This is a genomic window from Nocardioides guangzhouensis (genome assembly GCF_004519545.1).
Lineage (GTDB): Bacteria > Actinomycetota > Actinomycetes > Propionibacteriales > Nocardioidaceae > Nocardioides > Nocardioides guangzhouensis.
Genome location: NZ_SDKM01000017.1, coordinates 1 through 56,807, shown reverse-complemented (window position 1 = coordinate 56,807; position 56,807 = coordinate 1). Strand labels below are relative to the sequence as shown.

Annotated in this window: 49 protein-coding genes (1 of these 49 running past the window's edge); 31 read left to right on the top strand and 18 right to left on the bottom strand. The window is 73.8% G+C overall.

Annotated elements, in window-relative coordinates; translation table 11 throughout:
- Together EKO23_RS12805 and EKO23_RS12800 are read left to right on the top strand one after the other, a co-directional pair.
- Positions 1-1,473, top strand: the 3' portion of a protein-coding gene (locus EKO23_RS12805) for an acyl-CoA dehydrogenase (protein WP_134717861.1). It extends 402 nt beyond the left edge of the window; only the last 1,473 of its 1,875 coding nucleotides appear in the window; the start codon falls outside the window, past its left edge; the stop codon is at positions 1,471-1,473.
- Positions 1,474-1,615: 142 nt separating this feature from the next.
- Positions 1,616-1,840, top strand: a complete 225-nt coding sequence (locus EKO23_RS12800) for a DUF6458 family protein (RefSeq protein WP_134717859.1) — start codon at positions 1,616-1,618, stop codon at positions 1,838-1,840.
- A 134-nt stretch (positions 1,841-1,974) separates the two neighbouring features.
- On the opposite strand, the gene EKO23_RS12795 is transcribed toward EKO23_RS12800, so the two are convergent.
- Together EKO23_RS12795 and EKO23_RS12790 are read right to left on the bottom strand one after the other, a co-directional pair.
- Entirely contained in the window at positions 1,975-3,747 is a 1,773-nt protein-coding gene (locus EKO23_RS12795; protein ID WP_134717857.1) for a serine/threonine-protein kinase, read from the bottom strand.
- A 48-nt stretch (positions 3,748-3,795) separates the two neighbouring features.
- Complete coding sequence (locus EKO23_RS12790; protein WP_134717855.1) at positions 3,796-5,679, bottom strand: NHL domain-containing thioredoxin family protein; 1,884 nt, start codon at positions 5,677-5,679, stop codon at positions 3,796-3,798.
- A 97-nt stretch (positions 5,680-5,776) separates the two neighbouring features.
- Here EKO23_RS12790 and EKO23_RS12785 point away from each other — a divergent pair, with 97 nt between their 5' ends.
- Positions 5,777-7,321, top strand: coding sequence for an ArnT family glycosyltransferase (locus EKO23_RS12785; protein WP_134717853.1), 1,545 nt, complete (start codon positions 5,777-5,779; stop codon positions 7,319-7,321).
- Positions 7,318-8,538, top strand: a complete 1,221-nt coding sequence (locus EKO23_RS12780) for a lipopolysaccharide biosynthesis protein (protein ID WP_134717851.1) — start codon at positions 7,318-7,320, stop codon at positions 8,536-8,538. The genes EKO23_RS12785 and EKO23_RS12780 overlap by 4 nt, the downstream gene beginning before the upstream one ends.
- Here EKO23_RS12780 and EKO23_RS12775 read toward each other — a convergent pair.
- Genes EKO23_RS12775 through EKO23_RS12760 form a run of 4 tightly spaced genes read right to left on the bottom strand, consistent with a single transcriptional unit; the run spans position 8,525 to position 12,179 of the window.
- Positions 8,525-9,244 carry a class I SAM-dependent methyltransferase gene (locus EKO23_RS12775; RefSeq protein ID WP_134717849.1) on the bottom strand — a complete coding sequence of 240 codons (720 nt, stop codon included), beginning with the start codon at positions 9,242-9,244 and terminating at the stop codon, positions 8,525-8,527. The genes EKO23_RS12780 and EKO23_RS12775 overlap by 14 nt on opposite strands.
- A gap of 25 nt (positions 9,245-9,269) precedes the next feature.
- On the bottom strand, positions 9,270-10,445 hold the full coding sequence (gene rffA, locus EKO23_RS12770; protein WP_167880455.1) for a dTDP-4-amino-4,6-dideoxygalactose transaminase: 1,176 nt from the start codon (positions 10,443-10,445) through the stop codon (positions 9,270-9,272).
- Entirely contained in the window at positions 10,432-11,211 is a 780-nt protein-coding gene (locus EKO23_RS12765) for a sulfotransferase domain-containing protein (RefSeq protein WP_167880454.1), read from the bottom strand. Before EKO23_RS12765 ends, rffA begins: the two co-directional genes overlap by 14 nt.
- Positions 11,208-12,179: a glycosyltransferase family 2 protein gene (locus EKO23_RS12760; protein WP_167880453.1), complete on the bottom strand. Its 972-nt coding sequence runs from the start codon at positions 12,177-12,179 to the stop codon at positions 11,208-11,210. Before EKO23_RS12760 ends, EKO23_RS12765 begins: the two co-directional genes overlap by 4 nt.
- 137 nt (positions 12,180-12,316) lie before the next feature.
- Here EKO23_RS12760 and EKO23_RS12755 point away from each other — a divergent pair, with 137 nt between their 5' ends.
- From EKO23_RS12755 to EKO23_RS12730, 6 genes are all read left to right on the top strand, one after another.
- Positions 12,317-13,189: a maleylpyruvate isomerase family mycothiol-dependent enzyme gene (locus EKO23_RS12755; protein ID WP_134717841.1), complete on the top strand. Its 873-nt coding sequence runs from the start codon at positions 12,317-12,319 to the stop codon at positions 13,187-13,189.
- Positions 13,186-14,139: an oxidoreductase gene (locus EKO23_RS12750; protein ID WP_134717839.1), complete on the top strand. Its 954-nt coding sequence runs from the start codon at positions 13,186-13,188 to the stop codon at positions 14,137-14,139. Before EKO23_RS12755 ends, EKO23_RS12750 begins: the two co-directional genes overlap by 4 nt.
- 82 nt (positions 14,140-14,221) lie before the next feature.
- On the top strand, positions 14,222-15,877 hold the full coding sequence (pgm, locus tag EKO23_RS12745) for a phosphoglucomutase (alpha-D-glucose-1,6-bisphosphate-dependent) (RefSeq protein ID WP_134717837.1): 1,656 nt from the start codon (positions 14,222-14,224) through the stop codon (positions 15,875-15,877).
- Positions 15,878-15,899: 22 nt separating this feature from the next.
- On the top strand, positions 15,900-16,379 hold the full coding sequence (locus EKO23_RS12740; protein ID WP_134717835.1) for a GNAT family N-acetyltransferase: 480 nt from the start codon (positions 15,900-15,902) through the stop codon (positions 16,377-16,379).
- Positions 16,380-16,479: 100 nt separating this feature from the next.
- Complete coding sequence (locus EKO23_RS12735; RefSeq protein WP_167880452.1) at positions 16,480-17,985, top strand: M1 family metallopeptidase; 1,506 nt, start codon at positions 16,480-16,482, stop codon at positions 17,983-17,985.
- Positions 17,986-18,067: 82 nt separating this feature from the next.
- Complete coding sequence (locus EKO23_RS12730; protein ID WP_134717831.1) at positions 18,068-19,033, top strand: Rossmann-fold NAD(P)-binding domain-containing protein; 966 nt, start codon at positions 18,068-18,070, stop codon at positions 19,031-19,033.
- A 9-nt stretch (positions 19,034-19,042) separates the two neighbouring features.
- Here EKO23_RS12730 and EKO23_RS12725 read toward each other — a convergent pair whose 3' ends face one another.
- Together EKO23_RS12725 and EKO23_RS12720 are read right to left on the bottom strand one after the other, a co-directional pair.
- Positions 19,043-21,925 carry an AfsR/SARP family transcriptional regulator gene (locus EKO23_RS12725; RefSeq protein WP_134717829.1) on the bottom strand — a complete coding sequence of 961 codons (2,883 nt, stop codon included), beginning with the start codon at positions 21,923-21,925 and terminating at the stop codon, positions 19,043-19,045.
- 32 nt (positions 21,926-21,957) lie between these two features.
- Positions 21,958-22,695 carry a PIG-L family deacetylase gene (locus tag EKO23_RS12720; protein WP_134717827.1) on the bottom strand — a complete coding sequence of 246 codons (738 nt, stop codon included), beginning with the start codon at positions 22,693-22,695 and terminating at the stop codon, positions 21,958-21,960.
- A 135-nt stretch (positions 22,696-22,830) separates the two neighbouring features.
- Between EKO23_RS12720 and EKO23_RS12715 the strand changes: the two genes are divergently transcribed.
- Both EKO23_RS12715 and EKO23_RS12710 read left to right on the top strand, forming a co-directional pair.
- Entirely contained in the window at positions 22,831-23,904 is a 1,074-nt protein-coding gene (locus tag EKO23_RS12715) for a methyltransferase domain-containing protein (RefSeq protein WP_134717825.1), read from the top strand.
- A 146-nt stretch (positions 23,905-24,050) separates the two neighbouring features.
- Positions 24,051-24,464, top strand: a complete 414-nt coding sequence (locus EKO23_RS12710) for a pilus assembly protein CpaE (RefSeq protein ID WP_134717823.1) — start codon at positions 24,051-24,053, stop codon at positions 24,462-24,464.
- A 9-nt stretch (positions 24,465-24,473) separates the two neighbouring features.
- Here EKO23_RS12710 and EKO23_RS12705 read toward each other — a convergent pair whose 3' ends face one another.
- The 5 genes from EKO23_RS12705 to pdhA form a co-directional block, all read right to left on the bottom strand.
- Positions 24,474-25,529, bottom strand: coding sequence for a hypothetical protein (locus EKO23_RS12705; protein ID WP_134717821.1), 1,056 nt, complete (start codon positions 25,527-25,529; stop codon positions 24,474-24,476).
- Positions 25,526-26,965, bottom strand: a complete 1,440-nt coding sequence (locus EKO23_RS26475) for a hypothetical protein (protein WP_134717819.1) — start codon at positions 26,963-26,965, stop codon at positions 25,526-25,528. The genes EKO23_RS12705 and EKO23_RS26475 overlap by 4 nt, the downstream gene beginning before the upstream one ends.
- A 75-nt stretch (positions 26,966-27,040) precedes the next feature.
- Positions 27,041-28,540 (bottom strand): dihydrolipoamide acetyltransferase family protein, encoded by a 1,500-nt coding sequence (locus EKO23_RS12695; RefSeq protein ID WP_134717818.1) that lies wholly within the window; start codon positions 28,538-28,540, stop codon positions 27,041-27,043.
- 22 nt (positions 28,541-28,562) lie between these two features.
- Positions 28,563-29,546 (bottom strand): alpha-ketoacid dehydrogenase subunit beta, encoded by a 984-nt coding sequence (locus EKO23_RS12690; RefSeq protein WP_134717816.1) that lies wholly within the window; start codon positions 29,544-29,546, stop codon positions 28,563-28,565.
- 49 nt (positions 29,547-29,595) lie between these two features.
- The gene (gene pdhA, locus EKO23_RS12685) at positions 29,596-30,753 is read right to left on the bottom strand and encodes a pyruvate dehydrogenase (acetyl-transferring) E1 component subunit alpha (RefSeq protein ID WP_217702608.1); all 1,158 of its coding nucleotides are present in this window, start codon (positions 30,751-30,753) and stop codon (positions 29,596-29,598) included.
- 304 nt (positions 30,754-31,057) lie between these two features.
- Here pdhA and EKO23_RS12680 point away from each other — a divergent pair, with 304 nt between their 5' ends.
- From EKO23_RS12680 to EKO23_RS12670, 3 genes are all read left to right on the top strand, one after another.
- On the top strand, positions 31,058-31,780 hold the full coding sequence (locus EKO23_RS12680; protein WP_217702607.1) for a hypothetical protein: 723 nt from the start codon (positions 31,058-31,060) through the stop codon (positions 31,778-31,780).
- Positions 31,781-31,869: 89 nt separating this feature from the next.
- Entirely contained in the window at positions 31,870-33,939 is a 2,070-nt protein-coding gene (locus tag EKO23_RS26470) for a sensor histidine kinase (RefSeq protein ID WP_167880451.1), read from the top strand.
- The gene (locus EKO23_RS12670; protein ID WP_175582692.1) at positions 33,936-34,604 is read left to right on the top strand and encodes a response regulator transcription factor; all 669 of its coding nucleotides are present in this window, start codon (positions 33,936-33,938) and stop codon (positions 34,602-34,604) included. The genes EKO23_RS26470 and EKO23_RS12670 overlap by 4 nt, the downstream gene beginning before the upstream one ends.
- A gap of 40 nt (positions 34,605-34,644) precedes the next feature.
- Here the strand turns inward: EKO23_RS12670 and EKO23_RS12665 are convergent, their stop codons facing one another.
- On the bottom strand, positions 34,645-35,565 hold the full coding sequence (locus EKO23_RS12665) for a cation diffusion facilitator family transporter (protein WP_134717810.1): 921 nt from the start codon (positions 35,563-35,565) through the stop codon (positions 34,645-34,647).
- 132 nt (positions 35,566-35,697) lie between these two features.
- On the opposite strand from EKO23_RS12665, the gene EKO23_RS12660 reads away from it, so the two are divergent.
- Positions 35,698-36,792, top strand: a complete 1,095-nt coding sequence (locus EKO23_RS12660; RefSeq protein ID WP_134717808.1) for a family 43 glycosylhydrolase — start codon at positions 35,698-35,700, stop codon at positions 36,790-36,792.
- Between the two features lie 42 nt (positions 36,793-36,834).
- Here the strand turns inward: EKO23_RS12660 and EKO23_RS12655 are convergent, their stop codons facing one another.
- Complete coding sequence (locus tag EKO23_RS12655; protein ID WP_134717806.1) at positions 36,835-37,431, bottom strand: hypothetical protein; 597 nt, start codon at positions 37,429-37,431, stop codon at positions 36,835-36,837.
- A gap of 74 nt (positions 37,432-37,505) precedes the next feature.
- Between EKO23_RS12655 and EKO23_RS12650 the strand changes: the two genes are divergently transcribed.
- Together EKO23_RS12650 and EKO23_RS12645 are read left to right on the top strand one after the other, a co-directional pair.
- A complete protein-coding gene (locus tag EKO23_RS12650; protein WP_134717804.1) occupies positions 37,506-38,192 on the top strand; it encodes a response regulator transcription factor in 687 nt (228 codons plus the stop codon).
- On the top strand, positions 38,192-39,478 hold the full coding sequence (locus tag EKO23_RS12645) for a sensor histidine kinase (protein WP_134717802.1): 1,287 nt from the start codon (positions 38,192-38,194) through the stop codon (positions 39,476-39,478). Before EKO23_RS12650 ends, EKO23_RS12645 begins: the two co-directional genes overlap by 1 nt.
- A 41-nt stretch (positions 39,479-39,519) precedes the next feature.
- On the opposite strand, the gene EKO23_RS12640 is transcribed toward EKO23_RS12645, so the two are convergent.
- Positions 39,520-39,957, bottom strand: a complete 438-nt coding sequence (locus EKO23_RS12640) for a hypothetical protein (protein ID WP_134717800.1) — start codon at positions 39,955-39,957, stop codon at positions 39,520-39,522.
- A 132-nt stretch (positions 39,958-40,089) separates the two neighbouring features.
- Here EKO23_RS12640 and EKO23_RS12635 point away from each other — a divergent pair, with 132 nt between their 5' ends.
- Genes EKO23_RS12635 through EKO23_RS12615 form a run of 5 tightly spaced genes read left to right on the top strand, consistent with a single transcriptional unit; the run spans position 40,090 to position 43,505 of the window.
- Complete coding sequence (locus tag EKO23_RS12635; protein ID WP_134717798.1) at positions 40,090-40,533, top strand: hypothetical protein; 444 nt, start codon at positions 40,090-40,092, stop codon at positions 40,531-40,533.
- Positions 40,534-40,538: 5 nt separating this feature from the next.
- Positions 40,539-41,471, top strand: coding sequence for an FAD:protein FMN transferase (locus EKO23_RS12630; RefSeq protein WP_246051065.1), 933 nt, complete (start codon positions 40,539-40,541; stop codon positions 41,469-41,471).
- Positions 41,468-42,037, top strand: a complete 570-nt coding sequence (locus tag EKO23_RS12625) for a ferric reductase-like transmembrane domain-containing protein (RefSeq protein WP_134717794.1) — start codon at positions 41,468-41,470, stop codon at positions 42,035-42,037. The genes EKO23_RS12630 and EKO23_RS12625 overlap by 4 nt, the downstream gene beginning before the upstream one ends.
- Positions 42,034-43,314, top strand: coding sequence for an NADH-ubiquinone oxidoreductase-F iron-sulfur binding region domain-containing protein (locus EKO23_RS12620; RefSeq protein WP_134717792.1), 1,281 nt, complete (start codon positions 42,034-42,036; stop codon positions 43,312-43,314). Before EKO23_RS12625 ends, EKO23_RS12620 begins: the two co-directional genes overlap by 4 nt.
- Positions 43,311-43,505 carry a ferredoxin gene (locus tag EKO23_RS12615; protein WP_134717790.1) on the top strand — a complete coding sequence of 65 codons (195 nt, stop codon included), beginning with the start codon at positions 43,311-43,313 and terminating at the stop codon, positions 43,503-43,505. Before EKO23_RS12620 ends, EKO23_RS12615 begins: the two co-directional genes overlap by 4 nt.
- 10 nt (positions 43,506-43,515) lie before the next feature.
- Here the strand turns inward: EKO23_RS12615 and EKO23_RS12610 are convergent, their stop codons facing one another.
- Positions 43,516-44,514 (bottom strand): glutathione S-transferase family protein, encoded by a 999-nt coding sequence (locus EKO23_RS12610; RefSeq protein ID WP_134717788.1) that lies wholly within the window; start codon positions 44,512-44,514, stop codon positions 43,516-43,518.
- An 82-nt stretch (positions 44,515-44,596) separates the two neighbouring features.
- Here EKO23_RS12610 and EKO23_RS12605 point away from each other — a divergent pair, with 82 nt between their 5' ends.
- Positions 44,597-45,226, top strand: a complete 630-nt coding sequence (locus tag EKO23_RS12605; protein ID WP_134717786.1) for a helix-turn-helix domain-containing protein — start codon at positions 44,597-44,599, stop codon at positions 45,224-45,226.
- Positions 45,223-46,485 carry an MFS transporter gene (locus EKO23_RS12600; RefSeq protein ID WP_217702606.1) on the top strand — a complete coding sequence of 421 codons (1,263 nt, stop codon included), beginning with the start codon at positions 45,223-45,225 and terminating at the stop codon, positions 46,483-46,485. Before EKO23_RS12605 ends, EKO23_RS12600 begins: the two co-directional genes overlap by 4 nt.
- A gap of 28 nt (positions 46,486-46,513) precedes the next feature.
- Here EKO23_RS12600 and hisC read toward each other — a convergent pair whose 3' ends face one another.
- The gene (gene hisC / locus EKO23_RS12595; RefSeq protein ID WP_134717784.1) at positions 46,514-47,587 is read right to left on the bottom strand and encodes a histidinol-phosphate transaminase; all 1,074 of its coding nucleotides are present in this window, start codon (positions 47,585-47,587) and stop codon (positions 46,514-46,516) included.
- Between the two features lie 296 nt (positions 47,588-47,883).
- Here hisC and EKO23_RS12590 point away from each other — a divergent pair, with 296 nt between their 5' ends.
- The 6 genes from EKO23_RS12590 to EKO23_RS12565 all read left to right on the top strand — a co-directional run bounded on the left by EKO23_RS12590 (position 47,884) and on the right by EKO23_RS12565 (position 56,746).
- A complete protein-coding gene (locus tag EKO23_RS12590) occupies positions 47,884-53,520 on the top strand; it encodes a prealbumin-like fold domain-containing protein (RefSeq protein ID WP_134717782.1) in 5,637 nt (1,878 codons plus the stop codon).
- 192 nt (positions 53,521-53,712) lie between these two features.
- Positions 53,713-54,402: a GntR family transcriptional regulator gene (locus EKO23_RS12585; RefSeq protein WP_134717780.1), complete on the top strand. Its 690-nt coding sequence runs from the start codon at positions 53,713-53,715 to the stop codon at positions 54,400-54,402.
- A 40-nt stretch (positions 54,403-54,442) separates the two neighbouring features.
- Positions 54,443-54,814 (top strand): phage holin family protein, encoded by a 372-nt coding sequence (locus EKO23_RS12580; RefSeq protein ID WP_134717778.1) that lies wholly within the window; start codon positions 54,443-54,445, stop codon positions 54,812-54,814.
- A complete protein-coding gene (locus EKO23_RS12575; protein ID WP_281280919.1) occupies positions 54,811-55,359 on the top strand; it encodes a low molecular weight protein-tyrosine-phosphatase in 549 nt (182 codons plus the stop codon). Before EKO23_RS12580 ends, EKO23_RS12575 begins: the two co-directional genes overlap by 4 nt.
- Entirely contained in the window at positions 55,356-56,210 is an 855-nt protein-coding gene (locus EKO23_RS12570; protein WP_134717776.1) for a fructosamine kinase family protein, read from the top strand. Before EKO23_RS12575 ends, EKO23_RS12570 begins: the two co-directional genes overlap by 4 nt.
- Positions 56,211-56,239: 29 nt before the next feature.
- Complete coding sequence (locus EKO23_RS12565) at positions 56,240-56,746, top strand: GNAT family N-acetyltransferase (protein ID WP_246051062.1); 507 nt, start codon at positions 56,240-56,242, stop codon at positions 56,744-56,746.
- Positions 56,747-56,807 lie beyond the last annotated feature (61 nt).

The following is a 56,807-nucleotide window of genomic DNA, read 5'->3' as shown; positions in this document are numbered from 1 at the left end:
GCGGGCGTCGTGCACCGCAACGGCAACGACCGCGACAAGCGGATCGCGCAGATCATCGTCGAGCGCGGCTGGAACACCACCATGGTCCTGACCGAGCCGGACGCCGGCTCCGACGTCGGCGCCGGCCGCACCAAGGCCACCCCCAACGACGACGGCTCCTGGAACATCGAGGGCGTCAAGCGCTTCATCACTTCCGGTGAGAGCGACCTCAGCGAGAACATCATGCACCTGGTGCTGGCCCGCCCCTCGGGCGTCGAGGGCGCCGGCGGCCCCGGCACCAAGGGCCTCTCGCTGTTCCTGGTCCCGAAGCTCCACTTCGACCACGAGAGCGGCGAGCTGACCGGCGAGCGCAACGGCGTCTACGTCACGAACGTTGAGCACAAGATGGGCATCAAGGTCTCCAACACCTGCGAGGTCACCTTCGGCGACCCGGGTGTCGGCGGCGGCGAGCCGGCGAGGGGCTGGCTGCTCGGCGAGGTGCACAACGGCATCGCGCAGATGTTCCAGGTCATCGAGAACGCCCGGATGATGGTCGGTACCAAGGCCATCGCGACGCTCTCGACCGGCTACCTGAACGCACTCGAGTACGCCAGGAGCCGCGTTCAGGGCGCGGACCTCACCCAGGCCGCGGACAAGACCGCGCCGCGGGTGACGATCACCCACCACCCCGACGTGCGCCGCTCGCTGCTCACGCAGAAGTCGTTCGCCGAGGCGATGCGCGCGCTGGTCCTCTACACCGCGTCCTGGCAGGACAAGGTGCAGCTGGCCGAGCACGCCGGAGAGCGCGACGAGCTCGCGGAGAAGGTCAACGACCTGCTGCTCCCCATCGTGAAGGGCTACGGCTCCGAGCGCTCGTGGGTGCTGCTCGGCACCGAGTCGCTGCAGACCTTCGGTGGCTCCGGCTTCCTGCAGGAGTACCCCATCGAGCAGTACGTCCGCGACGCGAAGATCGACACCCTCTACGAGGGCACCACCGCGATCCAGGGCCAGGACCTGTTCTTCCGCAAGATCGTCAAGGACCAGGCCCAGGCGCTGGGCTTCCTCGCCGGCGAGATCGAGAAGTTCCTCCAGTCCGAGGGCGGCAACGGCCGCCTCAAGGTCGAGCGGGAGCTGCTGAAGACCGCGCTCGAGGACGGCAACGCGATCGTCGGCCGGATGATCAACGACCTGATGTCGGCGGACGTCAACGCCGAGGGCGGCGACCTGCGCAACATCTACAAGGTGGGGCTGAACTCCAGCCGCCTGCTGATGGTGCTCGGCGACATCGTCTGCTCCTGGCTGATGCTGCGCCAGGCCGAGATCGCGCTCGAGAAGCTCGACGGCACGGCCGGCAAGGACCAGGCGTTCTACGAGGGCAAGGTCGCCGCTGCGCAGTTCTTCGCGCAGACCGTGCTGCCGAAGGTCTCCGCGGAGCGCGCGATCGCCGAGTCGGTCGACCTGTCCGTGATGGACCTCTCCGAGGACGCGTTCTGACCCGGCGTACCCGCCGCTGACCACACGAAGCCGGCAGTGGACGAGTGAGACCAGCACGACTCACCCGTCACGATTCGAGAGCGCCGGGATGGGGTACGTCGTCTCGAGGGTCTCGGTTCACCACGACACGAAGGAGTCTGTGATGGGTATCGGAATCGGCATCGTCCTGCTGGTCATCGGGCTGATCCTGGCGCTCGGCGCGATCGACCTGCCGGCGGCCATCGACAACGCGATCGCCTCGGACACGCTGGGCTGGATCTTCATCGTCGTCGGCGTGCTGGCGATCGTGCTCGCGCTGGTCATGAACCAGCAGCGCACGCGTCGCACGACGGTGGTCGACGACCGTCGCCCGCCGCCGACCGTCTGAGCCGTCGAGTCGGGCCCCGCACCCCTGGGGGTGCGGGGCCCGACCGCGTTCCGGGGGCCCCACACGCGCAGCGAGGCGCGGCTGAACACCTCGGGAGGCGCAACTCGACGAGCAGCGGGGCGCAACTCAACGGGTCAGGAGAGGGGGACGCCCTTGAGCCGGCTGGGGAGCCGGTAGCCCCGCACCTTGGCGACGCCCCGGTCGCGGGCGTCCATGGAGGTCGCGTTCACGGCCACCGTCCAGGGCTGCTTCTCGTAGATGTGGACGTCGCGCCAGCGGCGGTTGCCGGACCTGCCGTGGCGCCCGTAGAGGTGGACCCCGTGCCGCACGCCGCTGCGGTACCACGCGCGCTGGGTGAGGTAGCTCGCGCTGAACCACTCGCGGTAGTAGGCCTTCGCTGACTGGGGGTCACGCCAGCGGGTGAAGGTGATGTAGTTGTCGTTGCCGTAGCCGCAGATCCAGGACTCGCGGTCCGCGCTGGCCTGCACGTCGTACGCCGAGCAGCCGAGGCCGTCGAAGCTGGAGAACACCCAGGCGGCGCCGCTGCGGCCGGTGGGCGCCGTGCAGTCGGCGTACCGGTAGGTCTTCGTGCCGTCCCAGCAGCGGTAGCTGTACGCCGGCGGCGCCGTGGTGGTCCGGGTCTCGGTCGGTCCGGGCTGGGGCGAGCGGGTGCTGCGGTCCCGCTCCGGGGCGCGGCTCGGCCCGGGATCGGGGTCGGTGCCGGGCACCTCGAGCACCGGGCCGTCCCCGGAGTCGCGTCGTTCGCTGCGGGGCGCCACGGCGTCGAATCGCCAGGTCGGCGGGTCGACCGGGGAGCTGCGCGGCACCAGGACCGGCCGCTCGATGACCGGGGCGGCGTCCACCGCGGCGGCCGTGGTGCCGGGCATCCCGCCGGCCGCGTCGGCACTCTCCCGCCGGTCGGAGCCACCCATCGCACCTCCGGCGACGACCGCCGTCCCGAGCACCGCGAGCGAGGCGGCGGCGACGACCGTGGCGGGCAGCCAGCGGCGCCGCCGGGTGCCGAGCACGACCTGCTGGCGGATCGCGGTCGCGCCGGGCAGCGTGATCGCGTCCGGGGCCAGCGCGGCGGCAGCGAGGAGGTCGCGGTGCAGCGAGCGGGCGGTGGGGTAGCGCCTGGCGCGGTCCTTGGCCATCGCCCTGCGCAGGATCGCGTTGACCGCCGAGCTGTAGGCGTCCTTGCCGGGCAGCTGCGGGATCGCCGCCTGGAGGTGGGCCATGGCGACCTCGACGTCCGAGCCGGCGTACGGCGCGGTGCCGGTCAGGGCGTGCCAGAACAGGCAGCCCGCGGCGTAGACGTCGCCCTGCTCGCCGGCGTCCTCGCCCTGGTGCCGCTCCGGGGCCATGTAGGGCAGCGAGCCGGCGACGGTGCCGGTGCAGGACAGGTCGGCGCCGGGGGTGGTGGCGATGCCGAAGTCGCAGAGGAACGCCTCGAGCTCGCGGCCGCGCTCGCGCAGCAGCACGTTGGCGGGCTTGATGTCGCGGTGGACGACGCCGACCGCGTGGGCGTCGCACAGGCCCTCGACGGCCTGCGCCATCACGTTCGTCGCGAGGGCAGGCGGCAGGCTGCCCTCGCGCTGGATCAGTCGGAGCAGGTCGCCGCCCCGGACGAGCTGGGTGACGAGGTAGAGCATCCCGTCGTGCTCGCCGTGGTCGTAGATGCGCACGATGCGCGGGGAGTCGAGCCGGGCCAGCACCGCGGCCTCGTGCTGGAAGCGGGCGCGAAAGCCCTCGTCGCCGGCGAGGTGCGGGACCACCAGCTTGAGCGCGACCTCGCGTTCGAGCGTGGTGTCGCGGGCCTGGTAGACGACACCCATGCCGCCCCGGCCGAGCAGGCGCAGCAGCCGGTAGCGTCCGAAGTGCTCACCCTCGATCGGCAGGCGGATCATCGCGAACCCCCGGAAGTCGCGGACTGGAGCGGACTGGACCAGTGGAGTCTAGGGTGCGTCCTCCGCAACATCCATTCCCCCGAGCGGGAGGACGAGGTGGGCCTCGCCCTCGGTGGTGACCCGGACCGGCACCCCCCAGTCCTGCTGGTGCATCCGGCAGGCCGCCCCCTCGCCGCCGACGGCGTCGCAGGACGCCGCCCGGGCGGCGACGTGCAGGACGCCGTCGCCGACGGCCGGGTCGAGCACCAGCGTGCGGCGCAGGTCGGTGGTGCGGCCGTCACCCTCCTTGATCAGGGCGGCGGGCGTGGCACTCACCAAGAGCTGGGTGGCCGGCCCGAACCGCTCGTCGACCTTCTGCCCCGGCGGCGGGGTGAAGGTCACGTCCAGGACCAGCCCGGCGGCCACGTCGGTCGTGGGGCGCTGGGTGGCGGCCGCGAACTCCTCATGCGCGCCCGCGGCCGCGGCCGGGTCGACCTCGGTGACCGTGTGGGCGGCCGACTCCACGACGTGCAGCCGGCCACCGGCCACCACCACACCGGAGGGCTCCTCGAGGCCCGAGGCGAGCGTCGACAGCAGTCCGGTCGCCGGGTCGAAGCGGCGTACGGCGCCGTTGTAGGTGTCGGTCACCGCGACGGCGCCGTCCGGCAGCAGCCCGACGCCGAGCGGGTGCTGGAGCCGGGCCGTCTCCCGGTCGCCGTCGCGGAAACCGAAGTCGAAGAGCCCGTGCCCGACCACGGTGGTCACGGCGCCGTCGGCGACGAACCGCAGCGCCGAGGTCTCCGCGTCGGCGAGCCAGAGCCGGTCGCCGTCCGGGACCAGGCCCGAGGGTTGAGCGAACCAGGCGTCCGCGAGCGGCCCGTCGACGAGGCCCTCGTTGGTGGTGCCCGCCGCGGCCGCGACGTCGCCGGTGCGCGGGTCGAACGTCCAGAGCTGGTGGATGCCGGCCATCGCCACCCAGACCCGCTCCTGCCACCAGGCGACGTCCCAGGGGCTCGAGAGTCGGGTGGAGGTCTCGAGGCGGGCTCGTTCCTCGCCCTCCTCGACCACCGGACCGGGCGCGGACCGGGGTGCAGGGTCTCCCTGGAACCACGGGTGGCCGTCGCCGGCCAGGGTGCGGGTCTCACCGGTCGCGAGCACCACGCCGCGCAGCGCGTGGTTGACGGTGTCCGCGACCACCAGGTCGTAGCCGACCTCGGCGGCCACCTCTGGAGGCAGCAGGCACAGCCCGTTCGGCTCGCTGAAGCGGGGAGAGGTCCCGTCGACCAGCCCGCGCACGCCGTCCCCGATCCGGCGCACGACCCTCGCCCCGCCCAGCTCGACCAGCGCGTGGCGGCCGGCGTCGGCGACCAGCAGGTGCCCGTCGGGCAGGGCGACCGCCTTGGCCGGGAAGCGCAGGTCGGTCTCGCCCGGCTCCGGCGCGACGTACGGCGAATCGCCGGGCTGGAGGGTGCCGCGCTCGCGGTGCTCGGCGACCAGCTCGGCGAGCAGGGCGCCGATCGCGTGCGCGTGGCCCTCGCCGGCGTAGTGCGCGACGACGTACCCCTCCGGGTCGACGAGCACGAGCGTCGGCCAGGCCCGGGCGGCGTACGCCTGCCAGGTGGTGAGGTCGGGATCGTCGAGGACCGGGTGGTGGACCTCGTAGCGCTCGACAGCAGCCGCCAGCGCCTGCGGGTCGGCCTCGTGGACGAACTTCGGCGAGTGCACCCCCACCATGACCAGCTCGTCGGCGTACGCCTCCTCCACGGGGCGCAGCTCGTCGAGCACGTGCAGGCAGTTGATGCAGCAGAAGGTCCAGAAGTCGAGCAGCACGAACCGGCCGCGCAGGTCGCGAAGCCGCACCGGCCCGGCGGTGTTCAGCCACCCCCGGCCGGCGAGCTCGGGGGCGCGGACACGTGCGCTGACACCGGGGCGGGCGGCGGAGGACGGGCTCACCCGCCGAGTGTGCCAGCCACGCCCTTGCCGGCCGGGGCCGGTCCGGCTCCGGCGGCTATCATGGCCGCCGTCCTGCCCACGTGGAGAAAGTGAGACTGTGCCTCCGGATGCCGAACGGTCCGCGCGGCTCCGGATCGATCCGCTGCTGCTCGCGGTCACCGTCGCCGCCCTCGCGGTCTACCTCCTCCACGGCTGGCGCGGCGCGCTCTCCCGGGACCTCGCGGTCTACGCCTATGCCGGCCAGATGGTGGCCGACGGCAACCCGCCGTACGTCGAGATGCTCAACCGGGCCGGCCCGCTCGCCCACCTGCTGCCGGGCCTGGGTGCGGCGGCTGCCCGGGTCGTCGGCATCGACGACCTGGTCGGCATGCGGATGCTGTTCCTGCTGCTCTCGGTGGCGACGGTGTCCGCGCTCTACGTCGCTGCCCGCGCCCTGTTCGCGTCCCGTCAGGTGGCCCTGGCCTCGGCCTGCACCTTCCTCGCGTTCTACGGCTTCATCGAGTACGCCTCGAACGGTCCGCGCGAGAAGACCCCCATGGTGCTGTTCCTGGTGCTCATGATCTGGGCCCTGGCGCGGCGGCGGTGGCTGCTCGCCGGCGTCTTCCTCGCCCTGGCCACGCTGAGCCTCCAGATCGCGTTCTTCGTCGGCGCACCCGCGGCGCTGGGCGCGCTGCTCCTCGGGCTGCGGAAGTGGGACCTGCTGCGGGGGACGGCGAGGCTGGCCGCCGGCGGGCTGCTCACCCTGGCCGCCTTCGTCGCCTACTTCGTCGCGGTCGGCGCGGTGCGGGACTTCGTTGACGCGTTCGTGGTCATCAACCTGCGCTACACACCGGCCCAGCCTATGTCGTCCGCGAAGCTCTCCTTCGCCTGGGACAACCTGCTGCGCGGGTACGGCGCCTCGGTCTGGCTGATCCTGGTGGGGCTGGTCGCGATGGTCGTGGTAGCGGCCCTCGGCGCCCGGGGCTGGCGGCGGCTCCCGGAGGACGGCCCCGCCGCCACCGTCGTGGCACTCGGCCCCGCGGTGCTGGTGGGCACCCTGTGGACGATGCGGGACTTCGACGGCTGGCCCGACGCCTTCCCCCTGCTGCCGTTCGCCGCTCTCGGGATCGGCGGGATGCTCGCCCTGACGCTCCACCGGCTGCCGGTGCGTGCCGTCCTGGTCACCACCCTGGTGTGGTCGCTGGCGACCACCGGGCTGGCGCTGGGGCTCTCGCTCGACGGCCGCAGCGACCGGCTCGACGTCCAGCGCGCCTCCGTCGCCCGGACCTTGCGGGTGCTGCCCGACGCCACCATGTTCTCCGTCCAGGCGCCGCAGCCGCTGGTGCTCGCGGGCCGCCACAACCCCAGCAAGTACCAGATGTTCTCCAACGGCCTGCTGGCCTACCTCGACGACACCTGGCCGGGCGGCGTCGACGGATACCGGGCCTGGATCCTGGAGAGGCAGCCCGACCTCATCGCGCTCGGCAAGACGGGCGGCAACGCCTGGCGCCGCGCGCTCGCCGACGACTACCAACGGGTGGGCTGTGCGCCGGGCTGGAGGTGGCTCGCCAGGCGGTCGCTGGGTGAGGAGACGCTGGCCCGGCTGGCCGAGGCCAACCCCTGCGCCAGAGGGGCGGGCCCGGCCGTCGACCGGGCCCCGTGACGGCGCGACGCGGAGCCGCGCTGCTGGCCGCCGGTTCAGCCGTCAGCGGGATCCTCGCGTACGTCGTGTTCGCGGTGTCCACCCGCGCCCTCGGCGCCGAGGGAGCGGCACCCGTCTCGGTGCTGTGGACCTGGTGGACGTTCACCAGCGCCGCCATGACCTTCCCGCTGCAGCACTGGGTGGCACGGACGGTGTCCGCCCACGGCGGAGCCAGCGTGCGGGCCGCGCTCCCGCACGTGCTGCTGGTGATCCTCGGGATCTCGCTGGCCACCGGGGTGGTGGCCTGGCTGCTCCGGGAGGACCTCTTCCACAGCGAGGCTCCGTGGTTCCCGCTGCTGGTGCTGCTCACCACGCTCGGCTCGGCGACGATCGGCCTGGTGCGCGGCGGCCTCAGCGCCCAGCAGCGGTTCGTCGCGGTCGCGGGCAGCCTGGTCGTCGAGAACGGCGTGCGGTGCCTGATCGTGGGCGTGCTCGCGGTCACCGGCGTCGACGACCCCGTCGCGTACGGCGTGGCGCTGGTCGTCGGGCACTACGCGTCGCTGATCTGGCCCGGTGCGCTCCGGTTCGACCGCAGCGGCCGGGTCGAGCCCACCTCGCGGCCGTTCGCGTTCCTGGCCGGGGCCGGCGCGTCCCAGCTGACCGCCCAGGTCGCGCTCTCGGCCGGCCCGGTCGTGCTGGCGCTCGCCGGGGGGTCGCCCGAGCAGATCACGTCCCTGTTCGCGGCGCTCGCGCTGTTCCGCGCGCCGTACATCCTCGTCCAGGGCAGCGTCGTCTCCCTGACCGTCCGGATGACCCAGCTCGTGGTGGAGGGGCACACCGTCGCCCTGACCCGGATCCGGCGGGTGCTGCTCGGCGGCACGGTGCTGGTGCTCGCCCCGGCCTTCGCGGTGGGCTGGTTCCTGGGCCCGTGGCTGCTGCACCTGGTCTTCGGCGAGGCGGTGAGCCTGTCCGCCCACCTGTGCGGCTTCGTCGCCCTGGCCTGCACCCTGGCCGTGCTGAACCTGGTCACCATGGTCGACCTGCTCGCCCACGACCGTCCGGCCCGGGTGGCGTCGGCCTGGGCGCTGGCCGTGGTGGCGGCCGTGGTGGCCTACCTGCTGATGGCGGACGCCTCGCCGCTGGACCGCACGGTGGCCGCCTTCGTCGTGGCCGAGGCGGCGGCGACCGCCGTCCTGCTCGTGCTGCTGCCGCGCGAACGGGCGGTCAGCGCGGCTTGACCGCCGCGAGCAGGACCGACGAGCCGAACGGCAGGTCGCGTCGCAGCAGCACCCGGGCCTCCGCCCGCGACAGCGAGGTGAGCACCCGGTCGAGAGCCGGGGAGACCGGCGTCAGGCCGGGCGGCGCGGCCCGCCCGGTGCGCTCGCGGGCCTTGCGCACCACCCGCTCGGCGACGAAGAGCGGGAACACCGCGGAGAAGGCGTACGTCGACCGCTCGACCCGCAGCCCGGAGCGCTCCACCGCCCGGACGATCCGGCGTCGCGTGTAGCGCCGGTAGTGCCCGGCGCGCACGTCGTGGTCGGACCAGGCCCACTGGTACGCCGGGACCGACAGCAGCAGCCGGCCACCGGGCCGGAGGACGCGGTGCAGCTCGGCGACCGCACGCGCCTCGTCCTGGCAGTGCTCGACCACGTCGAACGCGGCCACCACGTCGAACGTCCGGTCCCGGAACGGCAGCGCCGTCGCCGTGCCGCAGACTCCGTGGCCGGCCTCCAGCCCGCCGGGGTGGATGTCGAGCGCGTAGCGCTGGCCGACCCGCTTCATCCAGCCGACGCTCGGACCGTCGGCGCTGCCGACGTCGAGCACCAGGCCGGGATCTCCGAGATAGCCACCGAGCACCGACTCGAGCAGCCTGGCCCGGGCGCGGTACCACCAGTAGCCGGGCTCGCGGAGAGAGGCGGATCCTCGCTGCAGGTGCTCGACCATGGGCTCCTCGGGCAGGGCGCTCGCGTCAGACGGGCGCGCTCGCGGACAGGGACGCGAGGAACGTCTCGACCACACGGTCGGCGTCCTCACCGGACAGGTTGTTGTAGAACGGCAGCCGAAGCAAGCGTCCGCTCACGTCATCGGTGACCGGACACGCGGTCTCGCGGAGCGCGAACATCCGGCCGGCGTCCGAGCTGTGCAGCGGAACGTAGTGGAACGTCGCCTGGACGCCGCCCTCGCGCAGCGAGCCGAGCACCGCGTTGCGGCGCTCGTGGGAGTCGAGCAGCACGTAGAACATGTGGTACGCCGAGGTCCGCTCGGCCGGCGTCTCCATGATCGTGAACCCGTGCTCGTCGGCGTACGGCGCGAGCGCCTCGTGGTAGCGGTCCCACACCGCCTTCCGCTTGGCCTGGATGACCTCCCGCTGCTCGAGCTGCGCGAGGAGGTAGGCGGCGAGCACGTCGGACAGCCCGAAGGACGACCCGGTGTCCTTCCAGGAGTACTTGTCGACCTGGCCGAGCAGGAACGCCCTCCGGTTGGTGCCCTTGTCGTAGAGCACCCGGGCCCGGTCGACGTCGCGAGCCTCGTTGAGCAGCAGCGCGCCGCCTTCACCGCAGATGAAGTTCTTGGTGTCGTGGAAGCTCTGCGCCGCGAACCGGCCGTAGCTGCCGAGCGGACGGTCGCGCCAGGTGCCGAACAGCGAGTGCGCGTTGTCCTCGACCAGCGTCACCCCGGGGTGGTCGGCGAGCACCTTCTGCACGCCCTCGAGGTCGCACGCGATGCCGGCGTAGTGCACGACCACGACGGCCTTGACGCTGTCGTCGATGAGGCTGGCGAGGTGCTCCGCGTCGATCCCCAGGGTGTGCGGCTCGATGTCGCAGAACAGCAGCCGGGCGCCCTGCCTCGCGAACGCCAGGGCGCTCGTGGTGAACGTGAACGACGGGACGATGACGGTGTCGTCGGGCCCGAGGTCGAGCAGCATCGCGGACAGCTCGAGCGCGGACGTGCAGGAGGTGGTCAGGAGGACGTCCTCGGCGCCGGTCTCCTCGGCGAGGATCGCCATCGCCTTCCTGCCGAACTCGCCTCCGGACGACTGGTGGCCGCTGAGCATCGACTCCCGGACGTAGTCGAGCTCGCGGCCCTCGAGCGCGGGCCGGTTGAACGGGATCATCGGCAGGTCGGGGGTCTCAGTCGGCCCCATGGGTGTCACTTCCTCCATCGCTGGTCCACGGCGGACGACGCCCGCACAGACGTGCCAGGGCGTCGTCGCTGTCTGCAAAGTATTCCCTGAGCCGCCTGAGCAGCTCCTCGGGGAGGTCCGGGGCCGGCTCCTCGCTCTCGTTGACCACCTCGTCGCGCCCGGGCGGCACGAAGCCGGGGTCGACGCCGAGGTCGGCGTACAGGCGACGGATCACCGCCGGGTCCCCGAGCAGCTCGTCGGTGAACAGGACGTGGCTGGTCTGCGGGAACGCGTCGAGCCAGGGCCGCAGGTGGTCCGCGTAGCGACCGCGGACGAGGTAGGCGAACGGCGAGACCGACGTGGTCGCCCGGTCCCACTCGCCGGCGGCGGCCTCGTCGAGGCAGTCGGTGAGGGCCTCGACCAGGCCACGGTTCTCGAACCCGTTGTCGGTGCTGAACCGCCAGTTGGACACCGCGCGGGTCACCGGGTCGCGCAGCAGCGCGACCACGAACGGAACGCCCAGCATCCGCGCGGCGCGGGCCGGGGCGAGCGGGTCCTCGATGTAGCTGGTGCTCTTGTCGCCGAGCACGGTCTCGTCGGCGACGTGGGCGAAGTACGTCGCGCGGTACCAGTCGAGGCCGCGATCGGTGAGCTCGTCGGACAGGAAGACCTTCGGCTCCGGACGGGACGGCTGCGCCATCGCGATCGCGGGGTGGGCCTCCAGCAGGGAGTGGAGGTACGTCGTCCCGCTGCGCTGCGCCCCGATCACCAGGAGGTGCCGGGTCACGCGCCCACCCGCTCCCGCACGTGGTAGACGTCCTGGGCGCTGACCGCGTTGAGGGTGCGGACGACGTACTCGCCCAGCATGGAGAGCAGCGCGATGATGATGCCGTTGAACATGGCGAGCAGCACGATGATCGTGGTCCATCCCTCGACGTTGGTGTCCACGAAGAACGACCGGACGAGGTAGAAGACGCCGAGCAGGAAGCTGAGGAACGCGATCCCGAAGCCGGTCAGCGCGGCCGCGCGCAGCGGCCACGACGAGTAGCTGAACAGGATGGTCAGCACCAGCCGGAGGATCCGGGCCAGCGAGTAGTTGCTGGACCCCACCGGCCGGGGCTCGTGCCGGACCAGCACGTCCGTGCGGGAGCTGGAGTACATCAGCGCCTGACCGGTGATGTAGGGGTGCGCGGTGCGGGAGGCGCAGATCCGGTCGACCACGCCGCGGCGCAGGATCCGGAAGTTGGACACGGTGAGCTCGGGCGGCTGCCCGAAGACCCGGCGGTTGATCATCGAGATCGCCTGGGTCCCGAGGCGGCGGTAGCCGGCCGCCTGCTTGCGCTCGAACCGGCCGAAGACGACGTCCCAGCCCTTCATGGCCTCGTCGATGAGCACCAGCGCCTGGTCGGGCGGGTTCTGCATGTCGTCGTCGAGGGTGATCACGAAGTCGCCGGTGGCCTCGCGGAAGCCGGCCAGGTTGGCCTGGTGCTGCCCGTAGTTCTGCAGGAGGTTCAGCGCGACGACGTGGGGGTTGGCCCGGGCCTTGGCGGCGATGACCTCCCAGCTGCGGTCACGGCTGCCGTCGTTGACCAACACCAGCTGGTAGCGCAGCCCGGCGCCCTCGAACACCTCGACGATCCGGTCGACCGTGCTGCCGACGACGCCTTCGCTGTTGAACACCGGGACCACGAGCGAGTAGGTGAACGACTTCGGGTCCGGCGTCGCCGGTTCCGTCAGCCCCGATGGCTGCTCCACGTGGCGACTCCTCCATAGGTCTTCGATGGCCAACCCACCCTAGAGCAGAGCACCGCCGGGGTCCTCTTCGGCGGTCACCGCCCTCCAGCACCCCGGGGCCGGCGGTCCGCGCCCGGCGGGTGACTAGCATCGCCTGCATGACGAGCGAGACGGCATCCCGGGACGTCCCGAGCGATACGCAGCCCACCAGCGACGCACCGGACGACGACGGGGCCGCCCGCCTCGCGACGTACGTCGACGTCTGGTGGCACGCGGTCGACGACTTCACCAAGGTCCTCGAGGCGGTGCCCGCCGACGCCTGGGACGCCCCCACCGACCTGCCGGGATGGGACGTGCACGCCGTGGCGGCGCACATCGCGCACCTCGAGGGGGTGCTGTCCGGGGCGCCGGAGGAGACCGTCGACGTGGGGACGCCGGCACACGTCACCGGCCTCATGGGCCTCTACACCGAGCAGGGCGTGGTGGCCCGCCGCGACCGCAGCCCCGACGAGCTGATCACCGAGATCCGGGAGGCCGCGACCAGCCGGCACACCGCGCTGCTCGCCGACCCGCCGACCGATCCCGGGGCCACACCCGAGCGCATCTTCGGCGGCATCGGCTGGAGCTGGGAGCGGCTGCTGCGCAACCGTCCGCTGGACGTGTGGATGCACGAGCAGGACGTGCGCCGGGCGGTCGGCCTCCCCGGCGGCCTCGACTCGGTGGCCGCCCAGCACACCGCCGACTACCTCGTCGAGAGTCTCGGGCTCGTGGTCGGCAAGCGGGTCGCTCCGCCGGCCGGCACCACGGTCGTGCTCGACGTCGCCGGCAGCGCGCCGTACGCCGTGCGGGTGGGCGACGACGGGCGGGCCCGCCCGGTCGACCCGCCGGCCCACCCGACCGTCCGCATCCGGCTGGACCGCGAGGACTTCGTCGTGGTCGCCGGCGGGCGGCGTGCCCCGACCCGTGCCGAGGTCACCGGCGACGAGGAGCTCGGCCGGGCCGTGCTCGACTCGTTCGCGGTCACCCCGTGACCCCGTCGGCCGGGTGGTCCGGCCGCTCGTCCGGGTGGAGCCGGGACGACATCGGCGACCAGACGGGGCGCACGTTCGTGGTCACCGGCAGCACCAGCGGCCTGGGCCGCGAGGTCGCGCTGGAGCTGGCCCGGAACGGGGCCCGGGTCGTGCTCGCGGCGCGCAACCCCGACAAGCTCGACGACACCGAGGCCGCGCTCCGGCGGGCGGTGCCCGACGCGGACCTCGACCGGCTGCTCGTCGACCTCGCCGACCTCGGATCGGTCCGCCGCGCGGCCGACGACGCCGACCGGCTCGGCCCGGTCGACGTGCTGGTCAGCAACGCCGGCGTGATGGCGACGCCGTACCGCCGCACCGTCGACGGCCTCGAGCTCCAGATGGCCACCAACCACTTCGGGCCGTTCCTGCTCGCCGGGCTGCTGCTCCCCCGGCTGGTCGCCTCCGGCGGCGGCCGGGTGGTCACGGTGTCCTCGAACGGGCACCGCCTGGCCCGCTCCGCGCCGCTGGGCGACCCGCAGGCCGCACCCGGCCGCTACCAGCGCTGGCCGGTCTACTGCCAGACCAAGCTGGCCAACCTGCTCTTCACCTACGAGCTCGACCGGCGGCTGCGCGAGGCCGGGCTGCGGGTGACCGCGGTCGCGGCGCACCCCGGCTACTCCGCCACGCACCTCCTGTCGTGGGGACAGACGCTGCGGTCCTCGGGCGGCCTGACCAGCATCCTCGACGCCGCGATGCGGGCCACCGCCCAGTCCGCGGAGGCCGGCGCCCAGCCGATCCTGATGGCGGCGACCGCGGCCCTCCCCGGAGGCTCGTACGTCGGCCCGCGCGGTCCCGGCGAGTGGCGCGGTGCGCCGCACGTGGTCACCTCGACGCGCCTGTCCCGCGACCGGGACGCACAGCGTTCGCTGTGGGAGCTGAGCGAGAAGACCGTGGATCTCACCTGGCCGTGAGGGCCCCGGCGAGTGGTCCTCGGGGTGAGACGGCCCGGATGGGCCCTCGCCCCACGCCCACCGGTCGGAGCATGATGGCGGCATGTCCGACAGCACAGACAGTCAGGGGGGCAGTCGCGCCGGGCAGCCGACCGAGCCCGGAGACCTCGTCGACGTCGCCCACCTGGTGACCGCCTACTACACGGGGGTCCCCGACCCCGACGTGCTGGACCAGCAGGTCGCGTTCGGCACCAGCGGACACCGTGGGACGTCCCTGAAGACCTCGTTCAACGAGGCGCACATCCTCGCCACCACACAGGCGATCTGCGACTACCGCGCCCAGCAGGGAGTCGACGGCCCGCTGTTCCTCGGCCGCGACACCCACGGGCTCTCCGAGCCGGCCTGGTCGACCGCCCTCGAGGTGCTCGCAGCGAACGACGTCACCGTGCTGGTCGACGACCGCGACGCCTGGACGCCGACCCCGGCGGTCTCGCACGCGATCCTGCGCGCGAACCGGGGCAAGACCACGGGGCTGGCGGACGGGATCGTGGTCACCCCGTCGCACAACCCGCCCAGCGACGGCGGCTTCAAGTACAACCCGCCGCACGGCGGTCCTGCCGACACCGACGCCACCTCCGTCATCGCCAAACGGGCCAACGAGCTGATCGCCGGAAACCTCCGCGACGTGCGGATGACGCCGTTCTCGCGCGCCCGCCGGCACGCCGCGCCGTACGACTTCCTGGGGCACTACGTCGACGACCTGCCGACCGTGCTCGACATCGACGCGATCCGCGAGGCCGGGGTCCGGATCGGCGCCGACCCGCTGGGCGGCGCCAGCGTCGACTACTGGGCCGCAATCGCCGACCACCACAAGATCGACCTCACCGTGGTGAACCCGCTGGTCGACCCGACCTGGCGGTTCATGACCCTCGACTGGGACGGCAAGATCCGGATGGACTGCTCCTCGCCGTCGGCGATGGCCTCGCTGATCCACCGCAAGGACGAGTACGCCGTCGCCACCGGCAACGACGCCGACGCCGACCGGCACGGCATCGTCACCCCCGACGGCGGGCTGATGAACCCCAACCACTTCCTCGCGGTCGCCATCGGCTACCTGTTCGGCGGGCACCGGCCGGACTGGCCGGACACCGCCCGGATCGGCAAGACCCTGGTCTCCTCGTCGATGATCGACCGGGTCGCGGCGTCGCTGGGCAAGCCGCTGGTCGAGGTGCCGGTCGGGTTCAAGTGGTTCGTGCCCGGGCTCATCGACGGGTCCTTCGGGTTCGGCGGCGAGGAGTCGGCCGGGGCGTCGTTCCTGCGCCGCGACGGCTCCACCTGGACCACCGACAAGGACGGCATCCTGCTGGCCCTGCTGGCGTCGGAGATCCTGGCCACCACCGAGGCCACCCCGAGCGAGCACTACCGGCGGCTGGTCTCCGAGCACGGCGACCCGGCGTACGCCCGGGTGGACGCGCCCGCCGACCGCGTGCAGAAGGCCCGGCTCGGCGCACTGTCCCCGGAGGACGTGACCGCGACGTCCCTGGCCGGCGAGGAGATCACCTCGCGGCTGACCGAGGCCCCCGGCAACGGCGCCCGGATCGGCGGGCTCAAGGTCACCACCGAGTCGGCGTGGTTCGCGGCCCGGCCGTCCGGCACCGAGGACGTCTACAAGATCTACGCGGAGTCGTTCCGCGGACCCGACCACCTGGCCCAGGTCCAGGCCGAGGCCCGCGAGGTGGTCGGCTCCGCCCTGGGCTGAGGCCCCTCCGTAGGCTGGGGAGGTGCGACTCCGACCGATCACCTCCGACGACCACGCGTTCGTGCTCGCGCTCAACGAGCGCAACGTGGAACTGCTCGCCCCGCTGGACGGCGACCGGCTGGGCTACCTGCTCGACCGGGCCGACCGCGGCGACGTCATCGAGGTCGACGGGGACCCGGCCGGGTTCGTGATCACGTTCGCCCCCGGCACCGACTACGACGGCCTCAACTACGCCTGGTTCACCGAGCGCTACGGGCCGGCCTTCTACTACCTCGACCGGGTCGTGATCGACGACTCGTTCCGCCGGCGCGGCCTCGGCGCCGCGGCGTACGACGAGCTGGAGCGGTCCGCCGTGCCGCACGGGCGGATGGTGCTCGAGGTCAACAGCGAGCCACCCAACGAGCCGTCGCTGGCCTTCCACCGCGGCCGGGGCTACGTCGACGTCGGGACCCGGGGCGAGCCCGGTCACCAGGTGGCGCTGCTCTCCCTCGAGCTCGAGTGAGGCCGTGCCGCCCCCCGAGGACCGATCCGTCATGCGAATCCGGGGTTCGGATCGCCCCGGGGTGGGGTAGGAAGAGGTGACCGATTCCAAGGGGGACGCGTTGAGGACCAGGCTGTGGGCGATCGTCGCCGCCGTCGTGCTCGTGGTGGGCGCGGTCGTCCTCGTGGTCAGCCTGTCCGGCAACGACGACAAGGAGGCCGCGGCCGGGGAACCGGCCGACGAGTCCAGCCCGTCGACCACCGACACCCCTGCCGACCCCGCTGCGGCTGACGTCGACCCGGACGACCCGGCGTACGAACCCGCCCGGAGCCGGCCCCTCGAGGACAGCCTCTACCCCAACGTCGGCGACCCGGGCGTGGACGCGCTGCACTACCACCTCGACATCGCATGGGACCCCGACGAGCAGGTCCTCACCGGCACCACCACGCTCGCCTTCCGCTCCACCGCCACCGCCGAGGAGTTCCGGCTCGACTTCGGCGACCCGCTCGTCGTCGACAAGGCCACGCTCGACGGCGAGGAGGTCGACACCCAGCACAACGGCAAGGACCTCGTCGTGCAGGCGCCGGTCGAGAAGGACGGCACCTACGTCCTCGTCGTGGAGTACTCCGGCACCCCCGAGCCGGCCAGCGCGCCCACCACCCGCAGCGACTTCGACACCACCGGCTGGACGGTCACCGACGACGGCGAGGTCTGGACGATGCAGGAGCCCTACGGCGCCTACACGTGGTACCCGGTCAACGACCAGCCCTCCGACAAGGCCTTCTACGACTTCACGATCACCGCGCCCCGCGGCTGGGTCGGGGTGGCCAACGGGCAGCTGCAGTCCCGCGAGAGGGTCCGCGGAAAGACCGTCACCGAGTGGAGCCTCGACGCCCCCACCGCGTCGTACCTCACGACCATCGCAATCGGCGACATGGTGATGACCCGGGACGAGAGCGACAGCGGCGTCCCGATCACCTACTGGACGCCCGCCGACGACCCGGCCTCGCTGGACGCGGTGCGGTTCTCGCCGCAGGCGCTCGCCTGGAACGAGAAGAAGCTCGGGACGTACCCCTTCGAGTCCCTCGGTGTCCTGGTCGTCGACTCCGAGAGCGGCATGGAGACCCAGACCATGATCACGCTCGGGGACACCGACTACACCACCTCGCCCGAGGTGCTGGTCCACGAGATCACCCACCAGTGGTACGGCGACCTGGTGACGCCGACCGACTGGAAGGACGTCTGGATGAACGAGGGCATGACGATGTACCTCCAGGGGCAGTTCGAGGCGGACCGCGGCGGACAGTCGATCGACGACGTGATGGACACCTGGGCGTCCGCCGAGTCCGGGATGCGCGCCGAGTCCGGCCCGCCCGGCAACTACGACCCGACCACGTTCGGGCAGGGCAACATCTACTACGGCCCGGCGCTGATGTGGCACGAGCTGCGGAAGAAGATCGGCGACGACGAGTTCTGGGCGATGGTGAGGAAGTGGCCGTCGGTCAAGCGGCTCGGCAACGCCACCCGTGAGGAGTACCTCTCCTGGATCGAGAAGGAGACCGGCGAGGAGCTCACCGCCTTCTTCGACGCCTGGCTGATGGGCGAGGAGACGCCGCCGCGCTCCTGACCCGGCGCACCGTCCCGACCGCCGTTCCGCCGCCAGCGAAATGGCTTCACCCGCGGGCGCCCCGGCCGGTTGACTGGCCGGCATGCGGATCCTGGTGCTCGGCGGAACGGTCTTCCTCTCCCGCGCGGTCGCGGTGGAGGCGGTGGCGCGCGGCCACGACGTGGTGTGCGCGTGCCGCGGCACCTCGGGGCGGGTGCCGGACGGCGCGGAGCACGTCGTGCTCGACCGGACCACCGGCGACTGGCCGGCCCTGTCCGGCTTCGACGCCGTCGTCGACGTCTCCCGCACCCCGAGCCACGTGCGGTCCGCGGTCGCCGCGCTGCCGGAAGCCCACTGGGTCTTCGTCTCGACCTGCAGCGTGTACGCCGACCACCGCGCGCTCGGCGGAACCCCCGCGACCACGCCGCTGATCGACGCGATCACCGAGGACGTCGACTGGACCTCGAGCCCCGAGGCGTACGGCGGCATGAAGGTCGCCTGCGAGCAGATCGTGCAGGACGGAGCCGCGACGTCGGCGGTGGTCCGGCCCGGCCTGATCGCCGGCCCCGGCGACCCCACCGGCCGGTTCACCTACTGGCCGGTGCGCCTCGCCGAGCCCGGCCCCGTGCTCGCGCCGCCGGCCGACGACGTCGTCCAGACGATCGACGTCCGCGACCTCGCGGCGTGGGTCGTGCACGCCGCCGAGACCCGTCTCGAGGGCGTCTACGACGGCGTCGGCGCGGCCACCCTGCGGGCGGACTTCCTCGCCGAGGTCGCCCGCGGCGTCGCCGACACCGTGCCGGACTTCGCCTGGTCGAGCGAGGAGTTCCTCGCCACCCACGAGGTGGCGGCCTGGCACGGCCCGCGATCGCTGCCGGTCTGGGTGCCCGGCAAGGACGACCGCGGGTTCATGGCCCACGACGTCGCCCCGTCCCTGGCCGCCGGGCTGCGGCTGCGCCCGCTCGCCGACACCGCCCGCGACACGCTCGCCTGGGTGCGGTCGGACCCCGACGCCGTGGTCACCGGCCTGACCGTCGACGAGGAGCGCGCGGTGCTCGCCGCCCGCTGAGGCACCGCGTCAGGAGCCGTCGGTGGCCGCCTCCCGACGCGGGGCGGGACTCGTGGCCAGCTCCCGGAGCTCGGACACCAGCCGGTCGAGCACGCCCGTGCCGCCGAGTTCCGCCTCCTCGGCGCGGACCTCCTCGAGGTCACGGGGTCGGAGCAGGTCCTGGACCGGCAGGTAGGAGCGGCCGCTGAAGCTCGCGATCTCCTCGTCGACCGCCGCCGCCCCGGGCGTGGCGTCGGCCGTGACCAGGACCAGCGCCGCGCTGCGCGACCTCCCGGCGGCCGCGAGCAGCTCCGCCGCGTTGCGGGCGGTGGTCCACAGCTGGGTGGTCTGACCGGTGCTCCGCCAGAACCCGACCAGGTGCGCGAAGTCGTCGGCGGCGCCGGCGATGTCGCCGGTCCGTGTGCGGGCGGAGGCCAGGGAGACCCGGGAGACTCCCTCGACGAAGGTGCAGCCGACCCGGGTCGCCTCGGCGATCGCGTCGACGTAGTGCGGGATCGAGTCCGCGGGCCGGTTCGCCACCAGCAGCTCGCCCTCCACGTAGGCCAGGAACGAGCGGTGCGACCCGCAGGTGGCCAGCGAGGCCGCGCGGGCGAGCAGGCGACGGGCGGTGGCCGGGTCACCGCCGTACGCCGCGGCCAGCGCGGCCGACCCGACGAAGGCGCTGGCGTCCCCGACCGGCTCCTCCGCACCTCGCAACCAGGCATCGCGGGCTGCCGCGAAGTCCCCACGGAAGTGCGCGACGACGGCGACGACGCTCCACGCCCGCCCCAGCGCCGCTGCCCTGCCGTCCCGTGCGGCCACCGCCAGTGCCTCGCGCGCCCGCCGCTCGGCGGCGTCGAGGTCCCCGACCAGCCGCGCCGCCTCCGCCGCGGCCGCCAGGATCGCGGCCCGCTCCTCGTGCTCGGCGAACGCGGGATCCTCCGCGAGCTCGCTGGCCCAGGACCAGATCTCCCCGAGGTCGCGCCAGGTGACCGCCTGGTTCACCGCGAGGGTGATCCGGACGCGGGCAGCGGCGTCGGCCAGGTCGCGGGCGGCACGCAGATTGTCCAGCTCGTCGCGCAGCAGCCGGTCGAGGGTGGCCTCGTCGGCTCCGAAGATGCCGGCGCCGATCCGCTCGGCGACCGCGACGCAGCGGTCGACGAAGCGGGCATGGGCACCCTCCGCCTCGCCGGCCTCGACCAGCCGCTCCACCAGGTAGGCGCGGACGGTGAACAGGAGGCGGTAGCGGCCGGTGGCCGGGTCCGCCACCAGCAACGACGAGTCGACGAGGTCGTGCAGCAGGTCGAGCGGGTCGCCGGCTCCCTCCGCGACCGCCTCGATCGTGGCCACGTCGACCCCACCGGGGAAGGGCGCGACCGCCCGCAGCAGGGCGCGCTGCTCCTCGCCGAGCAGCCGGTAGGACGTGTCGATGGTGGCGCGCAGCGTTCGCTGCCGCTCGTCGTCCGCGCCCTGTCGTCCGGTGGCGAGGTCGAGCGCGCGGCCCAGTCGCTCCCGCACCGCCGACAGCGGCATGACCGCGACCTGCCGTGCGGCGAGCTCGATCCCGAGGGGCAGCCCGTCGAGCCGGCGCAGCACCTCGACCAGATCGGGGGCGTCCTCGGGATCGAGGTCGTACCCCGGTCGCCGGAACCGCGCGTGCTCCACGAACGCGCGTACGCCGGGCTGGCGGCGGAGCGCTTCGAGGTCGCTCGTCACCCTGGGGACCGGCAGCGGCTGCAGCCGGACGACGTACTCGCCCGGCACGTGGAGGGTGACCCTCGAGGTGGCCAGGACGCGGACCCCGGGTGCGGCTCGCCGGATCGCCACGACGAGATCCCGACACGCACCGGCCAGGTGCTCGCAGTTGTCGAGCAGCAGGAGAAGGCGCCGGTCCACGAGCGCGGCGGCGACGTCGTCGGGCCCGGCCCCTCCGGCGACGCGCAGCCCGAGGTCGGAGACGACGGCCTGGCAGAGCCGCTCGGGTCGGTCGACCGCGGCCAGGCCGAGGACCACGGCCTCTCCGTCGTCGTGATCGGCCGCGATGTCCAGCGCGAGCCGGGTCTTCCCCACACCACCCGGTCCGGTCAGCGTGACGACGGAGTTGAGACCGAGCAGGCGCACGACCTGCTCGCGGTCGTGGCTGCGCCCCACCATCGGCCCGTCGGGGCGGGCCACCCGCCGCGGCGCGCCCACGGCCGGCCCGGCCACGGACCCGGACGCCACCCGCTGCTCCAGGTCCGCAAGCGCGGACGTCGGGTCCAGTCCGGTCTCCTCGGCGAGCCTGGCCCGGAAGGACTGCGCAGCCGCCATCGCCTCGGCCGCACGTCCGTCGGCAGCCAGCGCGCGCACCAGCAGCAGCGCCGTACGCTCCCGCAGCGGCGACGCGGACGCCGCCGCCACCGCGTCGACCGTGACGGTGCGGTCGCCGGCGTCCAGCCGCCTCTGCAGCACCTCGTCCACCACCTGCAGCTCGAGCTCGTCCAGGGCGAGAGCCTCGGCCTCGAGGGCCGGGAGGGAACGGAACTCCGCCAACGACGGACCGCGCCACAGGGCCAGCGCCGTATCCGGATCCTGTCCGGCCGCACGACGGGCGGCGTCGGCGTCGAGCTCGAACGGCTCGAGCCGCAGCCGGTAGCCGTTGCGACGGCGTTCGAGGCGGCCGGCCGAGGGTCCGAGATGGCCGCGCAGCCGTGAGACGTGGCTGTAGAGCGCCTGCATCGCATTGGCCGGCAGGTCGTCGGGCCAGAGCGCGTCCACCAGCCGTTCGTCGCTCATCCCCTCCCGACCCGCGAGGGCCAGCAGCGCCAGCAGTGCCCGCCGCCGCAGGCCGGGCACGTCGACCGGGCTCCCTGCCACGTGCAACGCCAGGGAGCCGAGCACGTCCACGCGCAGCGCGAGCCCGGACCGGTCCATCCCCGCACTGTGCCGGAGCGCGGGGGCGACCGTCACGTCCTTTGCCGGGGCGGTGCGAAGGCCTCGGCGGCCACCCACGTCCGGAACCGGGCGAGCCCCACCGCGTCGACGAGCCCCGCGGTCTGGGAGACCTGCCGCAGCAGGGCCTCGACCTTGCGGTCCAGGCTCGCGCCGTCCAGCCGCAGCAGCAGCGCGAGGTCGGCGTCCGCGCACACCCGGGGACGGCCGAGCTCGAACACGCCGAAGTCCTGGTCCAGCCCGGGATCCGCGACCTCCTCCCGGGCCACCGCGTGCAACAGCCGGGGTGCGGCCGTCGATCGGCGCAGCGCGAGGTCGACCCAGCCACTCACCGCGCGGTGGTCAGGATGGCCGGTGAAGCCGTCCGGCCCGAACGTCACCACGGTGTCCGGCCGGACATCGTCCAAGAGGCGGGCCAGCCGGGCCGCCGCGATGCCGGGGTCGAGGTCCGAGAGGCCGCCGTCGGCGTGGTCGAGCCAGTGGTGCTCCGCAACGCCCAGCACCGCCAGCGCCTCCTCGAGCTCACGGGTCCGGGTACGCGCGAGCGCCGCCCGCTCTCCCGGCGTCGCGTCCGGGTCGGCCGCCTCCCCACGGGTGGCCGTGACGCACACGACCCGCTGACCGGCCTCGCCGAGCGCGGCCAGCAGCCCGCCTGCGAGGTAGGTCTCGTCGTCGGGGTGCGCCCACACGGTCAGCACCGTGCCGAGCAGGGCCAGGTCACCGCTCAGCTCCAGCCCGGTCAGGTCGGCCATGGTCCCAGCGTCGCCCACGACCCTGTCACGGTGCTGTCACGGTGACGGGCCGGCGCGTGAGCACGGTGGCAGCGGCCGGCCGCAGCGTGGGAAGGGACGGCGCCACCGGGGCGCCCCACCGGAAGGAACCACATCATGACCACCCAGCACGAGACCGGCCTCGACCTTTCCCGGCTCGAGGAGTTCGCCGGCAAGGTGGCGGGCGACCAGGCGGCGGCGTACAACGCGATCCTGGTGTACCTCGGCGACCGTCTCGGACTCTGGAGCGCACTGGCGGCGCTCGGCACCGCGAGCGTCGACGAGCTCGCCAACCGCTCCGGGGTCACCCCGCGATACCTCCAGGAGTGGCTGTCCGCCCAGGCCGCCAACGGCTACGTGACCTACGACGCCGCGACCGACACGTTCACGCTGCCCGCCGAGCACGCGAGCGTGGTGGCCGACGAGGCGAGCCCGGCCTCGCTGGTGCCCGGGTTCGAGCTGATCGCCGCGGTGTGGGCCGCGGTCGACAAGCTCGCGCACTCCTACACGACAGGGCAGGGACTCCCGTGGCACGAGCACGACCCCCGGTTGTTCAGTGCCGTGTCGCGCTTCTACGCCATCGCCTACCGCACGTCGCTGCTCACCGAGTGGCTGCCCGCGGTCGACGGCCTGGTCGAGCGGCTGGAGTCCGGCATCCGCGTCCTCGACGTCGGGTGCGGCCTCGGGGTTCCGACGATCCTGCTGGCCGAGGCCTTCCCGAACTCCACGTTCGTGGGGGTTGACTACCACCATGAGTCGGTCCGGCAGGCGACCGCGGCGGCCGTCGAGGCCGGGGTCTCCGGCCGGGTCCGGTTCGCGGCCGCCGACGCCACGTCGTACGCCGGCGAGTTCGACCTCGTGCTGTTCTTCGACGCGGTCCACGACTTCGGCGACCCCGTCGGGGCGCTCGCCCACGCCCGGAGGGCTCTGGCGCCGGGCGGACAGGTGGTGGCGATCGAGCCGTACGCCGAGGACACCCTCGCGGCGAACCTGTCGAACCCGATCGCCGCGGTGTTCTACGTCGGCAGCTCCTGCCTCTGTGTGCCGCACAGCATCTCCCAGGGCGGCGCAGCGCTGGGCGCGCAGGCCGGCCCGGAGAAGCTCACCGCCGCGTTCCGCGACGCCGGTTTCGCCGACGCTCGCGTGGCCACGGCGACGGCGTACAACCTGGTGCTCCAGGCGGCCGCCTGACAACGGCGCGCTCTCGGCAGCCGCCCGGGCGTGGCCTGACAGTCCCGGGCGGGACTTCGGTGGAGGATCTCCGGCACCTGGCGCCGGGGATCCTTCACCGTTCCGGGTCGGGCGGCGCGGCTTGCGGCCGGGCGCACACTGGAGACGTGATCGACCTCGACCTGGCCCGGGCGCTGCGGGACGCCGGACTGACCTGGATCCCTGCGGCCGGCGACCGGTTCCTGGTTCCCGACCGCGACCTCGACGACATGCTGTTCGTGGTCAGCGACATGGTCGTCGAGACCCGCAACACCCCGACCGGGCAGCTGCTGGCGTTCAACGGGACCACGGAGTGGGCGCTGGACAGCCTCGACGCCCGTGAGGCGGTGTGGGTGCCGCGGGAGGACCAGCTGCGCAACCTGCTCGGCGAGGCGTTCCTGGCGCTCGAGCGGATCCCCGGCGGTGACGCCCCCGAGGGCGTCGCGGTGACGGCGCTGGTGCGCGACGGTACGACGAGGTACGTCGACGTGGCCGCCGACGCGGCGTACGCCCGCGCGTTGCTGGACCTGCTCGGGGGCTGACCCCGCCGTCTACTCCCGCTCGGGCTCCTCGTGCCCACCCTCGGCGACCATGTCCTCGGAGGCGATCTCCTCGGGCGACTCGACGTCGGCCACGGTCACGACCTCGGCCTCGCCGGCGCCCGCGGTCGACTGCTCGCCGAGGTCGCCGATGGGGTCGACCGCGAAGCCGGCGGCGGAGCCGGACAGCGTGGCCAGCATCTGGCGCACGTTGGAGAGCTGGGCGTTGATGCTGTCGCGGCGCTGCGAGGCGGCGGCGAGCTCGCGGTCGGAGTCCGCGCGCACCCGGTCGGCGCTGGCCCGGGCCTCCTTGACCAGGGCGTCCGCTCGGCTCTCGGCGTCCTCGACGATCCGGCGGGCGTCGGCCTCGGCGGTGGCCTTCTGGCGCTCGGCGGCCTCGCGCATCTCCTCCACCCGGGCGGCCATCGCGTCGAGCTGCGCCTGGGTTGCGGCCTGCTGCTCCTGGAACTCGGCGGTGGTGCGGTCGCGGCGCTCGGCCAGGGTGGCCTCGAAGTCGGCGGCGGCCTTCGCGGCCTTGGCACGCTGCTCCTCGTGGATCGCCTCCGCTTCCTGGCGGCGGGCGGCGGCGTCCCGCTCGGCGGCGTCGCGCTCCTCGTCGGCGAACCGGCGGGCGTCCGTGAGCACCCGGGTGCTCTCGGCGTCGGCGTCGCGTCGGGTCTGGTCGGAGTACCGGTCGGCGTCGTCGCGGACCGCGATCGCGGCCTGCTCGGCGTCCTTGCGGCGCGTCTCGAGCTCGGCGGCCATGTTGTCCCGGATCTCGGCCGCCTCCTGCTCGGCGAGGGTCAGGATCTGGCTGACCCGGGCACCGAGGTGCTCGAAGGAGGCCGGCTGGACCGGAGCGGCCTCGCCGGCCTGCGCCGTGGCGGCCTCCGCCTCGGACCGGGCGGTCGCGGCGGCATGCTCGGCCTGGCCGAGCCGGGACTGGAGGTCGGCGAGACCCTGCTCGGCCGCGGCGACGCGGCCCCGGAGGTCGGCCACGACCCGGTCGACGTCGGCCGGGTCGTACCCCCGGAGTACGACGCGGAACTGGTGCTCGGGCTGGCTCATGACGGCTCCTCGGGGGGTTCTACTTCGTGGGGGGTGGGTCGCTTGTCGTCAGGGACCGCCAGGGCCTCGATCACACCGGAGAGCTGGCTCAGCTCGCCGGTGATCCGGTCGCGGCGCTCCCGCAGCTCCGTGACCTCGGCACGGGCCTCGTCGAGCAGCCGGCGCGCGGTGGCGCGGAGCTCCGTGGCCTCGGCCTGGGCACGGCTCAGGGTGTCGGCGGCCTCGCCACGGGCGGAGCGCAGCTCCTCGGAGGCCTCGGCCCGGAGCCGGACCACCTCCTCGGCGACCGCGGAGCGCATCACGCTCGCGTGGGACTCGGCCTCGCTGCTACGACGCTCGGCGCGCTCGACCAGTCGCGACGCGCGGTCGTCGGCGTCGGCCTCGACTCGGCGTGCCCGCTCCTCGGCCTCGGCCTGCTGGCGGGCGGCCGACTCCTCGGCGTCCGCGAGGCGCTGGCTGGCAGCGGCCTGGATCTCGGCGGCGCGCTCCTCGGCCTCGTCGAGCTCGTCCCCCATGCGGGCACCGACCCGGTGCATGATGCCCTGGATGCGGCGGCGTACCCCGGCCAGGTGCCGCACCGCGTCGCCGTGCCCACGCAGCCGGATCGCGTCGGCCTCGGCGCCGGCGGCCGCGACCAGGGCGTCGATCGTGGTGCGGGTCCAGGCCATCTCGTCGGCGGCCTTGCGGAGCTCGGCCTCGCTGCGCTCCTGCGCCTCGCCGAGGATCCGCTCGGCCTCCGCACGGGACACCGCGGCCGCCTCGTCGGCCTCGTGCCGGACGACGGTGGCATGCTTCTCGGCCTCGTCGCGGAGGGCCATGGCCTCGGCGACTGCCGTCTCGCGGGTCTCGTCGGCCTCGGTCGTGGCGGCCGCCAGGTGGGCCTCGGCGTTGGCGCGCGCCGACTCGACCAGCTCGGCGGCCCGCTCGGCCGCCTCGGTGGCGGACGCCTCGGACTGGGCCCGGGCGCCGTCGAGGAGCCGCTGCACCTCAGCCTCCGCGGTCGCGGTCGCCTCCTCGCTCTCACGCAGCCGGGCGGCGACCTCCCGGTCGGTGCGGGCCACGCTCTCGGTGGCGTGGGCGCCGGCCTCCTCGAGCAGCCGGTCGCGCTGGGCCTCGGCCGCCCGGAGCAGGAGGTTGGCCTGCTCGGTCGCGTCGGCCACGATCGACCGGGCCTCGTCGGCCGCCTCGGCCAGCACCGTGCTGGCGCTGTCGCGGGAACGCTCGGCCTCCGCGGCCGCCGCGATGGCGCGGTCGTGGAGGGCCCGCTGCTCGGCCTCGAGCCGGTGCGCCTCGGCGGTGGCCCGCTCGGCCTCCGCCACGGCCTCCTCGTGGAGCTGCTCGGCGATGCGCTGGGCGCGGCGGAGCAGCGCCGCCGCGGCCTCGGACGGGGTCGACGTCACGTCGTCCCCACCCGAGGTCTCACGGTCAGCGTGCATGGGCTCGATTCTCGCAGGACGGGGCCGAGTTGGCACGGCCAGGGCCGAACTCGTCCCGAACCGGGAACGAGCGGATCAGAACAGCAGGGCAGACGCCGGGTCCTCGAGGATCCCCGCCACGTCGGCGAGGAAGCGGGAGCCCTTCTCCCCGTCGATGTGGCGGTGGTCGAACGACAGCGCCAGCGTGGTGATCTGGCGGATCGCCAGCTCATCCTCGCCGTCGGCCCCGGTGAGCACCCACGGCTGCTTCCGGACCGCGCCGAAGCACAGGATCGCGGACTCACCCGGGTTGATGATCGGGGTGCCGGCGTCGACACCGAACACGCCCACGTTGGTGATCGTGAACGTGCCGCCGCTCATCTCCGCCGGCTGGGTCCGGCCGTCGCGCGCGGTCGCGGTCAGCTCGTTGAGCGCGCCCGCGAGCTCGAGCAGCGACAGGTCCTGGGCGCCCTTGACGTTCGGCACGACCAGCCCGCGCGGGGTGGCCGCGGCGATGCCGAGGTTGACGTAGCCCTTGTAGACGACCTCCTGGGCCGCCTCGTCCCAGAACGAGTTGATCTCGGGGGTCCGCTTCATGGCCAGCATCACCGCACGCGAGAGCACGAGCAGCGGAGACACCTTGACGTCCTTGAACTCGCGCCGCTTCTTGAGCCGGTCGACGAACTCCATCGTGCGCGTCACGTCGACGGTGATCCACTCGGTGACGTGCGGGGCGGTGAACGCGGAGCCCACCATCGCCTGCGCCATCATCTTGCGGACGCCCTTGATCGGCTCGCGCCGCTCCTCGCCGGGAGCCACCCCGGCGAAGCCGGCGGTGGAAGTGCCGACGGCCTCCATCGGGCGTGCCCCGCCGGACCCCTCGGCGTACCGCTGGACGTCCTCACGGCTGACCGTGCCGTTCGGGCCGGTCGCCGGCACCGTGGCGAGGTCGACACCGAGGTCCTTGGCCAGCTTGCGGACCGGCGGCTTCGCCAGCGCGCGTACGGCGCCCGGGTCGGTGGCCCGCGCGGGCACCAGCGCCTCGGCGCGCGAGGCCGGGGCCTCGGGCCGCGCGGAGGTGGCCGGGACCGGGGTCTCGTCGGCCTCCATCACGTCGGCGGTCTGCGCGCCGCCCTGGGCGAAGGAGCCCTGGACCTGCATCTGGGTGGCGGCGCCGGCCTCGGTGGCCGGGGACGCGTGGCCCCGCCGCGGACGGCGCAGCGGACCGCGGTCGGCCTTGTTGCGGCCGACCAGCGACTCGCCCTCCCCGCCGCCGCTGGCGGCCGGGTTGGACAGGTCGATCTCCAGGTCCGGCTGCGGTGCGGCCGCCGGAGCGGCGGGCACGGGCGGGGCGGTCTCGGACGGGTCGCCGATGCTGATGATCGGGGTGCCGACGGGGACGGTCTCGCCCTCGGGCACCAGCAGCGCCAGCACGGTGCCGGCGAACGGCGACGGCAGCTCGACCAGGGACTTCGCGGTCTCGATCTCGACCAGGATCTCGTTGATCTGGACGGTGTCGCCCTGCTTGACCTTCCAGGCGACGATCTCCGCCTCGGTCAGGCCCTCGCCGACGTCGGGCAGCTTGAACTCGGCCATGTGTTCGGGTTCCTCCCTCGGGTCAGTAGGCGAGCGTGCGGTCGACGGCGTCGAGCACCCGGTCGAGGTCGGGGAGGAAGTCCTCCTCGATGCGCGACGCGGGGTAGGGCGTGTCGAAGCCGCCGACGCGGAGCACCGGGGCCTCGAGGGAGTAGAAGCACTCCTCCTGGATGCGCGAGGCGAGCTCGGATCCCATGCCGAGGTTGACGTGCGCCTCGTGGGTGACCACGACGCGGCCGGTGCGCCGCACCGAGTCGAGGACCGGGCCCATGTCGAGCGGGGACAGGGTGCGCAGGTCGATGACCTCGAGCGACTTGCCCTCGCCGGACGCGGCCTCGGCGGCCTGCAGCGCGGTCTTCACGGTCGGGCCGTAGGCCAGTACGGTCACGTCGGTGCCCTGGCGGACGGTCCGGGAGCGGAACAGCGGCTCGGGCGTGGCGCTCTCGTCGAGCTCGGCCTTGTCCGCGTGGTACTGGCGCTTCGGCTCGAGGAAGATCACCGGGTCGTCGGAGGCGATCGCCTGCTGGATCATCCAGTAGCCGTCGACCGGGTTGGAGCAGGCGACCACCTTGAGGCCCGGGGTGTGCGCGAACTGCGCCTCCGGGGACTCGCTGTGGTGCTCGACCGCGCCGATGCCGCCGCCGAACGGGATGCGGATGACCATCGGCATCTTGCTGCGGCCCTTGGACCGGTAGTGCATCTTCGCGACCTGGCAGACGATCTGGTCGTAGGCCGGGTAGACGAAGCCGTCGAACTGGATCTCGACCACCGGGCGGTAGCCGCGCAGCGCCATGCCGACGGCCGTGCCGACGATGCCGGACTCGGCCAGCGGGCTGTCGATGACGCGGTCCTCGCCGAAGTCCTTCTGCAGGCCGTCGGTGATCCGGAAGACGCCGCCGAGCTTGCCGACGTCCTCACCCATGACGAGGACCTTGGGGTCGTCCTCCATCGCCTTGCGCAGGCCCATGTTGAGGCCCTTGGCGAGCGTGATCTTCTGGGTGCTCATGCGGGGCCCCCGTTCGAAGCGGAGCGGAGCGAGCATTCGAATGGGGTGTTCATGCGTGGCTCTCCTCGAAGGTCTCGAGGTACGCCGCAAAGCCCTCGCGCTGGATGCGCAGCTCCTCGGGCTCCTCGGCGTAGACGTGGGCGAACATGTCCATCGGCTTCGGGTCCGGCAGCGCCTTGCAACCCTCGCGCAGGTGGTGGCCGAGCTCGTTCGCCTCGTCCTCGACGGCACCGAAGAACGCGTCGTCGGCGAGGCCGTTGCGGGTGAGGTAGGCCTTCACGCGGGCGATCGGGTCCTTGAGCTTCCAGTGCTCGACGTCGTCGGAGAGCCGGTAGCGGGTCGGGTCGTCGGTAGTGGTGTGCGCCCCCATGCGGTAGGTGTACGCCTCGACGAAGGTGGGGCCCTGGCCGTCCCGGGCGCGCTGGAGCGCGGCCTTGGTCACGGCGTACGTCGCGAGCACGTCGTTGCCGTCGACGCGGACGCCGGGGAAGCCGAAGCCGAGGGCCCGCTGGTAGAGCGGGATCCGGGTCTGGCGCTCGATCGGCTCGGAGATCGCCCACTGGTTGTTCTGGCAGAAGAACACCACCGGGGCGTTGTAGGACGCGGCGAAGATGAACGCCTCGTTGACGTCGCCCTGGCTGCTGGCGCCGTCACCGAAGTGCGCGATCACGGCGGCGTCGCGGTCCGGGTCGCCGGTGCCGACCGCGCCGTCGCGCTGGATGCCCATGGCGTAGCCGGTCGCGTGCAGGGTCTGCGCGCCGATGACGATCGTGTAGAGGCCGAAGTTGTTGTCGTTGGGGTTCCACGCGCCGTGGTCGACGCCGCGGAACAGCCCGAGCAGGTTGAGCGGGTCGACGCCGCGGCAGTAGGCGACGCCGTGCTCGCGGTAGGTCGGGAAGACGTAGTCCTGCGGGCGCAGCGCGCGGCCGGCGCCGATCTGCGCGGCCTCCTGGCCGAGCAGCTGGGCCCAGATGCCGAGCTCACCGTGCCGCTGGAGGGCGGTGGCCTCGGTGTCGATGCGACGGGTCAGGACCATGTCGCGGTAGAAGCCCTTGATGGCCTCGTCGTCGAGGTCGAACGCGAACTCCGGGTGCTCCCTGCGCTCCCCCTCGGGGGTGAGCAGCTGGACGAGCTCCGGGCCTCCGTCCTGCTGGCTGGGACCGAAGACCTCGGCGAGGTCCGGTCCGAACTCGGACTGGTGGGTCACCTGCACTCCTTCACGTCGCCGGGCCTGGGGGATCACCTCGCCCGGGTGGGAATCTGCCCGCGGTCAGGTGGCGAAGGGGTGGTACGCCGGGCCGGGCCGCAGGTGGGGTCACGACCGGTCGCCCACGTGACGCGGGCCACACTGCCGTGAGGTCCCAACGTACCGTCCGCCCCCGCGCAGCCGCCAATCCGAGGACCCTCTCCCGGCTTGTCCGGACAGGTGTGCCCCGTTGTCCCTGTGCCCCGGGACATCCGGCCCGGCACGGTCCTGCCACGACAACGACAGTCAAACGAGAGGCAGCACCGTGAGCACCCACGTCACCACCCAGAACCTGGTCCGCGCCGACGTCCCGGCCGGCTCTCCCGACGTGTCGCCGGCGACCCCGCGGCGTACCTCCCGATCCTGGGCGGTCGCCGGCATCGGCGCCGGCCTGGCCGGGGTCGGCACCATCGTCGCCTCCGGCATGGTCAACGCGGTCTACGACCCGGACCTCGCCGGCGACCCGGCCGGCATCCAGGCCCGGCTCGCCGACCAGACCGGCGCGATGTACGCCTTCCACACGTTCACCGCGGTCGGCGCGGTCCTGCTGCTCGTGTTCGCCGCGGGCCTCCACCGCCGGCTGCGTGCCGTGCTCCCGGAGTCGATCGCGCCGACGCTGGCGCTGGCCGGCCTCGCGGGCACCGCCGTGGTCTCGATCCTGGGGTCCGGCCTGGACACCGAGTTCATGATGGGGCTGACCCAGGACGACGTGATCCAGCCGGCGAACGCCGCGATGTACAACCACTGGATCGGCACCATCCCGTGGCTGTGGACGCTCGCGGGCCTGGCCGGCCTGGCCCTGTTCTCGGCGTACCGCCGCGGCGGAATGCCCCGCTGGATCGGCCTCACCGGCGTGGTGCTGGGCGGGCTGACCGTGCTGCTCGGCGTCTCCCCGGTGCAGTACATGGCCGGCATGACCGGTCCGCTGCTGGTGCTGGTCACCGCGATCGGCTTCACCGTCGGCGACCGGGCGCACCGGGCGGCCTGACGGCCCGGCCGAGCCCACGCATGACCGCGCCCCCCAGTGAGTACGCCGGTCCGGCCCCGCGCGGGCCGGGCCGGCGTCACAATGCGTCCGTGACCTCGACGGCCAGCAGCCCCCCGCGCACCGCCGGGACACCCCGCCCGCGTTGGGCGCTGCTGGCGCTGCCGCTGCTCTCGCTGGCCTGCTTCGTGCTGGCGATCCTGCTCGACCTGCGCGGCCCGCTGCCCGGGGGCCCGCTGCCGTTCGCGGAGGAGCCGGGCTGGATCTACGCGCTCAACGGGGTGGTGCTGGCCGGGCTCGCCGTGGTCATCCTGTTCCGCGACGTCCACCACGGGTTCGGCTGGGCACTGGCCTGGTTGGGGCTGTTCTGGGCGCTGGACGGACTGGCGCAGTCCTACGTCCGTGCCGGCCTGTCGTCGGACGAGGCCTGGCCGGGCATGACCCTCGCGCTGTGGTTCCTGCTGCGGTTCACGTCGTTCCTGCCGGTCACGATCGCCGTGCTGCTGCTGATCTTCCCGACCGGCCGCTTCCTGCCCGGCCGCTGGGGACTGGCCGGCACGCTGAGCCTGGGCCTGATGACCGCGATGTGCCTGCTGCTGATCGTCGCCCCGTCCTGGGGCTTCCCCGACGTACCCGTGCCGGCCGGGGTCGACCTCGAACCGACCACGATCCCGGTGCCCAGCGACCTCGCCGAGTCCATCGGGTCCGTGCTCCGGGCGCTCGCGGTGGCGGCGTTCTCGGTCCCGATGGCCACCGTCGTGGTGCGCTACCGGCAGGCCCGGGGCATCGAGCGGGACCGGATGCGCTGGCTGCTCTGGGCGGTCATCGTGATGGCACTGGTGATCGCCGCGTCGACGTTCTTCGACGTCGCCTCGCTCGAGATCGCGATGACGTTCCTGATCATGGTGATGCCGGCCGGCGCCATGACCGTCGCGATCGTGGCGCCCCACATCGTCCCGATCGAGGAGCTGTTCGGCCGCACCCTCGTGTACGGCGCGCTGTCGGTCGTGATCGTCGCCGTCGACCTCGCGTTCCTGGCGGGGCTGACCACGCTGCTCGGCGACTCCCTGGACCAGCGGCAGGTGGTGCTGCTGGTGCTGCTGCTGTCCGCGGTGCTCTACGCGCCGCTGAGGCACCGGCTGTGGCGCGGGGTGCGGCGGCTGGTCCTCGGCGACCGCGACAACCCGTACGACGCGGTGGCCGGCCTGGCGTCCACGCTCGAGACCACCGACGAGGGGCCGGGACAGCTGGCCGCCGTCGCCCGGGCGGTGGCGACCGCGTTCGGCGTCTCCTACGTCCGGGTCGAGGTGGACCGCAGCGGCGGCGAGCGCCTGATCGCGACCCACGGCGTGCGGCCGGCGGAGACCCGGACCCTGCCGATCACCTACCGCGACGCCGAGGTTGGGCGGCTGGTGCTCCCGGCCCGTGGACTGCGCAGCCGCCTGTCCCGCCGGGACGAGCAGCTGCTCGGCGACCTGGTGCGGCAGGCCGCCACCGCGGCCCGCACCAGCCGGCTGGCCGACGAGCTGCAAGACTCCCGCGAGCGCCTGGTCGTGGCCCGCGAGGAGGAGCGCCGCCGGATCCGCCGCGACCTGCACGACGGCCTCGGCCCGGCCCTGTCCGGCGTGGTGTTCCGGCTGGAGTCGGCGCGGCTGCTGGTCGACCGCGACCCCGACGCCGCGGTCGCCCACATCGAGGCGACCAGCGACCACGTCCAGGACGTCGTCGCCGACGTGCGCCGGCTGGTCCACGACCTGCGGCCGCCGGCGCTGGACGACCGGGGCCTGGTCGGCGCGCTGGAGCAGCAGGCCGAGGCGGTGTCGACCGACGGGCTCCGGGTCCTGGTCGCGGCCGGGGACCTCGGTCCGCTGCCCGCCGCGGTCGAGGTCGCGGCGTACCGCATCGCCGGGGAGGCGGTCACCAACGTGGTCCGCCACGCCCACGCCACCACGTGCGCCGTACGCCTCGAGGTCCGCGACTCCCGGCTCGTGGTCGAGGTCGCCGACGACGGCGTCGGCATCGCCGAGGACGTCCAGGCGGGGGTCGGCCTGGTGTCGCTGCGCGAGCGGGCCTCCGAGCTGGGCGGCCGCACCAAGATCACCTGTCCCGAGGGCGGCGGCACCGTCGTCCGGGCCTGGCTACCGATGGGGAGAAGCACATGACCGACGTCCGCGAGACCGTGCGGGTGGTGGTGGCCGACGACCACCAGATCGTCCGGGACGGCCTGGTCGCACTGCTGTCCGCGCTCGACGGGGTCGAGGTGGTCGGCACCGCGGAGGACGGCCGCGACGCCGTGCACGTGGTCGGCGAGACGACGCCCGACGTGGTGGTGATGGACATCCAGATGCCACACCTCGACGGCATCGAGGCGACCCGCTTCATCACCCGCGCCCACGACGGCGTCCGGGTGGTGATGCTGACCATGAACGAGGACGACGAGACCGTGATGAGCGCGATCCGGGCCGGCGCCTCGGGCTACCTGCTCAAGGGCTCCGGTGCTGCCGAGGTGCTGCGCGCCATCGAGGCCGCCGCGGACGGCGGCATGGTGTTCGGAGCCTCCCTCGCGGGCCGGGTCGCGACGTACCTCTCCGGCGGCGGGCCGGCCCCGGCCGAGCAGCCGTTCCCCGAGCTGACCGACCGCGAACGCTCGGTGCTCGACCTGCTCGCGGGCGGCCGGTCCAACGACGAGATCGCCCGGGAGATCTACGTGTCCAACAAGACCGTGCGCAACATCGTCTCCTCGATCTACACCAAGCTGCACGCGGCCGGCCGGGCCGAGGCGATCATCACGGCCCGCGAGGCCGGGCTGGGCCGCGACCGGGACTGAGCCGCCCCGGGTTCGCGCGCCCGGACGTCGTACGTGGTGGTCAGTGGGTCTCGCCCAGGTCCTCGTGCTCGCGGTGCGTCTCGGGCTCGACCTGGAACGTCGCGTGCTGCACGCCGAAGTGCTCGGCGGTGCAGGCGACCAGGCGGTCGAGGACCCCGCCGACGCCGTCGGCCTCGAGCGCCTCGTCGGTCACCGTGACGTGCGCGGAGAGGCTGGGCAGGCCGCTGGTGATCGTCCAGGCGTGCAGGTCGTGGACGTCGACCACGCCGGGCATCGCGAGCAGGTGGGCGCGGACGTCGTCGAGGTCGAGGCCGGCCGGCGCGATCTCGAGCAGCACCACGACCGCGTCCTTCGCGAGCATCACCGAGCGCGGGAGGATCAGCACCGCGATGACCAGCGAGGCGATCGGGTCGGCGCGGTCGAAGCCGGTCAGCCAGATGACGACGCCGGCGGTCACCGCGAGGAGCGAGCCCAGCAGGTCGGCGAAGACCTCCATCGAGGCGCCGCGCTGGTTGAGCGAGTCGGTGTCGGAGCGGCTCAGGATCGCCAGCGACACGGCGTTCGCCAGCAGGCCGATGGTGGCGAACCCGATCATCGCCGGCGCGTCGACCGGCTGCGGCTCGCGCAGCCGCTCTATGCCGGCGAAGGCGAGGTAGCCGCACACGCCCAGCAGCACCAGGGCGTTGACGAGCGCGGCCAGGATCTCCGCCCGGTGGTAGCCGAACGTGGAGCGCGGGCCGGGCGTCATCCCCGCGACGTACGACGCGCCGAGGGCGAGCACGACCGCTGCGGCGTCGGTGGCCATGTGCCCGGCGTCGGCGAGCAGGGCCAGCGACCCGGCCACCCAGGCGCCGATCAGCTCGACGACGAGGACCGAGACGGTGACCAGCAGCACCAGCCGCAGGCGGGACCTGTCAGCCGCGCGCCCGGCCGCGTGCCCGTGCCCGTGTCCGTGCCCCATGGGCCCAGCCTAGGAGCCGGGCCGGGCGCGGCGCCCGCGTGACCGGTTCGGTGATTCGGGCCCCGACCGGCCGGGCCGCGGGTTACCGTCCCGTGAAGCCGGGACCGGGTACGGCCGCCACGTGGGGGCGAGATGTCACGACCGCGCACCGCACGGACCGCGCTGTGGGCTGCCGTCGTGCTGGCCTGCGTGCTCACCTCCACGGTGATGCTCCCCCGGCAGCCGGCCTCGAGCAGCGGTCCGGCTCCCCGGGCGGACGTCGTGCCGACCCCGCTCATCTGGGAACGCGGCTTCGCCGACCCGGCTGTCGTCGAGGTCGGCGACGGCCTCCTCGGCGTGGCCACCGGAGCGCGCAACGTCGGCCGCGCCTCCGCAGCGCGACCCGGCGGACCCTGGAGCGACCTGCCGGTCGCCTTCGAGGTGGAACCGAGCTGGGTGGTGCCGGGACAGCAGGTCTGGGCACCCGACCTCGCCCGCGTGGACGGTCGCTGGCTGCTCTACTACGCCGTCCGGGTCGAGGGCGTGGGCGCCACCGGCCGCTGCATCGCGGTCGCCGAGGCGCCGAGTCCCGACGTCACGTTCACCCCGCTCGACGAGCGGCCCCTGGTCTGCCCCGCACGGGCCACCACCCCGACCGCCTCCGACACGCTGTGGGCGCGGGCCCGGTCCCTGCCGCAGCAGGGCGTCATCGACCCGTCCCTGTTCCGGCGGCGCGGACGGCTGTACCTCCTCTACCGCACGCAGGGGGTCCCGTCGACGATCCGCATGGTGCGGCTGGCGGCCAGCGGCACCCGGGTCGCGCCCCGGCAGCGCAGCCGCGAGCTGGTGCGCAGCCCGGGCATCATCGAGAACCCGGTGCTCGTGCAACGGCGCGGGTTCGTGCTGTTCACCTCCGAGGGCTGGTTCGGCCACTGCCGCTACCGCACCCGGTGGCAACGCAGCGGCTCGCTGTGGGACTGGGGGGAGAGCCGACCGCGGGTGCTCCTGGACCGCGCGTCGACGGGTCTGTGCGGTCCGGGCGGGGCGGATGTCCTCCGGACCAGCACCGGCGCCACCCGGATCTTCTTCCACGGGTGGGTCTGCAAGGACAGCCCGACGCCGTGCCCGGCGGGCTTCCGGATCGAGGAGGGCGTCAGCAAGCCGGGCTCTCGTCGGGCGCTGTACGGCGCGCGTCTGGGGTGGACCCGAGCCGGGCGGCCGTACCTCGGTCGGTTCTTCGGGTCCTGACCGGCCGCGAGCCTCAGACCCGGCCCCACGGCCGGCCCGGGATCAGTCGTCCTTGTTCTCGGCGGAGAAGTGCGGGGTGCCCGCTTCGCACTCGGACTCGACCTGGCTCTCGCGGTGCTCGTCGCCGCGCCCGCGGAACTCCACCTTCACCTGGTGCGGGCCACGGTCCAGCACCTCGACCGCGAAGCCTCCGTCCGGTTGCGCCCCCATCATCCGGATGGTCTCCCCCCGGCACTCGGCGACCACGGTGCCCCCCACGCCCGACCAGGTCCGGCGCACCGCCCGCGCCCCCGAGGTGGACGCCGACGGCGCGGAGGCGGGCGGAGCGGCCGAGGGCGACGAGTCGTCGGGACCGTCGGTCGTCCCCGCACGCGGGGACGGCGGACCGCTCGGCCGCGCGGAGTCGGACGGCTCGGGCCGCAGGGTCGGCCGACTGGTGGTGGACGGCGCAGGCGTCACCGCCGCCCCCGGGGACGACGCTGCGGCCCCGGCCGCGACCTGCCCCGGATCCCCGCTGCCCGGGCTCGGGGCCACCCCCTGGCCGGCCCGTGAGATGACCACCCAGACCAGGCTCGACCCGACCAGGACCACCAGCAGCCAGGCCATCACGCCGAGCAGCCACCCTCGCACCGAGGTCATCGACCGACCTGACCTTTCCCTGCTCCTGACCGAACCGGCCCCCGGCGTGGCGCACCGCGCCGTACCCTGCCGACATGACCAGCATCCTCGTGATCGAGGACGATGCGGCGATCCGCAACGCGACCCGGCGCGGGCTGACCGAACGCGGGCTGGCGGTCACCACCGCGGAGACCGGCCTCGCCGGGCTGGACCTGATCCTCCAGCAGCGGCCGGACGTGGTGCTGCTCGACCTCGGGCTGCCCGACCTCGAGGGCCTGACGCTGATCTCCATGGTGCGGGCGGCCAGCGAGGTCCCCATCATCGTGGTCACCGCCCAGGACGACGACCCGACGATGGTGCGGGCGCTCGACGCGGGCGCCGACGACTACGTGGTCAAGCCGTTCGGCACCGACCAGGTGGCTGCCCGGATCCGGGCCGTGCTGCGCCGCGGCGTGCGTGGCTCGGGGGCCGAGCCGATCCGGGTCGGCGGGCTGGTCGTCGACGAGCGTCGTCGTACGGTCACGCTCGACGGGCGACCCGTCGAGCTGGCCCGACGCGAGTTCGACCTGTTGCTCGCGCTCGCCCAGCGCCCGGGCGAGGTGGTCACCAAGCGGGAGCTGCTGGCCGAGGTCTGGCAGCAGCCGTACGGCGGCTCCGACCGCACCGTCGACGTCCACCTGTCGTGGCTGCGCCGCAAGCTGGGCGAGACCGCGTCGGAGCCGCGCTACCTGGTCAGCGTCCGCGGGGTCGGTGTCCGTCTCGTCGACCCGACCGCGCGTTGATGCGCAGCCGGATCTCATGGCTGGTGGTGGCCACGACGTCGACGGTCGTGGTCTCGTTCGTGATCCCGCTGTGCCTGCTGGTGCGCACGCTCGCGGAGGACCGGGCGACCGCGGCCGCCGACCAGGAGGCCCGCAACGTGGCGATCCTGGTCGCCAGCCTCAGTGACAGTCCGCGGCTGCCCGGCCTGGTCGAGGACCTGGACAGCCGGGCCAGCCCGGAGACCGCCGTGCTGACCGCCGACGGCCGGGTGCTCGGCTCCGACGACACCAGCGCCGCGGAGCTGGCCGCCGACCCCGAGGTGCGCCGGGCGGTCGCGACGCAGGAGGCGTTCACCGTCGTCGACGGCGACGGGGCGCGGGTGCTGATCCCGGTGGTGGTGGCCGGCGGCACCGACGTGGTCCGGACCGAGGTCCCCAGCGACCTGCTGCGACGCGGGGTCTGGCCGGCGTGGCTGGGCATCGTCGGGCTGGGACTGGTGCTGATGACGCTCGCGCTGGCGATCGCGCTGCGGCTCAGCCGCCGGATCAGCAGCCCGCTGCTCGAGGTCGCCGGCGTCGCCCACCGGCTCCGCGAGGGCGACCTCTCCGCCCGGGCCGAGGTCAGGGGCACCGGCGAGACCGAGGAGCTGGCGCGCGCCCTCAACGGGCTGGCCGACCGGACTGTCGAGCTGCTCGCCGCCGAGCGCGCCGCGGTGGCCGACCTGTCGCACCGGCTGCGGACCCCGGTGACGGCGCTCCGCCTCGACGCCGAGGCGGTCCGGGACCCGGCGCTGGCGCACCGGCTGCAGGAGCACATCGCCGTGCTCCAGCGCACCATCGACGCGATCGTGCGGGACGCCCGGCGCCCGGTGCACGGCGACCTCGCCAACCGGAGCGACATCACCGCGGAGGTACGCCGGCGCTGCGGGTTCTGGTCGGCACTCGCCGAGGACCAGGGCCGGCCGATGGCGACCGACCTGCCCGACGTACCCCTGCCGGCGCCGGTGCCCGGCCAGGACGTGGCGGACCTGGTCGACGTGCTGATCGACAACGTCTTCGCGCACACCCCGGAGGGCACCCCGTTCCGGGTGTCGCTGCACGCGGGGGAGCGCTCGGTCCGGCTGGTCGTGGAGGACGACGGTCCCGGCCTCGGGTCCACGTCGCCCGCCCCGCGCCCGGGCAGCACCGGGTTGGGGCTCGACATCGCCCGGCGGACGGCGGTCGCGAGCGGCGGCGCCCTGGTCGCCGGTCCCGGGACGCACGGCGGCACCCGCGTCGAGGCGACCCTGCCCCGGGTCGCCGACTGACCACGGGCCCGGGCCGGGCGAGCAGCTCACGGGAACACGGGTCACGGGCTCACGGGCGCCCGTGGGGTCGCCCCGTCGTCCTCGTGCTCCTGCTCGTGCTCGGGCTCCTCGGCCTCGTGCTCCTGCTCGTGCTCGGCCGGCTCCTGCTCGGGCGGCTCGGCCGCCTCGTGCTCAGCCTGGTCCTCGGACTCCGCGGCCGGCGCCGCAGCGACCACGGGCGGGGCCAGCGGGGGTGCGACCGGCGGGAGCACCACGGTGTGGACGACGTCGGTGACGCACTCCCCGTGCCGGAGCGTGGCGGGCGGTCGGCACGGCGCCCAGACGAGTCGTGGCCGCTTCGCCACCGCCTTGGGCACCGAGGTGTCCGAGACGGGGGCAACGGTCGGCGCCGGCGGCGATGCCGCGTCGTACGCCCAGACGGCGCCGATCCCGCCGGCCGCCAGGGACACCATCGTCACGACCACGCTCGTCGTCCTCATGGCCACCCACCCTGCGACCGGCCGCGCTATGGCCGCGTCGCGGCGACCTCAAGATTGGGTCAAGAACCCCCATGACCCGGACTTAACACGTCCATGAGGCGCACTTGGCTCCCTCGCCCGGAACCTCGGGTCATGCCCCTGACCCCCCGCACCCGCGACCGGCACCGCCTCGCGATGAGCCTGGCCACCGGCACGACGACCGTGGTCGCGCTCACCGCCACGGGCTGGGTGATGGGTGCGGCCGCGCACGACTACGAGCACCGGCAGGCCGACCGGGCTGCGCAGGAGCGGGCCGCCGCGGCCCGGGCCGCCCGCGCGCAGGCGGAGTACCGCGCCGCGGTCGAGGCGGCGAAACGGCCCGCCGTCCTGCGGCAGGACCGGCCCTACCGCACGCGTGTGGTCACGCGGTACGTCCGGGCTGCCGGGTCGTCCGGCGCGGCCGCCCCGGCGCCGGGAGGAACGGTGCGCCTCCCGGCTTCCCCCGCGGGTGGTGGAGGCGGCTCGGCGCCTCCACCGGCCGCGGCACCCCCGCCGCCACCTCCCCCGCCGCCGCCGGCACCGAGCACGGGCTCGTGACGAGGATGCCGGCCACCACCCGGTTCCCGACGTGGGGCACCTACGTGTTCCTCGGCGTCGGGGACGAGCAGGACCTGGCACCGGCCCGCGAGCTCGCCGAGGCGGTGCTGGACGAGATCGACTGCACCTGCAGCCGGTTCCGGGAGGACTCGGACCTCACCCGGGTCAACGCCGCGCCCGGGACCCGGGTGGCGGTCGACCCGCTGCTCGCCGCGGCCGTGGCCGTGGGCCGCGACGCCGCGGAGGCGACGGGCGGGCTGGTCGACCCGCTGCTCGGGCGCGACCTGGTCCACCTGGGCTACGACCGCGACTTCGCCGCCCTCCGCGAGCGGCCCGACCCCGGCCCGTGGGCAGCGCCGGAGGCCCCCCGGACCCGGGACGCCTGGCGCCGGATCGAGGTCGACCCGGACGGCACGGTCACGATCCCGCCGGGCACCGCCCTCGACCTCGGCGCCACTGCGAAGGCGTGGGCGGCGGACGCGGTGGCGGCGGCGGTGACCGGCGAGCTCGGTGGGACGGTCGTGGTCAGCGTCGGCGGCGACGTCCGGATCGACGGCGAGGCCACGCTCTGGCCGATCGGCATCGGCGAGCGGGTCGAGGACGAGCCCGACGAGGTCGTCGAGCTCGACCGCGGCGGGCTCGCGACCAGCAGCACCCGGGTACGCCGCTGGGCCCGGGGCGGTGCCACCGTCCACCACCTGCTCGACCCGCGGACCGGTCGGCCGGCCGCCGAGGTGTGGCGGACGGTGACCGCGACCGGCCCCACCTGCCTGGCCGCGAACGTCGCCAGCACGGCGGCGATCGTCCTGGGGACGGACGCTCCGGGGTGGCTGGCCGACCACGGCGTCAGTGCCCGTCTGGTCGCGGCCGACGGCACCGTGGTCCGTACCGGCGCCTGGCCCGGGCCGCACGACGTACCGGGAGGTGAGGTGGCATGACCGAGGGACCCTTGCTCTGGTACGTCAACCGCGGGACCGGCGTGGTGCTCCTGGTGCTGCTCACCGGATCGGTGGTGCTCGGCGTGCTGGCCACGTCCGGGCGTGCCGGGAGCCGCGTGCCGCAGTTCGTGCGCCAGGGCCTGCACCGCAACCTGTCCCTGCTGTCCGTGGCGATGCTCGCCGTCCACGTCGCCTCGGCGGTGCTCGACTCGTTCGTCGACATCCGCTGGCGGGACGCGTTCCTCCCGGTCGGCGGCTCCTACCGCCCGGTGTGGCTGGGACTGGGCGCACTGTCGCTCGACCTGCTGGCCGTGGTGGTCGCGACCAGTCTGCTGCGGACCCGGATCCCGCACCGGTCCTGGTGGCTGGTGCACCTGCTGTCCTACCTGGCCTGGGCGGCGGCGGTCGCGCACTCGGTCGGCATCGGCACCGACGAGACCCGGGCCGTGCCGTGGGGCCTTCCTCTGACCATGGGCTGCGTCGCCGCGGTCGCGCTGGCCGGCGTCACCCGGCTGGTCCGGGCCCGGGTGCACCGGCGCCGCGCACCGTCGGCGGTGTCGGCATGAGACCCGCCTCCCCGGTCCCCGTCGCGGGCCCGTACGACGTGGTGCCCGGCCCGGCGCTGCTGGCCGGCACGGCCGAGGGTCCCGGGCTGGCCGCGCACCGCGACCGGCACGGCCCGCTGCCCGACCTCGACCTCGACACCCTCCTCGACCTCACCACCCGGGCCCGGGTCCGCGGACGTGGCGGCGCGGGGTTCCCGTTCGCCACCAAGCTCCGCGCAGCCGCCGGACGGCGCCGGCCCGTCGTGGTCGTCAACGCCGGGGAGGGCGAGCCGGCCAGCGCGAAGGACGCGGCCCTGGTCGGCGCCGCACCGCACCTGGTCCTCGACGGTGCGGTCACCACGGCCCGCGCGCTCGGGGCCCGCGAGGTCCACCTGGTGCTGCCCGGGGAGCGTCCGGACGTGGCCGCCGCCCTGCGCTTCGCGGCGCGGGAGCGCGACGACCGGCTGCGGGTGCACGCCCACGTCGCGGACGCCCGGTTCGTCGCCGGCCAGGAGACCGCCGTGCTCGAGCTGCTGGCCGGACGGCCGGGCTTCCCGGTCACCGCCTGGCAGCCGGCGTCCGTGGCGGGCCACCGCCGCCGGCCGACGGTCCTGTCCAACGCCGAGACCTGGGCGCACGTGGGCCTCCTCGCGCACCGCGGCGTGGCCGGGTACGCCCGGCACGGCACCGACCGCGAGCCCGGGACCACCCTGCTCACGCTGGCCGTCCGCGGCCGGCGGGCCACCGTCCGGGAGGTCCCGTACGGCGCGCGGCTGAGGGACGTCCTCCCTCCGGAGGCGTGGGGACAGCCGGCACTGCTCGGCGGGTTCCACGGGTCCTGGGTGACCTGGGAGACGCTCGCGTCGCTGCGGGTCTCGGTCGACCGCCTGCGCGCGCTCGGGACGCCGCTCGGAGCCGGGGTGGTGCTCGTCCCGGCGCCGGGCGAGTGCCCGCTGCGGCTGACCAGCCGGATCGTCGACTACCTCGCCGGACAGAGCGCAGGGCGGTGCGGCCCCTGCCTCAACGGGCTGCCGGCGCTGGCGTCGGCGCTGCGTGCGGTGGCCGCCGGCAGCGGCCGGACCGACCGGCTGACCGCGCTGGCCGGCCTGGTCGAGCGGCGCGGGGCCTGTGCCCACCCGGACGGCACGGCGCGGCTGGCGCGCTCCCTGCTGGCCGCGTTGCTGGGCGAGGTGGACGCCCACCTCCGCGGCGGCTGTCCCGCCCTGGCCGGAACCGCCCTGGGCGCGCCGACGCGCCGGCTGCACGCCGTACCGGCTGCTCCGGAGGGCGCGGCATGACCCGGCTACGCGTCGACTGGCCGGCCTGCCGCGGGCGCGGCCTGTGCCAGGAGGTCTTCCCGGAGCTGATCGACCTCGACGAGTGGGGCTATCCCGTGCTCGACGGCCCGGTCCCCGACGACCAGGTCGCGCGGGCCCGGGACGCGGTGCGGGTCTGCCCCACCCTGGCGCTGCGCCTGGTCGGCGGCTAGCGCAGCCACGTCAGTCGAGCTCGAGCGGCTTGCCGCCGAGCACCTCGCGACCGTGCGGCGCCAGCCACCCGTCGACGAGCGGTCCGCGAGGCACGATCCCCGACGGGTTGAGGTCGGTGTGCACGCGGTAGTAGTGCTCCTTGACCTGGCCGAAGTCGATCGTCTCCCCGAACCCCGGAGTCTGGAACAGGTCGCGGGCGTAGGCCCAGAGCACCGGCATCTCGGTCAGCTTGGTGCGGTTGCACCCGAAGTGCCCGTGGTAGACCGCGTCGAAACGGGCCAGCGTGGTGAACAGGCGGACGTCGGCCTCGGTGAGCTGGTCGCCCATCAGGTAGCGCTGGCCGGTGAGCCGCTCCTCCAGCCAGTCGAGCGCCGCGAACAGCCGGTCGTACGCCGCGTCGTACGCCTCCTGCGAGCCGGCGAAGCCACACCGGTAGACGCCGTTGTTGACGTCCTCGAAGACCCGGTCCATCACCGATTCCATCTCCGTGCGGAGGTCGGCCGGCCACAGGTCGGGCGCGCCCGGCCGGTGGTGGTCCTGCCACTCGTGGAACAGGTCGTGGGTGATCCAGGGGAAGTCGTTGGTGACCACCTGGCCGCTGGGGATGTCGACCATCGCGGGCACGGTGATCCCCTTCGGGTAGTCGGGGTCGCGGGCGAGGTAGGCCTGCTGCAGGCGCTCGATGCCGACCACCGGGTCGCGCCCACCCTCGTCGAGGTCGAAGGTCCAGCTGCGCTGGTCGTGCACCGGTCCGGCCAACCCGAGGGAGAGCACGTCCTCGAGCCCGAGCAGGCGACGCACGATGATCGCGCGGTTGGCCCACGGGCAGGCGCGCGCGGCCACGAGGTGGTAGCGGCCGGGCTCGACCGGCCGCGTCGGTGCGTCGGGCCCGTGCTCGGGGCGGCGGGCGTCGCGGGTGATCCGGTCCGGGAGGTAGTCCATGTCCCGGTCGAAGTCGCCGCCCTCCTGGAGGTACGGCGGGCTGTCGGTGCGGGTGTCGGCGCTCATGCCCTCCGAGCGTACGGGTGGACTGGACCAGATTTCCAAAGAACTATTTGCAAAGACTTCTTTGCAGTCTAGGGTGGCCGGCATGGACCCCCGCAGCTTCGTCACGCCAGGCCCGGAAGGGCTCAAGGCACTCAGCCACCCCGGCCGACTGCGGATGCTCGGCCTCCTGCGCACCGAGGGACCGGCGACCGCCACCACGCTGGCCACCCGGCTCGGGCTCAACAGCGGCGCCACCTCCTACCACCTGCGCCAGCTGGAGAAGCACGGGTTCATCGTCGAGGACACCTCGCGCGGCAACGCCCGCGACCGGTGGTGGCGGGCGGCGCACCAGTTCACCCAGACCGACGCGGCCCTGGCGACCACCGAGGAGGAGCACGACACCGTCGACGCCTACCTCCAGGCCGTCGGTGTCGTCTACACCGAGCAGCTCCAGCACTCGCTCGAGGAGCGGCGCACGCTGCCGCACGCCTGGCAGGACGCCGGCAACCTGAGCGACTGGTCGCTGCGCCTCACCCCGGCCCGGGCCAAGGCCCTGGTCGAGGCGCTGCACGACCTCGTCGAGGGCTGGCCGGAGGACGACGCGGACGACCCCGAGACGGCGGAGTTCCGGGTGAACATCAACGCCTTCGTGCGTCCGGGCCTGCTGGCCGCCGAGGGGCTGGAGGGGAACCCCCACGCGGAGGACGGACCGGACGACGGGCGCACGCCGTGAGCCGGCGGACACCGCTGTGGGGCTACCTCGTCGCGGAAGCGGTGTCGATCAGCGGCACCCGCCTGTCGATGATCGCGATCCCCTGGTTCGTGCTCACCTCGACCCGGTCGGCCACCATGACCGGGCTGGTCGCCGCGGCCGAGATGGCGCCGCTGGTGCTGCTGCAGTTCCTGTCCGGTCCGTTCATCGACCGGCTCGGGGCCCGCCGGGTCGCGCTGTTCTGCGACTGGGCCAGCGCCCTCGTCGTCGGCACCATCCCGCTGCTGCACGAGCTCGGCCTGCTCACGATCCCCGCGCTGGTCGGCCTGGTGGCGCTGGCCGGGGCGCTGCGCGGGCCCGGTGACGCGGCCCGGCACGCCATGCTGCCGCTCCTGGTCGAGCACGCGCACCTGCCCACGGAGCGGGTCACCGGTCTGGCCGGCGCGGTCGAGCGGAGCGCGTCGCTGGTCGGGGCGGCCGTCGCCGGCGCCGTGGTCGCGGCGGTGGGCGGCGCGGACGCGCTCGTGGTCGACGCGGGCTCGTTCCTGCTCTCGGCGGTCGTCCTCGGGATCACCACCCGCGGCCTGTCCCCGGCCCGACCGGAGCCGGAGGAGGACGCGCACGAGGTGGCCTCGTCGTACGTCCGCGAGCTGCGGGACGGCTGGCGCTTCATGCGTCGCGACCCGGTGCTGATGGGCATCGGCGTGATGGTCGCGGTCACCAACCTGCTGGACCAGGCGTGGTCCGTGGTGCTGGTGCCGGTATGGGCGAAGGAGAGCGGGTACGGCGTCGCGGCGGTCGGCCTGCTGGCGGCCACGTTCGGCGCCTCCGCGGTCGTCGGCTCCGTGCTGGCAGCGGCGTGGGCCGAGCGACTGCCGCGCTACCGGACCTACCTCGTCGCGTTCCTGATGTGCGGTGCGCCGCGCTTCGTGATGCTGGCCCTGGACGCACCGCTGTGGTCGATCCTCCTGGTCGCCGTGGTCGGCGGGTGCGCCTCCGGCTTCCTGAACCCGGTGCTCGGGGCGGTGCTGTTCGAGCGCACGCCACCGGACCTGATGGGGCGCGTGTCGGCGATGAACATCGCGATGAGCTGGTCGCTGATCCCGCTCGGCGGGATCCTCGGCGGCGTCGCCGTGAGCACGGCGGGCCTGGTCCCGGCGCTGCTGCTGGTCGGCGCGGCGTACCTCGTGACCACGATGGCGCCGGCCGTGCAGCCCCGCTGGAAGGAGATGGACCACCGGCCGGCCCGCGAGCCGGCCGGGGAACCCACGTCCGTCTAGGGTGCGTCGCCCACGGCGCGCCGTTCCCTCAGCCGAGGAAGCCCTTCGCCACCTCGAGGATCCGGTCGTTGGCCTCGGTCTCGCCGATGCTCACCCGGGCGCCGTCGCCGGCGAACGGACGCACGGTGACGCCGACCTCCTGGCAGGCGGCGGCGAAGTCGAGGGTGCGCTCGCCCAGCGGGAACCAGACGAAGTTGCCCTGCGCCTCGGGGATGGCCCACCCGATCGAGGTCAGCCCGTCGCGGACCCGGGTGCGCTCGGCGACCAGGGCGTCCACCCTCTCGAGCAGCTCGGACTCGGCGGCCAGCGACGCGACCGCCGCGGCCTGCGCGACCCCGGAGACCCCGAACGGCAGGGACACCGCACGCAGCGCGGCCGCGACCGGCTCCTCGGCGACGGCGTACCCGACCCGCAGGTTGGCCAGCCCGTAGGCCTTGGAGAACGTGCGGGTGACCACGACGTTCGGGAGCTGCCGCTGCAGTGCGAGGCCGTCGACCGGGTCGTCCATGCGCACGAACTCGACGTACGCCTCGTCGACGACGACCAGCACGTGCGGCGGCACCTTCGCGAGGAAGTCGAGCAGCGCGGCGTGCGTCACCGACGGGCCGGTCGGGTTGTTCGGCGTGCAGACGATGGCGACCTTGGTGCGGTCGGTGATCGCCGCGGCCATCGCGTCCAAGTCGTGCTCGCCGGTCACCGTGACCGGCACCTGGACGGACGTCGCGGCGGCCGCCGTGACCGCGATCGGGTAGGCCTCGAAGGACCGCCAGGCGTACACCACCTCGTCGCCGGGATCGCAGAACGCCTGCAGGAGCTGGTAGATCAGCGCCACCGAGCCGGTCGCCGTCGCCAGGTTGCCCACACCGACCCCGAACCGCGCGGCCAGCGCGTCGTACAGCGCGACCGCGCCCATGTCGGGGTAGCGGTTCATCTCGGCGACCACCCGCGACGCCGCCTCGACCACGCCCGGCAGCGGCGGGTAGGGGTTCTCGTTCGAGCTCAGCTTGTACGTCGTGAGGCCGGGGCGGGGGGCGGGCGGCTTGCCCGGGACGTAGGCGGGGATCCTCCCGACGTTCTCCCGGGGAGCGGGGGCACTGGTCATGCCCGCACCCTAGACCCCGGGGTCGGCGGCCCGTCCGGGGTCGGCGGGCCGGGCAGGGACCGGGGGTCGCCCCGGGTCATTTGGCGAGTAGTCATTTCGGTTCTGGGGTGTGTCCCCTAGTGTCGCGGCCCCCTCGCCCGCACATGATTCGGCTTGTGACACGTCGTCACGTGTAGGGGGAGATCTCGGGAACCCGTTGTGGGGCACGGGCGTCTGTCACCTCCGGTTCGGGGCCGGGGTTCTGCAGACACAGCGGCACAGGCTCTGGCGCCTGCCGCCTTCCTTGGGGGGAAGCTTTGACCAGCAAGCATCGTCGTGCCGCCACGCCCATGCGCCGGCTGTACCTCACACTCCGCTTTGCGCTCGTGCTCTCGATCGCGCTGCTCTCGGTGCCGTTCCTGAACGACATCGCCCGCGCCGAGGACGGCAGCGCGGCGCCGGCAGACCCGGGGACCACGAGCACCGAGTCGGCACCGTCCGACCCGGCATCCTCCGACCCGGCGCCGGCAGACTCCGCACCCGCCGATCCGGCCCCGGCACCCGAGCCCGCGCCGTCCGACCCGGCGCCGGTGGCCGACCAGCCCGCGACCGACCAGCCGACCACCGGCGGCTCGACCGCCCCGGGCCCGAAGACCGCGACCAGCTCGAGCGGCTCGAGCCTGACCAGCAGCCCGGCGGCCGCCGAGACCACCACCAGCAGCAGCTCGTGCGCCGCGGTCTTCCGGCACAGCACCACCAAGGTGCACGCGAGCGGCCACGACTACGCCGGGCTCCCGGAGTCCGCGTGGATCGCCGGCAACCTGGTCAGCGGCTACGCCGAGGGCGACTACGTCCCGCAGCGGGTCGCGCTGTCCGGCGTCCCGGTGGGCGTCCCGCAGACACTGGTGTTCACCTACGACCGCACGATCTCGGCCAACTACGCCTACGACTTCATGGCCGACCTGCAGATGACCGGCGGCACCGCCACCTGGGACGCTGCCCCGGGCAACCCGCCGATGCCGTTCGCGACCGAGGTCCTGGTCACGATCACCTTCACCGCGAGCACCAGCAGCCCCACGCTCTACTGGGAGGCGCACGTCGCCTCGGAGCTCGACTACCTCGACCGCGGGCTCGACCTCGGCGCCGGGGACATCGCCGGGTCGAACTACCACCTCGGCCTCAAGAGCCTCAGCTGCGGCAACGTGGGCACCCAGACCAACCAGATGAAGACCTCCGCGGTCGACGCCGGCAAGATCACCGTGGTCAAGGACGCGCGCCCCGACAGCCCCCAGGACTTCGAGTTCACCATCACCGCGCCGAACGCCAGCAACGACACGCGGCTCGACGACGACGCCGACCCGACGCTCTCGAACGAGACGCACTCGCGGGTGGCTCCGGGCAACGTGACCGTCCGCGAGACCCCGGTCGCCGGCTGGACGCTGTCGAGCATCACGTGCACCGTGGCCGCGATCAACCAGACCGGGGGCACCCCGGTCACCCCGGTCGCGAAGGACCTGGCCGACGGAAGCGTCACGGTCGCCGTGGCCGACGACAAGAACGTCACGTGCACCTTCGTCAACACCCGCGAGGCGCGCGTGCAGGTCGACAAGGTCTGGAAGATCAACGGAGAGACCTACGCCGACGGCGCGGCCCAGGCGGCGTACCCGCAGCTCGGCCTCACCTCGCAGCTGTCGCTGACCGGCCCGGCGCCGGCCGGCGCCAGCAACCAGGCCTGGGGGGCCTGGCGCGGCGGCTACAGCCAGGGCGAGAGCACGACCATCAGCGAGACCAGCGGCTCCGCCAACGCGCTGTGCGGTCCGGTCTCGGCGAAGGTCACCCGGGCCAACGGCGCCGCCGTGGACCAGGCCCTGCCCTGGTCGCCGACGCTCCAGGGCGGCGACAACAGCTACACGGTCACCAACACCGTGGACTGTCGTGGCCACGTGACGCTGGTCAAGGTCGTCGACAACGGCCCGGCGGTCGCCACCGCCTGGACCCTGTCGGCCACGGCGTCCGGCGGCGGGATGGCCGGTCCCTCGGGCACCACCGGCTCCCCCGGTGCGTCGGGTGACGTCACCGCCGGCGCGGCGTACGTCCTGTCCGAGACGGGCGGCGACAGCCGCTACGTCCAGAACGGCGCGTGGGCCTGCACCAACGGGGTCACGGTCACCGACCACACCGTCCGCGTCGAGGCCGGCCGCAGCACCACCTGCACGGTGCACAACGCCACCGCCCGGGTGACCGTGGTCAAGGACGTCGTGAACGACGACGGCGGCACCGCGACCCCGGGCCGGTGGACCCTGCACGCGGGCGATCACGCCGGCACCAACGGCAGCTCGTTCTGGGTGACCCCGGGCGAGGCCCTGGCGCTGGGCGAGTCGGGAGGTCCGTCGGGCTACACCCGCACGTCGATCGTCTGCAGCAACATCCCCGGCACGGCGGTCACCTCGGTGACCCCGGCCGCGGGAGCCGAGGTGACCTGCACTTTCACCAACGACGACGACGCCGCGGCCCTGTCGCTGAACAAGATCGTCGACAACGGCAGCACCGGCGCGGGCACCGACGCCTCCGCCTTCACGCTGACCGCCACCCCGCAACCGGCGATCGCCGGTCAGGACCCCGTGTCCGGCCCGGGCGGCTTCACCGCCACCGAGGTCAAGGCCGGGACCTACCTGCTCGGCGAGCGCGGGCCGGACGGCTACGACCCGGGCAGCTGGAGCTGCTCGGGCGGCTCCCTCGGCGGCACGCCGGGCGCGCAGACGGTCACGGTCGCCAACGGCGGTAGCGCCTCCTGCACGATCACCAACACCGCGCGGCAGCCGTTCCTGACGCTGGACAAGACCGTCCTCGGCAACGAGCAGACCGGCGGCACCGCCAGCGACGGCGACTTCGAGCTCCGGGCGACCGGTCCTGTGACCGTCCACGGGTTCGAGGGCGACGACGGTGACACCGACGTCACCGGCGTTCCGGTGCCGGTCGGCACCTACACACTCGAGGAGCTCGGCGGGCCGCACGGCTACGCCCAGGTCGGCGAGTGGTGGTGCGGAGCCGACCACCCGGTCGACGCGCAGCACCGGGTCCAGCTCGGCCTCGGTGACAACGTCACCTGCACCGTGCAGAACCAGGCGCAGGCACCGCACCTGACCCTCCTCAAGAAGGTGGCCGGCAACGACGCCACGGGCGGCACCGCGGTCGACACCGACTGGACGCTCTCGGCGTCCGGCCCGGTGACCGTCAGCGGCGTCGAGGGCGACGCGTCGATCACCGGCGCCTCCGTGAAGAAGGGCACCTACGTGCTCGCCGAGTCCGGCGGTCCCTCCGGCTACACGCAGACCGGGTGGCACTGCTGGGGCGGTGGGGTGCAGGGGGTCGACGTCCACGGGAAGGCGACGATCACGATCGCGCTCGGCGAGGACGTCACCTGCACGGTGGTCAACACCGCGCAGCAGCCGCACCTGACTCTGGGCAAGACCGTCGACAACGGCGACACCGGCGGCACCGCGGTGGACACCGACTGGACCCTCACCGCGACCGGTCCGGTGACCGTCAGCGGCGTCGAGGGCGACGCGTCGATCACCGGCGCCCCGGTCCCGGTCGGCACCTACGCGCTGGCGGAGTCCGACGGTCCGCACGGCTACCACCAGGTCGGCTGGCAGTGCACCGGCGGCACGCTCGGCACCGGCCCGAAGGGCGAGACCACGGTCACCGTCCCGTTGGGTGCCGACGTGAGCTGCACGGTCACCAACGCGGCCGAGCAGGGCACGCTGACCCTGGCCAAGACGGTCGACCCGAACGGCACCGGCGTGGTCGAGCCGGACACCGCCTGGACGCTGATGGCCGCGAGCGGGACGTACGCGATCTCCGGCGTCGAGGGCCAGTCGGCGATCACCGGGGCGGCCGTCCCGGCCGGCACCTACCTCCTCTCCGAGGCCAACGGCCCCGGCGGGTGGGAGCAGGTCGGCTGGGTCTGCGCCGACGGCAAGCAGGGCACCGACGACCAGGGCCGGCCCACGGTCACCGTGAAGCTCGGCCAGGCCGCCTCCTGCACCGTCACCAACCGCGCGGTCGCGAGCACCTGGGCGGTCACCAAGCACAACGACCGCCCGCGCGGCGCCACCGTCACCGAGGGGGAGGTGATCACCTACACGGTGACCGCCACGAAGACCTCGGACGGCGTGGCCGTCCTCGACGCGACCGTCACCGACGACCTCTCGGGGATCCTGCCGGACAAGGGCTCGATCGTGCCCGGCAGCATCACGGTGACCTCCGGCGCGCAGCCGACGCTGGTCGGCGCCGAGCTGCACTGGACCATCCCGGTGCTGGGCAGCACCCCGCAGACCATGACCTACCAGGTCCTGGTCGGTGACCGGCACGGCGTGACGCTCCGCAACCACGCCACCGGCGACGGGGCGGAGCCGTGCGAGGCCGGCAACCCGGACTGCACGACGGAGAACCCGACCCCGCACTACCTGCTCGACAAGTCGGTCGCGTTCGACGACGCGGACGGCGACGGGCTGGCGATGCCGGGCCAGGAGCTCACCTACACGCTGACCCTCCGCAACGACACCGTGCACGCGGTGGTCCGGGACACAGTCGTGACCGACGACGTCAGCGACGTGCTCGACGACGCCACCATGGCCTCGACGACGCAGGAGCTGGCCGGCCAGGGCCTCGTGCTCGACGACTCGGTCATCGGGAGCGAGCACCTCACCTGGACCGTCACCGGCCCGGTCGCTCCGGGCGCCACCGTGACCGCGACGTACCGCGTCACCGTGGACGACGGGGCCTGGGGCCGGCAGCTGGTGAACACCGCCACGCCGGACCGGGTGGGCGACTGTGTCGGCGCCGACGAGCCGGGCGACGAGTGCACCACCACGACCGGGACCAACCCGGTGACGACGCTGGTGGTCAAGAAGGTCGACCTGGAGGACTCCTCGGAGTCCCCGGCCGGGCTGCCCGGCGCGGAGTTCGCGCTGTACCGCGACAACGCGCCGTACGCCGACCCGGCCGACCCGCAGATCGGGGACGAGGACGAGGAGCTCGGCGTCCGGACCACCGACGCGGACGGTCTCGCGAAGTGGGGCGAGCTGCTGAAGGGGCACTACCTCCTCCAGGAGACCCGCGCCCCCGAGGGCTACGACCTGCCCGAGGCGACGACGCTCGCAGTCGAGGTCGACGACGGCAACTTCGTGGCCGGCGGCGAGATGGCTCCGATCGTCTTCCGCGACGCGGCGCTCGGTGACCTGATCATCACCAAGGGCCAGCAGGAGCTCGAGGGCACCTCGTGGGTGGAGTCCGACGGCATCGTCAACCACGGCGACGTCCTGAAGTACACCCTCCACGTCAGCACCCTGGGCCTCCAGAGGTTCCACGACGTCGTGGTCACCGACTACGTGCCGAACCGCAACCCGGCCGACGACGTCTCGACCGGCGCCTCGACGCTGGTGCCCGACTCCGCGGTCTGCCTCGGTGAGTTCGAGGCGGTCTGCTCGGTGGGCGTGGACGCGGACGGCCTGATCACCTGGAAGGTCGGCGACCTGCAGGGCCGACGCGTCGACCTCGAGTTCGTGGTCCGGTTCCCGGACCTGCCGGACGAGGTGCACTACGACAGGCACGGCGAGTACCGAACGGTGCTCTGGAACGTCGCGTACGCCGACTGGGCCCAGGCCGTCGGTGGCAGCCGCGACGGCCTCGAGTACCAGTACCTCTCGGCGGTCTCGAACGAGGTCATCGCGGAGGCGGTCGTGCAGAAGCCGGGCGAGCCGGTGGAGCCACCGCCGCCGGTCCAGCCCCCGGGCAACCCGCCGCACCAGCCGACGCAGCCGCAGCTGCCGTCGACCGGAGCGCCGGAGAACCTGCTCCAGCTGGCGCTGCTCGGTGCCCTCGCCGTCGGTCTCGGTGTCGCCCTGGCCGCCCGCGGCCGCCGCAGGGACGAGGAGGAGTCACCGGCCTGAACTGGCTTCTCCCTGACCGACGGGGTCCCTGTCAGTGGTCCCCCCCGCTCTGGCGCGGATCCCGTCTGGACGGCCCCGTCACCGTGAACTCAGCCACGGTGGCGGGGCCGTCCGCCCGTCCGGGGCAGGACGGCGCACGACAGGGCAGACCGGCGCTTCCGGCGGGTTCCGCTTTGTCGGACAATGACGCCCATGACCCCGAACGAGCCGTCCGCCTTCGGGACGCTGAGCCTGGAGCACACGTCGACGGTCGACCGGGTGGCCGAGGAGCTGCGGCGGGCGGTGTTCGACGGCGAGCTCGAGTCCGGCACCGCGCTGCGCGAGGTGGCCCTGGCCGAGTCGCTCGGGGTGTCCCGCTCCACCGTCCGCGAGGCCCTCGCGGTGCTGGTCGGCGAGGGGCTGGCAACCCGGGAGCCCAACCGCGGGGTGCACGTCGCCGAGGCCGACCCGGACTCGGTCCGCGACGTCTGCCGGGCCCGGGCGGTGCTCGAGGAGGCCGGCGTACGCCGCTGGCCCGAGGCATCGGAGCACCTCCGTGACGAGGTCCGCCGGGCCCTGGCCGCGTACGCGGCCGCGGAGGCCGACGGCGCGTCGTACCAGCAGGTCAACGAGAAGCACCTCGCCGTCCACCGCTCGCTGGTCGGGCTGCTCGACTCACCGCGGCTGGCCGCCACGGCCGAGTCGCTGAGCGCCGAGCTGCGGCTGACGCTGGCGCAGGTCGACCGGATCCGCCGCAACGCCCTCGACCAGGCCGGATCGCACACCGAGGTCCTCTCCCTGCTCGAGCAGGGAGACGTCGAGGGCGCCGCCGACCAGGTCCGGCGCCACCTCGCCGACGCCGAGGTGGCGATCCTCGCGGCGCTCGGGCCACGCGACGGCTGAGGGCCGGGACGGCCGAGGGCCCGGCCCTACAGTTGGCCCCGTGAAGTTCGTCATCTGGCTGCTGACCAACGCCGCCGCGCTCGCCGTCGCCGCCTGGGCACTCGACGGCATCGACTTCGAGGGAGCCGACTGGCAGGAGAAGCTGCTGCCGCTGCTGATCGTGGCGCTGATCCTCGGCGTCGTGAACGCGTCGGTCGGGATCGTGCTGAAGGTCCTGTCGATCCCGTTCATCATCATCACCCTCGGCCTGTTCCTGCTGGTGATCAACGCCTCGATGCTGCTGCTCACAGGCTGGATCGCCGACAAGCTCGACCTCGGGTTCTCCGTCGACGGCTTCTGGACCGCGGTGCTCGGGTCGATCATCATCACGCTGGTCACGTGGATGATCGAGCTCACCGTCATGGAGCGATGATGTCGCCGGCCGACGGGCTGCCACCTGCCCGGTCCGCCGACGGCTACCGGATCGCGGTGGTCTGCCTCGGCAACATCTGCCGCTCCCCCATGGCCGACGTGGTGCTGGGTGAGCGGGTCGGCGACGCCGGGCTCGCCGGCCGGGTGCGGGTCGAGAGCTACGGCACCGGCGGCTGGCACGTCGGCCGCCCGATGGACCACCGGGCCGCGGCCACGCTCACCGCCGAGGGGTACGACGCGTCCCGGCACCGCGCCCGGCAGGTCACGCGCGGGGACCTCGATGACGTCGACCTGGTGCTGGCCATGGACCACGCCAACGAGGCCGACCTGCGCGACCTGGGCGTGGACCCCGACCGGCTGCGGATGTTCCGGACCTTCGACGCCGAGGCCACGGCGGGGCATGATGACGAGGTGCCGGACCCCTACTACGACGGCGACGACGGCTTCGCGGAGGTGCTGACCATGGTCGAGCGGACCAGCACCGCCCTGGTCGACGTCCTCGCCGCGCGGTTCGGGCGCGAGCCCGGGGGGCCGGGACCGGCATGACCCGGCAGTCCGCGACCGCCCGCCGCGCCGAGGAGCTCCTCGGCGCCCCTGTGGTCGCGACGGCACCGGTCGCCGGCGGTGACATCTGTACCGCCACCCGGCTCAAGCTCTCCGACGGGCGCAACGTGCTGATGAAGACGCTGACCCCGGCACCGGCCGGCTTCTTCGAGGCCGAGGCACGCGGCCTGGCCTGGCTCGCCGAGTCCGACGGGGTCGCCGTACCGTCCGTGCTCGCCACCGACGACGAGTGCGTGCTGCTGCCGTGGATCGAGACCGGCAAGCCCACCCCCGACGCGGCCGTCGACTTCGGCCGCCGCCTGGCCGCCACCCACGCTGCCGGTGCCGACGGCTGGGGCGCGCTGCCCGACGGCTTCATCGGCCGGCTGCCGCTCCCGAACGCCACCGCGCCGACGTGGGCGGAGTTCTACGCCACCCGTCGGGTGCTGCCCTACCTCAAGCTGGCGCGCGACCGCGGCCACGCCGACGCCCAGCAGGCCGTCGCGGTCGAGGGCGTCGTCGGGCGGATCGGCGACCTGGTGCCGGACGAGCCGCCGGCCCGGCTGCACGGCGACCTCTGGAACGGCAACGTGCTGTGGGGCGGCGACGGGACGGTCAGCGTCATCGACCCCGCGGCGTACGCCGGCCACCGCGAGGTGGACCTCGCGATGCTCGCGCTGTTCGGGCTGCCGCACCTGGCGCGGGTGGTCGACGCCTACCAGGAGACGGCTCCGCTCGCGGAGGGCTTCGAGGACCGGGTCGGGCTGCACCAGCTGTTCCCGCTGCTCGTGCACGCCGCCATGTTCGGTGGCGGGTACGCCGCGCGGGCGGCTGCCCTGGCCGGCCGCTTCTGACCGGCCGCTGCTGATCGGCCGACCGCGACGTGACCGCCCTGCCGCCCGGTGTGGACCTCCGTCCGGCCACCCCCGACGACGCCGCGGCCGGGGCCCGCCTGCACCTGGCCTGCTGGCGCGAGGCGTACGGCCCGCTGGTCGACCCCGCCCTGCTCGAGGCCGCGCTCGACGAGGACCGGTGGACCCGGCGCTGGCGTGAGCAGGTCGCGGACGGCCCACCGCGGCTGCTCGCCGTGCACGACGACGAGCCGGTCGGGTTCGTCACCTGCGGCCCGGCCCGGCACGAGGACGCCCCGCTGCCGTTCGAGCTGTACGCCGTCTACGTTCGCGCCGCCTGGCACGGCACCGGCGTCGCGCAGGCGCTGCTCGACGCGGGCCTCGGCGACCGGTCGGCGTACCTCTGGGTGCTGGAGGGCAACGCCCGCGCCCGCCGCTTCTACGCGCGCAACGGCTTCGTCGCCGACGGCGGCCGCCAGCACTACCGCCCCCTCGATGCCTGGGAGCTCCGCATGCTCCGCCGACGCGCCCCCTCTTGATGCCCGACGTGCCCGGTCTTGACGCCCGACGTGCCCGGTCTTGATGGCCCAGGTGCCCGGT

What these genes read in the sequence shown, in the direction of transcription:
- EKO23_RS12800 (WP_134717859.1), top strand. Translation starts at nt 1,616, where the DNA reads ATGGGTATCGGAATCGGCATCGTCCTGCTGGTCATCGGGCTGATCCTG.
- EKO23_RS12795 (WP_134717857.1), bottom strand. Translation starts at nt 3,747, where the DNA reads ATGATCCGCCTGCCGATCGAGGGTGAGCACTTCGGACGCTACCGGCTG.
- EKO23_RS12775 (WP_134717849.1), bottom strand. Translation starts at nt 9,244, where the DNA reads ATGGTCGAGCACCTGCAGCGAGGATCCGCCTCTCTCCGCGAGCCCGGC.
- rffA (WP_167880455.1), bottom strand. Translation starts at nt 10,445, where the DNA reads ATGGGGCCGACTGAGACCCCCGACCTGCCGATGATCCCGTTCAACCGG.
- EKO23_RS12755 (WP_134717841.1), top strand. Translation starts at nt 12,317, where the DNA reads ATGACGAGCGAGACGGCATCCCGGGACGTCCCGAGCGATACGCAGCCC.
- pgm (WP_134717837.1), top strand. Translation starts at nt 14,222, where the DNA reads ATGTCCGACAGCACAGACAGTCAGGGGGGCAGTCGCGCCGGGCAGCCG.
- EKO23_RS12730 (WP_134717831.1), top strand. Translation starts at nt 18,068, where the DNA reads ATGCGGATCCTGGTGCTCGGCGGAACGGTCTTCCTCTCCCGCGCGGTC.
- EKO23_RS12725 (WP_134717829.1), bottom strand. Translation starts at nt 21,925, where the DNA reads ATGGACCGGTCCGGGCTCGCGCTGCGCGTGGACGTGCTCGGCTCCCTG.
- EKO23_RS12720 (WP_134717827.1), bottom strand. Translation starts at nt 22,695, where the DNA reads ATGGCCGACCTGACCGGGCTGGAGCTGAGCGGTGACCTGGCCCTGCTC.
- EKO23_RS12715 (WP_134717825.1), top strand. Translation starts at nt 22,831, where the DNA reads ATGACCACCCAGCACGAGACCGGCCTCGACCTTTCCCGGCTCGAGGAG.
- EKO23_RS12705 (WP_134717821.1), bottom strand. Translation starts at nt 25,529, where the DNA reads ATGAGCCAGCCCGAGCACCAGTTCCGCGTCGTACTCCGGGGGTACGAC.
- EKO23_RS26475 (WP_134717819.1), bottom strand. Translation starts at nt 26,965, where the DNA reads ATGCACGCTGACCGTGAGACCTCGGGTGGGGACGACGTGACGTCGACC.
- EKO23_RS12695 (WP_134717818.1), bottom strand. Translation starts at nt 28,540, where the DNA reads ATGGCCGAGTTCAAGCTGCCCGACGTCGGCGAGGGCCTGACCGAGGCG.
- EKO23_RS12690 (WP_134717816.1), bottom strand. Translation starts at nt 29,546, where the DNA reads ATGAGCACCCAGAAGATCACGCTCGCCAAGGGCCTCAACATGGGCCTG.
- EKO23_RS12670 (WP_175582692.1), top strand. Translation starts at nt 33,936, where the DNA reads ATGACCGACGTCCGCGAGACCGTGCGGGTGGTGGTGGCCGACGACCAC.
- EKO23_RS12665 (WP_134717810.1), bottom strand. Translation starts at nt 35,565, where the DNA reads ATGGGGCACGGACACGGGCACGGGCACGCGGCCGGGCGCGCGGCTGAC.
- EKO23_RS12660 (WP_134717808.1), top strand. Translation starts at nt 35,698, where the DNA reads ATGTCACGACCGCGCACCGCACGGACCGCGCTGTGGGCTGCCGTCGTG.
- EKO23_RS12655 (WP_134717806.1), bottom strand. Translation starts at nt 37,431, where the DNA reads ATGACCTCGGTGCGAGGGTGGCTGCTCGGCGTGATGGCCTGGCTGCTG.
- EKO23_RS12650 (WP_134717804.1), top strand. Translation starts at nt 37,506, where the DNA reads ATGACCAGCATCCTCGTGATCGAGGACGATGCGGCGATCCGCAACGCG.
- EKO23_RS12645 (WP_134717802.1), top strand. Translation starts at nt 38,192, where the DNA reads ATGCGCAGCCGGATCTCATGGCTGGTGGTGGCCACGACGTCGACGGTC.
- EKO23_RS12640 (WP_134717800.1), bottom strand. Translation starts at nt 39,957, where the DNA reads ATGAGGACGACGAGCGTGGTCGTGACGATGGTGTCCCTGGCGGCCGGC.
- EKO23_RS12635 (WP_134717798.1), top strand. Translation starts at nt 40,090, where the DNA reads ATGCCCCTGACCCCCCGCACCCGCGACCGGCACCGCCTCGCGATGAGC.
- EKO23_RS12630 (WP_246051065.1), top strand. Translation starts at nt 40,539, where the DNA reads ATGCCGGCCACCACCCGGTTCCCGACGTGGGGCACCTACGTGTTCCTC.
- EKO23_RS12625 (WP_134717794.1), top strand. Translation starts at nt 41,468, where the DNA reads ATGACCGAGGGACCCTTGCTCTGGTACGTCAACCGCGGGACCGGCGTG.
- EKO23_RS12620 (WP_134717792.1), top strand. Translation starts at nt 42,034, where the DNA reads ATGAGACCCGCCTCCCCGGTCCCCGTCGCGGGCCCGTACGACGTGGTG.
- EKO23_RS12615 (WP_134717790.1), top strand. Translation starts at nt 43,311, where the DNA reads ATGACCCGGCTACGCGTCGACTGGCCGGCCTGCCGCGGGCGCGGCCTG.
- EKO23_RS12610 (WP_134717788.1), bottom strand. Translation starts at nt 44,514, where the DNA reads ATGAGCGCCGACACCCGCACCGACAGCCCGCCGTACCTCCAGGAGGGC.
- EKO23_RS12605 (WP_134717786.1), top strand. Translation starts at nt 44,597, where the DNA reads ATGGACCCCCGCAGCTTCGTCACGCCAGGCCCGGAAGGGCTCAAGGCA.
- hisC (WP_134717784.1), bottom strand. Translation starts at nt 47,587, where the DNA reads ATGACCAGTGCCCCCGCTCCCCGGGAGAACGTCGGGAGGATCCCCGCC.
- EKO23_RS12585 (WP_134717780.1), top strand. Translation starts at nt 53,713, where the DNA reads ATGACCCCGAACGAGCCGTCCGCCTTCGGGACGCTGAGCCTGGAGCAC.
- EKO23_RS12575 (WP_281280919.1), top strand. Translation starts at nt 54,811, where the DNA reads ATGATGTCGCCGGCCGACGGGCTGCCACCTGCCCGGTCCGCCGACGGC.
- EKO23_RS12570 (WP_134717776.1), top strand. Translation starts at nt 55,356, where the DNA reads ATGACCCGGCAGTCCGCGACCGCCCGCCGCGCCGAGGAGCTCCTCGGC.